Origin of the sequence: Streptacidiphilus jeojiense (genome assembly GCF_000719095.1) — a bacterium.
Classification (GTDB): Bacteria; Actinomycetota; Actinomycetes; order Streptomycetales; family Streptomycetaceae; genus Streptacidiphilus; species Streptacidiphilus jeojiensis.
Map to the genome: position 1 here is coordinate 1 of NZ_JOEH01000048.1, position 55,179 is coordinate 55,179.

A 55,179-nucleotide genomic window follows, 5' to 3' on the forward strand; every position below is an offset into this window, starting at 1 on the left:
TCCGCCGCCAGAACCCGAACGGTGTCCACCGCCCGCTGGTCAAGCTCGGTCCACTCAAAGGTGTTGCTCGGCTTCGTACTCACCCTGAATCAGGGCTCCCTCCGTATCGCGGACCGGGCTGTAGCAGCAGCCCAACTGCCCGACGGGCATGCGGAATCCCCCCGCAGTCCATCGAGGACCGCAGACTCGATGAATATAACAACCTGAGTTACTAGTTGTCATGCCACCAGTAATGCGACTCTCGACCGTACTTGCCCACCCGTCACAGGGGGCCGCCCCGGGCGGTCTTGGTTCGTGGTCCGCCGACGCCCTCCGGAAGATCCGCGGCGCCGCGCCCGACGACCGCCGCCACACCTGCTGACCTCGACTGCAAGGCGGCTGCGGGGAGGGCTTAGGATCCAGAAACTATGAGCCAGACCCCCGTCTTCCGCAGCATGGTCGCGCTCGGTGACTCCTTCACCGAAGGCATGTGCGACAGCGTCCTGCCGAACGGCCATTACCGAGGCTGGGCCGACCGAGTCGCCGAACGCCTCGCGGCCGAACTAGCCGCGACCGAGCCCGGTGCGGAGTTTCGCTACGCGAATCTCGCGGTGCGCGGAAAACTGATCGGTCAGATTGCGGCCGAACAGGGCGACGCCGCCGTCGCCCTCGACGGCGAACTGGTCACCCTCGCCGGCGGCCTCAACGACGTGATGCGGCCCGGCTGCGACCTGGACCACGTCGAACGCACCCTCGGCGGCCTCGCCGAGCGCCTCGCCGCCGACGCCGACCGGCTGGTGATGTTCTACAGCGTCGACCCCAGCCGGCGGATGCGCAGCAGCGCCCGGATCATGCCGCAGACCCTGCGACTGAAGCGCTTCGTCGGCGAACTCGGCAAGCGCGAGAACATCACCGTGGTCGACCTCTTCCACGTCCCCGCTTTCGACGACGCGCGGATGTGGGCCGAGGACCGGCTCCACTTCTCCGCCGAGGGACACCGCCGGGTCGCCGAGGGCGTCCTCCAGGCCCTCGGCTACCCGCCGGCCTTCGACTGGCGCGAGCCGCTGCCGCCGGCCCCGCCGATCCCCTGGGCCGTCAAGCTCCGCGCCGACCTGCGCTGGCTCCGGGTCCACGTCCTGCCCTGGATCGGGCGCCGGCTGACCGGGAAGTCCTCCGGCGACGGACGCCTCGCCAAGCGCCCCACCCTGGAGCGCTACCCGGCCTGACCCCAGGGACCCCGGCCGGGCCCGGCCGGGCAAGGTACACCTCACGGCCCCGCGAGTTGCGGTCTTCTGCAATTCATCAGTGCCGTAGTCAGTCATGCACCTAGCGTCATCGCCATGGCAGACATCGACATCGCACTCAAGGAAGCAATGATGATCGAGGGCGCGCTGGGCGCCGCCCTCGTCGACGTGAACAGCGGCATGGCGCTGGGCACCATGGGCGGCGGCAAGGACTTCGACCTGGCCGTCGCCGCCGCGGGCAACACCGATGTGGTCCGCGCCAAGCTCCGGGTCATGGAGATGCTCAACCTGAGCGGTGGCATCGAGGACATCCTGACCACCCTCACCAGCCAGTACCACGTGATCCGTCCGCTGACCTCGCGCAGCGGCAAAGGGCACTTCCTCTACCTGGTGCTGGACCGCAAGCGGGCCAACCTCGCCCTCGCCCGCCGCCAGCTGAACCAGGTCGAGGCCGGGCTCGACCTGTGACCCAGCCCCCGCTCTACCAGGTCAAGGCCGAGTTCTTCCGGATGCTCGGGCACCCGGTCCGGATCCGGGTACTGGAACTGCTCCAGGACGGACCCAGGCCGGTGCGCGAGCTCCTCGCGGACATCGGCGTCGAACCCTCCAACCTCTCCCAGCAGCTCGCGCAGCTGCGCCGCGCCGGCATCGTGGTGTCCACCCGGGAGGGTCCAACTGTGGTGTACGCACTGGCCGGTGGCGATGTGGCGGAACTGCTGCGGTGCGCCCGGCGGATCCTCACCGTCCTGCTCGCCGACCGGCAGGGGCTCCTGGAACAGCTCCGCGAGTCCGACACCAGCTCCGCACCCGAACCGCATTTCGGACAAAGCCTTACAAAATTGAATCAATGACTCTTAACGTTCTGGTCATGATCCGTTTGTGACCGCGAAACACCGGTTCGACAGGATGCCTGCATGGCTGAATTGACGAACCGTGACCAACGGCGCACCAACCGACACCACTGGCGCCGCGACACCGTCGAGCTGTCCGCCGTCTTCATGGCGGTCGCCATCGCCGACCTGATCGCCAATGTCGTCGTGCACGGCCATGACGGTCCGGTGCTGCTGGTGGCCTCCGCACTGGCGCTGCTGGCGACAGCCGCCTGGCACAGCTGGTGGAAGCACCGCCATCCGGACTCCCCACCGGGGCCCGCCCCCGGCGACATCGTCTCGGCCGCGGCGACCGAGGCGGTGTCGCTCCCGGCGCACTCGCCGCAGTCGCCGCTGTGGCGGATCCGCACCACCGTCCCGGACGCCCCGGGCAGCCTGGCCGGGCTGTGCAGGGCGCTGGCCGACCTGCCCGTCAACATCATCTCCATGCAGGCGCACCCGCTCGCCGAGGAGACCGTCGACGAGTTCGTGGTGCAGGCGCATCCGCAGACCGCCGCGCAGGACATCACCCGGGCCGTGGTCGCGGCCGGCGGCACCGAGGTCTGGCTGGAGCGCGCCGACACCCACGACCTGGTGGACGTGCCCACCAGGATCCTCAACCTGGCCACCAGGACCGCCCTGGACGCCGCCGAACTGCCGCTGGCGCTGCGCCAGTTGTTCGGCCGCTGCAGCATCCGCTCGCAGCCGGGCGGGATCGACGAGGACGAGCTGGACGGCAGCACCATGCGGCTGCGCGACCCCTCCGGCGGCATCCTGCTGGTCACCCGGGACGAACCGCCGTTCACCCCCACCGAGTTCGCCCGGGCCCGGGCCCTGATCGAGCTGGACGCGCAGCTCGGCCCGCGGGTCCCGGACACCCGCTCGGTGATCGAGATCGACGGCGGCGGCGCCCCGGCCGAGGAGTTGACGGTGCGTCGGGCCGACCCGTCGGACCGGGCCGCCGCGGTGGCCCTGCACGAGCGCTGCAGCAGCGCCACCCTGCGCCGGCGCTACCACGGCCCGGTCGCCGACAGCGACCGCTACCTGGGCCACCTGCTGGAGCCCCGCTACGGTCAGACCCTCACCGCGGAGGCCCCGGACGGCAGCCTGGCCGCCCTCGCCCACCTGATGTGGGACGACGACAGCGCCGAGATCGCCGTCCTGGTCGAGGACGCCCGGCAGCGCCGGGGCCTCGGCAGCGAGCTGGTGCGCCGACTGGTGGAACTGGCGCGGGACGCCGGGATCGACGAGGTCTACGCGGTCACCACCGCCTCCAACAGCGGCATGATCGCGACCCTGCGCCGACTCGGCGTCCCGCTGGACTACCAGGTCGAGGACGGCACCCTGGTGATCACCGCCCACCTCGCCCACGAGAGCGTTGAGGCACCGGCTACTCGGCCGGCTACTCGACGGTGACGCTCTTCGCCAGGTTCCTCGGCTTGTCGACGTCCCGCTCCAGCGCCACCGCCGCGTAGTAGGCGAACAGCTGGAGCGGGATGCCGAGCAGGATCGGGTCCAGCTCGGGCTCGTTCCTGGGCACCAGGATGGCGTCCTCGGCGAGCTTGGGGTCCGGGCGGGTGTGACCGACCATCAGCACCGGGCCGCGCCGGGCCCGGATCTCGCCGAGGGTGGTGAGGTTCTTCTCCAGCAGCTCGTCGTCCGGCACCACCGCGACGGTCGGCAGGTCAGGGCCGATCAGCGCCAGCGGGCCGTGCTTCAGCTCGCTCGCCGGGTAGGCCTCGGCGTGGACGTAGGAGACCTCCTTGAGCTTCTGCGCCCCCTCGCGGGCCACCGGCCAGCCGCGCACCCGGCCGACGAACATCATCCCGGGGTGGTCCGCGTACTTGCCGGCCAGCTCGGCGATCTCCTTCTCCTGCGCCAGGATCTCCCGGATCTGGTCCGGGATCGCCTTCAGGCCGGCGCAGATCCGCCGCCCGTCGGCCGGGGACAGGTCGCGGACCCGGCCCAGGTGCAGCGCGATCAGCGCGAAGGCGATGGAGGTGGAGGTGAACGCCTTGGTGGAGGCGACCGAGATCTCCGGCCCGGCGTGCAGGTACATCCCGCCGTCGCACTCCCGGGCGATGGCGCTGCCAACGGTGTTGACCACACCGAGGACCCGTCCGCCCTTGCGCTTGATCTCCTGCACGGCGGCCAGGGTGTCGTAGGTCTCGCCGGACTGGCTGACCGCGATGTAGAGGGTGTCCGCCTCGATCACCGGGTTGCGGTAGCGGAACTCGGAGGCGGGCTCGGCGTGGGCCGGGATCCGGGCCAGCTCCTCGATCAGCTGGGCGCCCAGCTCGCCGGAGTAGTAGGCGGAGCCGCAGCCGAGGATCTTCACCCGGGTGAAGGCGCGCGCCTCGCGGGCGTCCATGTTGAGGCCGCCCAGGTGCGCGGTGGAGAAGCGCTCGTCGACCCGGCCGCTGAGGGTGCGCTCGACCGAGGTGGGCTGCTCGTGGATCTCCTTGAGCAGGAAGTGGGCGTGGCCGCCGGTGTCGTAGGAGGACTCCTCCCAGTCCACCGTGGAGGGCTGCTTGGCGGTGGCCCGGGCGTCCTCCTGGGTGAAGGTGTTGAAGCCGTCGGCGCGCACCGTGGCCAGCTCGCCGTCGTCCAGGTGCACCACCTGGCGGGTGTAGCGGACCAGCGCGGAGACGTCGGAGGCGGCGAACATCTCCTTCTCGCCGATGCCCAGCACGATCGGGCTGCCGTTGCGGGCCACCACGATCCGGTCGGGCTGCTCGGCGTCCAGCACGGCGATGCCGTAGGTGCCCACGACGCGCTTGAGGGCGGCCCGCACGGCGTCCTCCAGCTCGACGCCCTCGGTGGCCAGGCCGGCGATCAGGTGCGCCAGCACCTCGGTGTCGGTCTCCGAGGTGAAGACGCAGCCGTCGGCGATCAGCTTGGCGCGCAGCTCGTCGGCGTTCTCGATGATCCCGTTGTGGACCACGGCGATGCGCTCGGCGCCGTCCAGGTGCGGGTGCGAGTTGGCGTCACTGGGCTCGCCGTGGGTGGCCCAGCGGGTGTGGCCGATCCCGGCCTTGCCGGTGAAGCGGGCGGGGACCAGCGCGGCCAGCTCGCCGACCCGGCCCTTGCTCTTGCGGACCTTCAGCCCGCCCTTGGCGGCGACGGCCACCCCGGCGGAGTCGTACCCCCGGTACTCGAGGCGCTGGAGACCCTCCAGCAGGATGGGCGCAGCGTCCCTGGGACCGATGTAGGCGACGATTCCGCACATACAGGACTCCTTCGTTCAGAGCTCGTTCAGAGTTCGTTCAGCGTGAGGGTGCGAGGGTGAGGGTGCGAGGGTGAGGGTGCGAGGGTGAGGGGCGGACGGACGAGGCGCTCAGCCGTAGACGAGGCGGCGCAGCTGCCTGGTGGACAGCTCGGGCGCGCGCACCCGCCGGTGCGGCAGCTCCGCGCCGATCCGCTCGAAGATCCGGTCGTTGGTCAGCCCGCGCGCCTGCAGCTCGCCGTGCCGGCGGCGCACGTACTCCTCGACGCTCTCGGCGAAGTAGGCGAGCACGTCGGCGACCACCCGCGCCGCCTCGTTCGGCCCGAGGGCCGTGGTGCGGGCCAGGTGGTCGAGCAGATCGTCGGGTACGGACGCGGCGGACCGGGCAGGACTGGACACAAGGAGTGACCCTACGCATCCCCACCGTCGAAACCAAGAATCCTGCCCGAAATCGGGCAGGATCTCGCACGTACGGGTGCGCTTTCCTGTCCCTCCGCTGTCAGACCAGCCGGTTCCGCCGCTCCAGCAGGACCCAGCCGGCCGCCGCGGCCACCAGCAGCAGGCAGCACCCGGCCGGTACCCAGTTGCCCCAGCGGACGTACAGGGTGGAGCCGGTGGCCAGCGGCATACGGTACTGGAACGTCCCCCGGTCGTCGGTGCCCAGGGCCCGGCCGACCTGGCGGCCGAACGGGTCGTAGGCGGTGCTGACCCCGGTGAGCGTCGCCTGCACCACCGGACGGCCGGTCTCGGCGGCCCGGAACGCCGCCAGCGAGGCGTGCTGCTCGGGCGCCGCAGTGTCCTGGAAGGTCGAAGTGGACGACTGCACCACCACCAGCTGCGCGCCCCGGTTCACCAGCGCCCGGCTCATGTCGGGGAACGCCGACTCGAAGCACACCAGCGGTCCGATCTTCAGCGTCCCGCCGCCCGGCTCGGGCACGCTCATGATCACCGGCTCGGTGCCCCGGCGCCGGTCGACGGCGGCGGCCTTGGACAGCGAGGCGATCCAGCCCAGGGCCGGGCGCATCGGGATGTACTCGCCGAAGGGCACCAGGCGGATCTTGTCGTAGCGCTGCCCGGTCAGCCCCTGCGGGCCGATCAGCACCGAGCTCTTGTAGATGCCCCCCTCGGGCCGCGGCGCGTCCACATTGACCAGCAGGTCCGCCCCGACCTGGGCGGACAGTGCGCCCAGCTGGGCGGTCAGGTCCGGCCGGTCCCCCAGGTCGTAGCCGAGGCTGCTCTCGCCCCAGACCACCAGGTCGGGACTGGTGCCGATGAGGGTGCGGGTCAGCTCCTCGCCGGCCTCGGTGCGGTCGTCCAGGTCCACCGTGCCACCGGGCTGCACCACGGCGACGGTGGCCGTCGCCCCGGTCAGCCGCGGTTGCGGGGCCCAGGCCAGCGCGGCCAGGGTGCAGCCGCCCAGCGCCAGCAGGGTGCCGTAGGCCACGGCGGAGCGGCCCCAGGCCGCGATCAGCACCACCACGGCGGTGTTCACCACCACGATGAACAGGCTGTCCAGCCACACCCCGCCGACCGAGGCCAGCACCAGCGCGGCGTGCTGCTGGTACTGGCTCGCGCCCAGCAGCCCCCACGGGCCGCCGAGGTACTGCCAGGAGCGGATCGTCTCGATGGCCAGCCAGCCGCACGGGACCAGGACCACCGCCGCAGCCGCCCGCCCCGCGTCCGGGCTGCCGCGCAGCAGCCGCCACACCAGCCAGCCCCAGGGCGCCCAGAACAGCCCGAGCAGCCCGGCCAGCACCAGGATGGCCACGCTCAGGGTGGGGATCAGCCAGCTCATCACACCGACCAGGAAGCCCACCCCGCCCCACCAGCCCAGCACCATCGCCCGGCGCCGGGTCGGGGCCGTGCGCAGCACCAGCATCAGCGGCACCAGGCAGACATAGGCGAACCACCACCAGCCGACGGTGGGGAAGACCAGCACCGGCAGCGCCCCGGTCCCGGCCGCGAGCAGCGGCATCCGCGAACGGCGGCCCAGCCGGCGCAGCCGCCCCGGTTCCGCGGCGGGACCGGCGTCGGCCTCGGCCTTCGTCATCACGGCCTGGCCGCCCCGCCCGTCCCGGTCCCCCTCGGCCCGCCTCCCGGCCCGGTCACCGTCGGCCCCCCTCCCCGCAACACTGTGCACCTGCATCCCTCTCCTCAGTCACCACTCCCAGTCTCGACGCATTCCCCCTGATCAGCACCTCGAACACGGGAACCGCTTCCGATCGGCGCAGCGCTGGGGCACCCTGGAGACAGGGAGGCTGATATGCCGTCACTTCCACGGCCGCTGCACATCTCACTGCGTCAGGCACGGCGCCGCAGGCCACGGGCGCACCATGACATCAACGACCTGGCCCGACGCAGCCACTACCGCGCCCCGCGCCGGCGCCGGCACCCGGTCCGCGCGCTGACGGTCAACCTCGCCGTCGTGGCCCTGCTGCCGCTGTGGCCGTTCATCGCCTACCCGCTGCAGCGGGCCAACACGCCGACCCGTTGGCGGCGCGTGGCCCTGATCGAGTACGGCGGACGCATGGACGGCCCCCGGCAGTTCCTCTGGGTGGTCACCCACCACTCGGTGGTCATCGCCCTGAGCGCCCCGATGCGCTACCTCGCCGACCGCCTTCACCGCACCGGCGGCCGGGGTGAGGGACCGCGCCGCAACCCGCCCTCCGCCGGCGACCGCGAGCCCCGCCGCCCCAAGCCCGGCCCGCCGTCCGACGCCATCGCCCTCCCCGAACCCCGGGGCTGAGCGGGCGGGGCGCGCCGAGCAGGCGGAGTGCGCCGAGCAGGCCGCCGACAACGGAAAGGGCAGCCCGGACGCGCCAGCGCACCCCGGGCTGCCCTCGGTGGTCCCGCACGACCACCTGATCCGGCCTCCTGATCCGGCCTCAGGCCGCAGCGCCGCCGGAGTAGTCGGAGGCGAAGGCGGTCTCGACGACGCCCTCCACACCGGTGTCGGTGAGGATGATCCCGAGCTCACGGTTGTTGCTGAGCGAGTTGCTGGTGATGTTCATGGAGCCGACCTCCACCTTCGCGGTGGACAGGCCGTAGTCGGCGACGATCGCCTTGGCGTGGATGTAGTAACCGGTGCTGGAGGAGTAGCCGCGCACGGTGCCGCCGGCCGCCTTCACCGCGGACACCTCCGAGGAGTAGTCCGACGGGTACTCCAGCACCACCCGCACCGTCACCCCGGCCTTGGCCCGGGCCACGATGGCGTTGACCACGGCGGTGTCGCTGAACTCCTCCTCCTCGACGTCCAGGGTCTTGGTCGCACCGTTGATCACGCTCAGCAGCCGGGTCTGCGAGTCGGTGGGCGACCAGGTGAGGTCGTCGCCGTCGCTCGGGGTGATCGCGGTGTGGGCGTAGTCCGCGTTGAAGACCTTCTCGATCGCCGCGACATCCGTGCTGTCGGTGTCGAAGACACCGTAGTCACGGCTGGTCGTGTAGTACTTCGAGGTCAGGTTGCCGGTGAGGATCAGCGACTCGGTGCCGTCGACCGTGATGGTCTTCTGGTGGGTGTAGACGTAGGACGAGGACGAGTAGACGACGCCGACGCCGGCCGCCTTGAGGGTGGAGTACGCCGAGGCGTTGGTGGAGGTCTGCTGACGGTCCAGGATGACCCGCACGGTCACCCCGGCCTTCTCGCGGGCCACCAGGTCGGCCACCGCGGTGGTGTCACTGAGCTCGTACATCGTCATGTCGAGCGTGCTGGTGGCCGAGTTGATGAAGTTGTAGATCGTCGGCTCGGTGCTGGTGAGCGAGAAGGCGAACGCCGTGTAGTTGCTCGCGGCGTGGGCCGGCAGGGCGGTACCCAGCGCTGCCGCGCAGGCCGCGAGGATGGTTCCGGCGCGGCGCAGGGTGGTCCGGATCATCGTGTCTCCCTGGACACTTGAGGGTTCGTCAGCCCCGGCGGACTGGCGCGCCAACCAGAAAACCACGCGCGTAGAACTGAGGGAAGAGGCGTCCGGTTAACTTGTCATGTCCTTTTGTCTACGCGCGTCCCTCCGTTTGTGTACGTTCTGGAATCACAGCGAAATCACAGGCCGGGACGGCGCCATCGCGAGCGGCGTAGTGGGTCGTTGGCGGCAACTGCGAGTGGCTTACATGGCGCCACCATTGCCGAGTGGCACGCCCGTGGCTTGTTGCTGTTACTCGCTCCGCTCGCGGCGACAAGGACGGGGAGGGGTGCGGGGTCTCGCCATTGCCGGGCGGCGGGGCGGTCGGCGGTGCGGCTGGAGAAACGATTCGCCAGGTAGGTGCCCTCTACACGTTGGGTCATTCTTCGGACACTGGGTCACTTGATCTACACGGATGCCCGGATATGTCCGACATCTCCGTACGACGAGTGACCCGATGTACGAGAAGTGACCCCAGTTCCGACAACTCGACCCACCGCACGCCCCCCGTCCGCCCCGCACGCCCCCGTCACGGGCCTACGGCGACCGGCCAAGCAGCCCCCTCCCTGCTGTTGGCCCGCGAGCGCAGCGAGCAACAGCAACAAGCCACGGACGGCGGAGGGCGGCAACGAACCCGCCACGTAAGCCACCCGCAGCTGCCGCACACCGCGCGGGTTGGTGTCGAGCAGGCGGACCCACGCGGGTTCGGTCTCGGTCTCGCCGCGGAGCCAGGCATAGCGGGCGAGGGCGTAGCCGAACATGGGTTGGGTGAGGTAGCCGAGCCTGCGGCGCTGCCAGCCTCCGGCGTGCTGGCTGAAGCGGTGGGCGACGTTGGCGTTGAAGTGACCTGTGCCGAAGAACACGGTCAGCAGGTCGGTGAGGGGTTCGCCGTCACGCCGCGCAGCCGGGATGCGGTGCTCGCCGAGCAGCCGGTGGTGGCCGAGCTCGTGGGCCAGGACGGCGACGAGGGCGACCGGGTCGGAGCTGAGCTCGCCGGTGAGGGTGATCATCGGCGAGCCGTCCGCCGACCGCTGGTAGTGGCCTGCGGCCCCCTGGGAGCGCCATGCCGCCGAAGGCAGGTTCGCGAGCAGTTCGCGCTCCCCCGGGTCCTCCTCCTCGACCTCGACCGACACCGCCGCGCGGTCCACCCCGAGGTGGGCGAACAGCAGTCGCACCACCTGCTCGACCTCGGCGCCGCCGCCCCGGTAGGGACGGGGGAAGCGGGTGTCCTGCGGCAGCAGTACCTCGCGCCGCAGCACCTCCTCACCGAACTGGCCGGTCAGCCAGTGCAAGGACTCCTCGATCCAGACGCGTTCGTCCTCACCGACCGGACATCTGCGACGGAACATCCGCCCTCCCCCACCCCGAGGCCACCCGACCCTGCGGAGGACATCAGCGGTACCTCGCCCGGTTCCGCAGCACCGCGCGCCCGGCCCGGTTCAGCCCTCCTGACGTTCCAGCCAGGACAGCATCGCCTCGGCCCGCTGGGCCACCGGGTCCAGTACCCCCGGGTGCTCCTTGGCGAGCGTCCGGACCGCCTCGGCCTCGACCGCCGCGGACTCGTGCTCGCCCTGGCCGATGCGTATCGCGGCGGCGTCGAGCAGGGCCTGCGCGTGCTGGCCCAGGGCGGACTCGCCGCAGTCGGCGAAGGCGTCCGCGGCGCGACGGAAGGACTCCCAGGCCTCCGCGAACAGGGCGGTCTGCTGGTCGGTGTCCAGCTCGTGGCCGTCCCAGCCGTCGTCCTCGGCGACATCGCGCAGCAGGCCGCCGAGCTGGCGCCAGGTGTCGGCGTGCTCGCGCCGCAGCTCCTCGGCGCGCTCCGGATCGAGGTCGGGTTCGGCCAGGGCCTGCCGCGCGGTCTGCTCGGCCTCCAGCATCAGGGCCCGGCCCTGCTCGGCAGTACGACCATGACGGAACGTCAGCCAGGCGCGCGCCCGCAGGGTCCGCACCACCATGCCGGCGATCCCCGCCTGCTGCCACAGTGCCTGGGCCCGGACGTAGGCGGCCTCGGCCTCCTCGGCACGCCCGGCGGCGCTGAGCGCCTCCGCGGCCCGCGAGGCTATCTGGGCCATCGGGAAGGGCTCGCCCCAGCCCTCCACGATCGGTGCGGCCAGCGCGTACTGCTCCGCCGCGGCGGCGTGCTCGCGCAGCTCGGTCAGCGATTCCGCCAGGGTCTGACGGGCCGTCACGGCTGCCTGGTCGCCGTGCGCGAGCAGGTCCGGAAGGGCGGCCTGGAGGACTTCCGCGGCCTCCACATGCCGCCCGAGCGCCTGGTAGGAGCGCGCGAGCCGGTAGCGCGCCCCGGCGCCGGGGCCGGCGGACAGCCCCGCCTCGTCCAGCCTGCGGGTGGCCTCCAGCGCGTGCCGGACCGCCTCCTCATACGCCTCCCGGTGCCCGAGCAGGTCGGCGAGGAGCAGGTGCAGCAGGCCGGCCTCCTCGACGTCGAGCAGGTCGCCGCCGTGGGCAAGCCCTTCGACCGCGGTGGCCTCGGCCGTGGTCAGGTCTCCGGTCTGGGCCTGGATCCTGGCCAGCGGGACCAGGGGTTCGGCGGCGTTCCAGGGCCGGTCGACGGAGAGGTAGCCGTCGGCGGCCGCGCGCAGTTCCGCCGCAGCGGCTTCCGGACGGTCCCCGAAAAGCGCGGCACGGTTGTGCCGCGCGTCGGCGAGCACGCAGACCATCCGGGTGGCCTCGGCCTCGTCCAGCGCGGCCCGAACCTGCTCGTCGGCTGCGAGCGCGACCGTCTCGTCGAGCGCCGCGTGCGCCGGGGTCCGGGCGGACTCGGCGTGGCCTTCCAGCGCCTCGACGGTGTGCACCTTCGCCCGGTTGAGCAGCGCCGACGCCAGGTGCCGGGAGTTGGCCGAACCGTCGGCGACGGCGGCCCGGGCCGCGGCCACGGCGCTGTCCGCCAGAGCCCGGGCCCGGTCGAGATCACCGTCGCCGTCGCTCCGGTCGGCGGCCAGCGCCAGCGCGACGGCGGCACGTCCCTGGTTGACGGCGGCGTCCCCCGGCCGGCCCGCCTCCAGGTAGGCGGCAACCGCCGCCTCGAAGGCGTCCCGGGCGGCCGCGCTGTCCTGCCTGCCGTGGCGGATGCCGCGCTGGGCGGCGAGCTCGGCGCGCAGCAGCGGCTCCGGCTCACGGTCCCCCGCGCCCGTCTGCTCCCCCGGCCCCGCCCCGTCGCCCGACCCCGCCCCGTCCCGGAGCGCCACCTCGACGGCGAGCCAGGCCTGGCGGGAGGCCGGGTGGCCGAGGTCGCGCAGTCGGCGGGCCTCGGCGAGCTGCTCGTCGAAACCGGCCGCCGGCGTCGGCAGCGGTGCCGGCACGGCCGGGCGGGCGGCGCCGGGCAGCACCGCGCTCAGCCCCAGCGGCATCCGCTCCAGCAGCGGCTGCACGGCGATCCGCTCCGCGCTCTCGCGGGAGACCGCGTCGGTACCGTTGCGGCGGTCGAAACGCTGCACCAGGCCGACCCGCAGCGTCTCGACGTGTTCACGCAGCGATGCGACCGTCCAGTCACTGCCGCCACCGCCGCCGCTGCCACCGGCGACGGCCGGCCCCACCACCTGCTGTTCGGCCAGCCCGAGCACCAGGAGCCGGTCCAGCAGCACCAGCGCGGCCTCCGCGAACGACAGGACGCTGTCCGGGTTCCCGGCCCCGGTGAGGTGCTGGGCGTGCTCGGCCAGGATCTCCAGGCCGCGGGCCTCGTTGCCGGTCAGCGCGCAGAACTCGATGTGGCGCCCGACCGAGGGCAGCAGGCTCTCGTTGCCCCGCGCCATCCGGTAGCCGCGCAGGTGGTTGGTCCTGGCCTCGTCCACCCGGCCCAGCCGCAGCAGCGGCAGCAGGGAGTACGCGAGCACCCGGTGCGGCTCCTCGGCGCAGGTCAGCCGCCCGGCCAGGACCTCGGCCCAGCGGTCCAGGGCGACCTCGTCCCGGCCCTGACGGACCTCCCAGCAGCCCTGGTTGCAGGCCTCGCAGGCGTGGCAGTCGCTCATCCGGTCGCGTTCCCCGGCGAGCCAGTCGGCATAGGCCGCCTCGGCCCGCGGCAGGTCACCGAGGTGCCTGGCGACGTAGAAGTCCTGGACCCGGACGGTGCGGGCGTTGTAGCCGGCGATCCGGTAGCGGCGCTCCATCTCCACCAGCCAGTCCTCGATGGAGGACAGCGGGATCTCCGGGTAATCCAGCATGCTGGAGGTGACCCACTTGAACCGCCAGAACAGCTCGTAGGTCGACTGGTCGTTGAAGACCGCAGGGTCCTCGTCCCACATCCGCAGCATCCGCGCGAAGGGCACGAACATCTTGCTGCGCTCGGCGCTGTACTCGTACGCGGTGATCAGGTGCGACAGGGTGTCCAGGAGCAGCGCGGCGTCCCCGGTGGCCTCGGCCGCGGCGACCAGCTCCTCGCCGCGCGCATTGCGCTGCGCGCCGTTGGGCGCCCGGTGGTTCTCCCACAGCGCGGCGCGGATGCGCGCCTCCTCGTCGCCCTGACCCGCCATCTCGCCGCCCGGCGTCTCCCCGCCCGTCATCGGCCCTCCCCCTCGGTGGTGTCGCCAGTGGTGCCAGTGGTGGTGTGGTGCGTGGCCCAGTCCAGGAGTCCCAGGAACGAGCGGTTCAGCAGCGCCGAGTCGGCGGCGCTGAGCGGTCGGCGGGACAGCAGCAGCGCCTGCCCGTAGAGCGCCTCGACGGCGGTGCCGGCCAGTTCCTGGTCGGCTATCGCCGCGATCCGCTGGACCAGCGGGTTGTGGTGGTTGAGCACCAGCCGGGCGCGCGGTGCACTGCCGCGCAGGGCGCCGAGGATGCCCGCCCACAGGGCGTCGGCGCTCTCCTCGGTCTCGGCGCGGGCGCGCTCGTGCCGGGCCTCGCGGTCGTCCAGGTGCAGCGCCGGGACGCCGACCGGCTGGAAGGTGCGCAGGGCGACGTCGCAGCCGAGCGGGTCCAGCCTGGTCCGGGCGGTGGCGAGGAAGGAGGCGAGCGAGAGCTCGACGGCCGGGTCGACCGGGTCCAGACTCGCCGTCACAGTGCCCGCGTCCAGGTCGGCGACCACCGTGCCGGGCAGCACCTGCGGCAGCAGGGCGACCAGGTCGGCGTCGTAGGTGTAGCCGCCGTTGACGACGCCGATGCCCTGGGCCGCGGCGATCGGGGCGATCTGGCGGAACTCCTCCACGGTGGCGGCGATGTGGACGGTGCCGTGGTCGCGGGCGAAGCGGTCCAGCGCGGTCCTGCCGTCGCTTGTCTCCACCGTGAGCCAGGGCAGCATCAGCCTCAGCATCTCCGGATCGTGCCGGGCCAGGGACTTCACTCCGAGCTGATGCACCGCCAGGAAGCGGGCCAGCCGATCGGGATCGCCGGCGGCGAGCGTACCGAGCCAGTCGCGGACCTTGACGCCCAGCGCCTCGCGGACGGCGGCCAGGGTCTCGTCCTCGTACAGGCTCTCGCGGGAGGCGGTGGGCCGAAGCGTGTCGGTGTCCAGCACGCAGCGGACGAAGAAGGCCCAGTCCGGCAGCAGTCCCTCGGCCCGGTCGGTGAGCAGCATGCCCTTGAGCGAGACCCGGTGGCCGCCGCGCTGCGCGGGGCTGGCCGCGGCCGGCAACACGTAGCCGACGCCGCCGATCCCGGCCAGCGGAACGTCGAGGTCGATGACGTCCAGCGGCTCGAAGCCGAGCAGTGAGGCGCAGTGCCCGGCCAGGGCGATCCTGCGCGCGGCCGGGGTCGGGTAGGAGCGTGCCCAGACCGGGGGCAGGTCGGTGACCGGCTGCTCGACCCCGTCCGGGCCGACCACCGCCACGTCGTAGGGCAGCAGCGAGCCGAAGTCGCGGGCCAGCTCCAGCACCCGCGCGGGCGCGAGCCACTCCCCCGCGCCGGGGCGCGCGGTCAGGTGCACGGTGGTGCCGGGCTCGGTGCGCGCGTCCTGCGCGAGCTCCCTGACGGTGTAGGAGCCGTCATCGCGCGCCGCCCACTCCACCGGCGGCTGCTCGGGGAACCGCGCCGAGCGGGTGACCACCCGGATCTCCTGGGCCACCACGAAGCAGGCCAGCAGTCCGATGCCGAACTGTCCGAGGAACTCGCGCCGCGCCGTCTCCAGCCCGTCGCGCTTGGAGCTGCGTCCGATGGTGGCCAGCAGGGAGTGCACATCGGCGCCGGTCAGGCCGATGCCGCTGTCCTCGATCCGCAGTTCTCCGGGGCTCGCGTGGAGCCGGACCACGGCCGGAGCGGCCGCGTCGTCCAGGCGCCGGGCGGTGATCGCGTCGACGGCGTTCTGCAGCAGCTCGCGGACGTACACCCGCGGGCTGGAGTAGAGGTGGTGCGAGAGCAGGTCGACCAGGCCGCGCAGGTCGACCTGGAAGGTGTGGGCGGACGGTTCGGCGCCGCCCGGGGCGGCAGGGGGAGCTTCAGGTGTCATGGAGTAAGGGGTGCACGGGCGTGGCCGCGCGGGTGGTGGCGACCGGTGGGCCGCACAGGCGGAATGACGCCCCATGGTAGGGCGGCGCTCTGACCGCGGACCAGGGATTTCAGCAGCCGCCGATCTTGCCTCCCCGGTCCTGGTGCAGACCCTGCCACGAGGGTCCGACAATCGAAGCCGGACCGCCTCCCCGTACGATCGTCGGCATGAACGACTTCCGTACCGCAGGTCACGCCGCGGTGGACCTGCTGGCCGACTACCTGGGCGGACTCCCCGAGGGACCGGTCTGGCAGGAGATGGACCCGGCCGCCCGCGAGCGGCTGCTGACCCTGCCGCTGCCGCAGCGCGGACGGGGTCTGCCCGAGCTGGTCGCTGACATCGGCGCCGATGTGCTCCCCTACCCGATGGGCAACGGGCACCCCCGGTTCTTCGGCTGGGTGAACGCCGCCCCGGCCCCGGCCGGGGTGCTGGCGACGATGGCCGCCGCCGCGATGAACCCCAGCTCGGCCGGCGGCGACCACGCCGACGTCCACCTGGAGCGCACGGTGGTGCGCTGGATCGCCGAGCTGGCCGGGTTCCCGCACCTGCCCGGGGCCGGACTGCTGACCTCCGGCGCGTCCATGGCGACCATCGTGGCGCTGGGCACCGCCCGCAGCCGGGCCGCCCGGCAGCTGGGCGTGGACGTCCGCGAGGAGGGGCTGGCGGCGCTGCCGCAGCTGGTCGGCTACGTCAGCGCGGAGACCCACTCCTGCGTCCGCAAGGCCGTCGAACTGCTGGGCCTGGGCAGCCGCAGCCTGCGCACCGTCCCCACCGACCCGGCCGGGCACCTGGACCCCGCGGCCCTGCGGCTGCGGGTCAAGGCCGACCGCGCGGCCGGGCTGCACCCCTTCCTCGCCGTCGCCTCCGCCGGGACCGTCAACACCGGCGCGGTGGACGACCTGGCGGCCATCGCCGACGTCTGCGCCGAGGAGGGCCTGTGGCTGCACGTCGACGGCGCCTACGGGGCCTTCGGCCTGCTGGACCCGGTGATCGCCGACCGCTACACCGGCCTGGACCGCGCCGACTCGCTGGCCCTGGACCCGCACAAGTGGCTGGGCGTCCCGGTCGACTGCGGCTGCGTGCTGGTGCGCGACCCGGTGGAGCTGCGCGGCACCTTCAGCCTGGTCCCCTCCTACCTCAGGGACGAGAACGCCGGCGGCCTGGGCTGGTTCTCCGAGTACGGCATCGAGCAGACCCGCCCGTTCCGCTCGCTCAAGGTCTGGGCCACCATCGCCGCCTCCGGACGCGAGGGCATCGCCAGCGACGTCGCGCACTGCACGGCGATGGCCCGCCGCCTGGGCGAGCTGGTGGCCGCCGAGCCCGAACTGCAGCTGATGGCCCCGGTGGAGAGCTCCATCGCCGCCTTCCGCTTCGCCCCTGACGGGGTGTCGGACGAACTGCTGGAGCAGGTCAACAGCGCACTGTCGGTGGAGGTGCAGCGGCGCGGGCGCACCTTCGTCACCGGCACCCTGCTGAACGGGCACGAGGCGGTCCGCGCCTGCCTGATCAACCCGGCCGTGACCGAGGCGGACCTGGCAGTGCTGGTCCAGGAGGTCCGCGCGGCCGGCGCGGACCTGCTGGCCGGGCTCAGCGCGTCGTGAAGTCGGCCATCATCGCCATGTCCTCGTGCTCCAGGTTGTGGCAGTGCAGCATGAAGCGGCCCGGGTAGTCCTCGAACCGCACCGCGATCTCGACCGCCTCGGCGGGCTGCACGTCCACGGTGTCCTTCCAGCCGCCGTCGAAGGGGCCCGGGGCGCCGCCGTTGCGCGACACCACCTGGAAGTGGTTGAGGTGCAGGTGGACCGGGTGGTGGAAGTCGCTGACGAAGCGCCAGACCTCGGTGGTGCCGAGCCGCGGCGCGGCCAGCGAGCGCCCCGGGCGGAACTCCTCGCCGTTGACGGTCCAGCCGCCGGCCGACTTCTGGAACAGGAAGGAGCGGGTGGCCACCGCCTTCGACGGGTCCGGCGCCGCGATCGTGGAGAGTCGCGCCGGGATCCGGGAGTCGTCGGCGACCGTGCGGCCGCCCAGGTCGAACCGCATCACCTCGGCGGTGCCGCCGCTGCCCAGCCGGTTGACCAGCCGGAGCCTGGTCCCGGCCGGGTAGCGGGAGAAGTCGACGACCACGTCGAAGCGCTCGGCCGGGGCGACGTCGATGCTGTCGTGCGCGACCGGCGCCGCCAGCAGCCCGCCGTCGCTGCCGATCTGCACCAGCCCGCCGCCGCCCGGCGGCTGCGGGTCCAGTGCGAGCCGGTAGCGGCGGGCGTTGGACGCGTTGAGGATCCGCAGCCGGTAGCGGGCCCGGTCGGTGTCCAGCACCGGCCAGGGCGCGCCGTTCACCAGCACGGTGTCGCCGAGCACCCCGTCCATGTAGCGGGTGGCGACCCCGGGCCGGGTCTGCGCGGCGTCCAGCGACGGGTAGGCGAACGAGCCGTCGGCCGCGAAGGAGCGGTCGCAGATCAGCAGCGGCAGGTCCCGCTCGCCGCGCGGCAGCGGGAGCGCCGCCTCCTCGTCATCGGTGACCAGATGGAACCCGGCCAGGCCGCGCCAGACGTTGGGCCCGGTGAAACCCATCCGGTGGTCGTGGTACCAGAGCGTGGCGGCCCGCTGCTCCAGCGGATAGGTGTACGTGCGCTGCGTTCCGCCGTCGCCGCTGTCCATCGCGGCCGCACCGATCGTGCCGGTCATGCCGGTCATGCCGTCCATCCCCGGCATTCCGGCCATCCCCGGGGTCGCCGCTCCGCCCGCCGGGTGGACCAGCTGGGTCGGATAGCCGTCGCTGTCGGCCGGGGTGTGGCCGCCGTGCAGGTGCACCACGGTGGGGTGCGGCAGCTGGTTGCGGTGGGTCACCACGGTGCGGCGCCCGGACCGGGACACCAGCGTGGGGCCGGGGAAGCTGCCCTGGTAGGTCCAGGCCTCGGTGTCCAGCCCCGGAAGGATCCGCAGCAGCGCGGGCCGCTGGGTGATCTCGTAGTGGTCGGCGGTGGCGTCGCTGCGGACCGGGGCGAGGACCTGCGGACGCGGCAGCCGCACCTGGTAGGGGCGCGGCAGCGGAACCCCGCTGCGCAGCAGCAGCCCGGGCTGCCCCTGCGTCAGCAGCCCGCCCAGGTACGGCGCCCCGGCCGCGATCGCGCCGGCACCCAGGACCACGCCGCCGCCGATGCCGAGGAAGCGGCGCCGGCTCAGCGCGGGCCGGCTCACGCGTCCACCCCCGCCGTCGAAGCCTGCTCGGACGGCTCGGTGGCGCCGGCGGCCGGGGCCCGCAGCGGCAGCTTCCAGACCCGCTCGGCGTTCTTCAGCACCAGGATCAACACCCCGACCCCGAGCGGGACATGGATGATCAGTTCGCGGCTGAAGCCCAGCATCATCTGCACCGCGACGACGACCAGGGTGATCAGCTGGTCCCGGGCCAGCGCACCCGGTGCACCGCCCGGACGCCACGCCAGCAGCGCGACCACCAGCGACACCAGCACCACCGCCGCCAGGATCATCGCGGCGACCTCGTGCGCCTGCAGCAGCGGGTAGTGCCCCTGCAGGAACCCGCCCGCGAGCACCGGCTGCCCGAAGGCCAGCAACCCGGCCAGTACCACCGTCCCCCTGAGCACCCGCAGCGCCGTCAGGCGCACCCCCGGCCTGCTCTTCTCCACAGCCTTCCTCCCCCGCACCGAGTTAAGTCCCTCTTGAGAATGTCCCATGTGGAACTATCTCAGTCGGAGCATATACTCGCGCTCCATGGACGCCAACTCCCACCCCGACACCGAGGAGCAGCCCTCCGGGACCGACGTCGTCGGCCTGCTGCTACGCCGTGCGCACCGCCGGGCCGCCAGGGAGTTCAGCCGACAGCTCCAACCCCTGGGCATCGACAACCGCCACGCGGGGGTCCTGCTGCAGCTGGCCCGGGACGAGCCGGTGACCCAGCGCGACCTGATCGCCCTGCTGGGCAGCGACAAGTCCACGATGGTGCGCAACATCGACGAGTTGGAGGCACGCGGACTGGCGGTGCGCCGACCGCACCCCACCGACCGCCGGGCCCACGCGATCCAGCCCACCGAGGCCGGGCTGGCGGTACTGGCCGAGGTCCGCAGCCGCGCCGAGGCGGCCAACGACAACCTGCTGACCTGCCTGCAACCGGACGAGCGCGCCCAACTCCTCCACCTGCTGCGCCGCTTCGCAGACGCCGAGGAACGCTCACCCGACGACCTGTCCTAACGACAGGGCACCGACACGCAGTCAGGCGGCCACCGCACGTGCGCGGTGGCCGCCTGACGATGCAGTGCGGTGGGTGGTGCGGCAGCGACTACTCGACCACCAGCTCCACCGGGATGTTGCCGCGGGTCGCGTTGGAGTAGGGGCAGACCTGGTGCGCCTGCTCGACCAGGCTCTTGCCGGTCTCGCCCTGCAGCGCCTCGGGGAGCTCCACCCGCAGCACCACGGCCAGGCCGAACCCGCCCTCGCCGTTGCTGCCGATGCTGACCTCGGCGGTGACCGACGCCTCGCTGGTGTCGACCTTGGCCTGACGGCCGACCAGACCGAGCGCACTGGCGAAACAGGCGGCGTAGCCGGCCGCGAAGAGCTGCTCCGGGTTGGTGCCCTTGCCGTCGCCACCCAGCGCGGGCGGCATCGCCAGGGTGAGGTCGAGCTGCCCGTCGGAGCTCACGGCACGGCCCTCGCGTCCGTTGGCGGTGGCTGCGGCGGTGTAGATGGCGTCCATCGATGTCTCCTCATGGGTTGCGCTCGGAGGTTCCCGTTCCCTGCCCCATAAGCATCACACACAATTCAATTGTGCACAACTAAGTAGTACCCTTGAGACATGCCCACGCAGCCGACCGCAACCGCCGAAGACCTGCTCCGCCTGGAGCACCATGTCTGCTTCGCCCTGCAGACCGCCTCCCGCGCGTTCGGCAGCCTCTACCGTGACGCCCTCCGCGAGCAGCAGATCACCTATCCCCAGTACCTGGTCCTGCTGGCGCTGACCGAGCACGGCGAGCTCCCGGTGAAGCGCATCGGCGAGCTGCTGCGGCTGGACTCAGGCACCCTGTCCCCGCTGCTGAAGCGGCTGGAGACGGCCGGCCTGGTGCAGCGCACCCGCAGCGCGCAGGACGAGCGCTCGGTGGACGTCAAGCTCACCGCCAAGGGCGCCACCCGGTCGACGGACTCCCAGCGGGCCCTGCGTGCCTGCGCCGCGAGCCTCGGCCTGGATCCGGCCGAGCTCCAGGTCCTGCAGGGAATGCTGCAGCGCCTCACCGACCGGCTGGACGCCGTCACCGGCGGGGCCGTCGATCCCGGGACCCCGGTCGCCGACAATTGATCAAACCCGGCCGCCGAGCCGTGCCAGACTGGGCACGCACCCGATCCGGCTGTGCTTGATCCACGATAGGAGGCCCCCATGGCTGAAGACGCAGTGGCCGACAAGACCCCCGGCGACGCGGCAGCGCCGGAGGCTGAGAGTGAAGCCGCGTCCGAGCAGCAGACTGCGAACGGCTCGAACGACCCGGCAGAGGATGTGAAGCGCAAGTTCCGTGAGGCGCTGGCCCGCAAGAGCGGCCAGCACGCCGACGCCGCCACCGCGGGCGGGAGCGCCGAGACATCCAAGATCCACGGCGCCCACGGCAAGTCCGGCGGACAGCGCGACTTCCGCCGCAAGAGCGGCTGACGCTCCGGGCACGAGGGAGACACAACGGGAGCGGGGCGGTGGCCGTCGGGTCACCGCCCCGCTCCCGTTCCGCCCCGGCAGCGACGCGAGGTCGTCACAGAACGGTACGGATGCCTTGTCAGACGGGCCGCAGGAGGCAGGATGTCCGCATGACCTCGATGCGCAAGGGCTCCAACTGCCCCGTACCGACAACCGCCCTGCACGCGGTGGTGAGCTGGCGCACCGATGCGCCCGCACCGGACGTCGACGTGTCCGCGCTGCTGCTGGACAGTTCCGGCAAGGTCCGTTCGGACGCCGACTTCATCTTCTACAACCAGCCCCAGCACGCCTCCGGAGCGGTCCGGCACGAGGGCAAGCGGCCGCAGCCCGGCGAGATGATGGACGCCGTGCTGCTGGACCTGGCCGCGATCGAGCCGGCGGTCGACCGCATCGTGGTGGGCGCCTCCGCCGACGGCGGGACCTTCGGCCAGGTGCCGGGGCTGCGGCTGCGGGTGATGACCCAGGACGGCGGCAGCGTCGCCGAGTTCGACATCGAGGGCGCGAGCAGCGAGACGGCGTTCCTGTTCGGCGAGTTCTACCGGCGGGCCGGGGAGTGGAAGTTCCGCGCGGTCGGGCAGGGCTACGCCTCCGGCCTGGAGGGACTGGCCACCGACTTCGGCATCTCCGTGGAGGGCGACGCGGAACCGGCCCCGGCTCCGGCCGCGCAGCCGTACCAGCCGCCGGCCCCGGCACCCGCCCCGCAGCCCTACCAGCCGCCGGCGCCGCAGCAGCCGGTGGGCTTCGGCCCGCCCCCGCCGCAGTACCAGCAGCCGCAGGCTCAACCCCCGTACCAGCAGCCGCAGTACCAGCAGCCGCAACCCCAGCAACCGCAATCCCAGCAGTACCAGCAGCCCGCGCCGCCTGCCCCCGCCCCCGCGGGGTCCGCACCGGGCGCTCCGATAAGCCTCAAGAAGCAGAAGCTCATCAACCTGGAGAAGCAGCTCGCCGACCGCGGCGACCGCAACCTGCTCGACCTCACCAAGCGCGCCGCGGTCACCCTGGAGAAGCGCGGCCTGTCCGAGCACACCGCCCGGGTCGCGCTCTGCCTCGACATCTCCGGCTCGATGGGCGGCCTCTACCGCTCCGGCAAGGTGCAGTCACTGGTCGAGCGGGTCCTCGCCCTCGGTCTGCGCTTCGACGACAACGCCGAGGTCGACGTGTTCCTGTTCGGCGCCCGCGGCCACGAGGCTGGCAGCGTCGGCATGGACAGCTACCAGGGCTGGACCGACCGGATGCTGCAGCAGTGGCGGCTGGAGGGTGGTACCGACTACGCCGCCGCCATGCACCTGATCCGCCAGCAGTACTTCGGTTCGGCCGACCCGCGCCACAGCCCGATCTCGGACCGCCAGCCGGTCTACGTGATGTTCGTGACGGACGGTCACACCACCAGCGAGGCGGCCACCAAGGCCCATGTCCTCTCCTCCAGCTACGAACCGCTGTTCTGGCAGTTCATGGGAATAGGGCGGTCCTCCAAGTCGGTCGACGCCCCGCAGGTCGCCGAGTCGGCACCGCCGCCCGGCAAGCAGTCCCGCTTCGCCCGCAGGTTCTCGGCGATGGCGTCCAACTGGGGCGACGGCACCTTCCGCTTCCTGGAGGAGCTGGACGACCTGCCGGGCCGCTTCATCGACAACGCCGACTTCTTCTGCGTCCAGGACCCGGCGAACCTCTCCGACGAGCAGTTGTACGACCTGATGACGGCCGAGTACCCGAACTGGCTGCAGCGCGCCAGGGCCCAGGGCCTGCTCATCGGCTGAGCCGTCGGCACGGCTGAGCCGCCGCCTCGCGGCGGGCCGGGCGCGTCCGGGCGCGTCCGGGGGCGTCACACCCCCCGGACGTCCCCGTCCCTGCCCCGCAGCACCGCGGCTACGTCCTCGGCCAGCCCCGGCATCTCGTCCTCCGTCAGCTGCGAGACCGTCAGCCGGACGCCCGGCGCCGAACCCAGCCGGAACCGCGCCCCGGGCGCCACCGCCCACCCGCGCTGGAGCAGCCCGGCGACGGCCGCGGTCTCGTCCGGCACCGGGATCCAGACATTGAGGCCGCTCCGGCCCCGGGCCGGCACCCCGCGTTCGGCCAGTCCCCGGAGCAGCGCGTCCCGCCGGACCCGGTAGGAGGCCGCCGCGGGGGCGCTGTCCTCGGCCTGCCACAGCGCGGCGACGGTGCGCTGCAGCAGATGGCTGACCCAGCCCGCACCCAGGCGCTGCCGTCCGCGCACCCGGTCCATGGTCTCCGGGTCGCCGGTGAGCACGGCCACCCGCAGGTCCGGGCCGAGCGACTTGGCCGCGGAGCGCAGCACCGCCCAGGTCGTGGTGGTCGGCCGACCGTCCGGCCCGGCGCAGAGGGGGTGGAAGGGCAGGTCGACGATGCCGTGGCCGTGGTCGTCCTCGACCAGCAGCACCCCCGGACGGGCCGCCAGCAGCCCGCGCAGCGCGGCGGCGCGCTCGGCGCCGACCGCGGCGCCGGTGGGGTTCTGCGCCCGACCGGTGACGACCAGCGCACGGACGCCCTGCTCCAGCGCCCTGGCGACGTCCGCGACGACCGGCCCCTCGTCGTCGACGGCGACCGGGACGGCCTTCAGCCCCAGGGCCGGCAGCAGGTCCAGCAGGCTGCCCCAGCCCGGGTCCTCGACCGCCACCGGGTCACCGGGGCGCAGCCGGGCCAGGAAGATCCGCTCGATGGCGTCCAGCGACCCGGAGGCGACGCCGACGGGTCCGGCCGGAATGCCGTCGGCGGCGAACGACGCCTGCGCCAGGGCGCGCAGCCGGGGGTCGACGGCCGGTCCCCCGTACATCACCGGATCGGCGGCGTGGGCCAGCGCGGCCTCGCGCACCGCCGCCTCCAGGTCCGGCAGCAGCGCAAGGTCGGGGTTGCCGTCGGACAGGTTGCGGGTGCCCGCGGGCACCGCCAGCCGGGAGGCGTCGCGGGGGGTGAGCGAGGGCCGGGAACGGATCCGGCTGCCGCGCCGGCCTGCGGTCTCGATCACACCGCGGTCCCGCAGCAGCCGGTAGGCGGCGGCCACGGTGTTGGGGTTGACGCCCAGGTCGGCGGCCAGATCGCGGAGCGGCGGCAGCGCCGTCCCGGGTTCCAGCGCGCCCGAGGTGACCGCGTGTTCGATGTCGGCCGCGATCTCAGTGGCCCGGCGTCCCGTGATCCGATAATCTCCTAGCACAAAGAACACTATGCACTAGTGCATAACTTCTGTCGACTGCGACGCAACGACCGTAACGCGAGGTGTCTGGACCATGCTGATCAACCCCTGGGACCGCGGCAGCGACGACGAGTGGCGCGACTGGCTCTCCACCCGCGACTTCGGCGTACTCGCCGCCAACGGCCCGGACGGCACCGCCCCGATCCTGGTGCCCACCCAGTTCGTCTACCAGGGCGGCGACGAGGTGGTGCTGCACCTGGCCCGGCCCAACCCGGTCTGGGCCGCCATCGAGGCCAACCCCCGGCTCACCCTGGCCGTCACCGACGACTACGCCTTCGTCCCCGGCCCCTGGCGCGCCCCCGCGGACACCCCGCCCGAGGACGGCGTCCCCACCACCTACTACGCCTCGGTCCACCTGGTCTGCACCGCCGAGCCGGTGGACGACCCGGCCGCCAAGGCCGCCCTGCTGGACCGTCAGACCGCGCACTTCCAGCCGGATGTGCCGCACCGTCCGATCGTCCCCGGCCAACCGCCGTTCGGTCGGATGCTGTCCGCGATCCGGGGACTGCGGCTGCACATCGAGGAGGTGCGCCCCAAGTTCAAGTACGACGACAAGAAGACGACCGACTTCCAGGCCGCGGTGGCCGAGGAACTGCTGCTGCGCGACCGCCCGGCCGACCCCGGCGCCCGCGCCCAGCTGCTGCGCCGCCGGGCCGCCCGGCTCGCCGAGCCTGGTGACTGCCCGGTCGAACACTGATCCAACCGGCCCCCGAATGCCGTGGGCCGTCCGGGGCAGGCATCCACCCGGACGGCCCAGGGAACGGCCTGGCATCCGTCCCCGGTCGGCCCGCGTTCCTAGGCTGGCCGGACGGACCATCAGTTCGGGGACGCGGCCTCCGCTGCGGCCCGCCGCACTCCCGGGAGCCCACACTGACCAGTTCAGCGACATCTCAGCAACCAGCCTCCGGCGAGGGCAGCCTCGGTCACGTCATCTTCATCGCCGCCGCAGCAGCGATGGGCGGTTTCCTCTTCGGCTACGACAGCTCAGTCATCAGCGGCGCCGTCACCGGCATCCAGCACCACTTCGGCGTGGGCAGCGGCGAGACCGCCCTGGTGGTCTCGGTCGCGCTGCTGGGCTCGGCCGTCGGCGCCATGGGCGCCGGCTGGCTCGCCGACCGCATCGGCCGCATCCGGGTCATGCAGATCGCCGCCGTGCTGTTCGCCATCAGCGGCGTCGGCTCGATGTTCCCGCCCAACATCTTCGTCCTCGGCGTCTGGCGCGTGGTCGGCGGTGTCGCCATCGGCATGGCCTCCGTCATCGCCCCCGCCTACATCGCCGAGGTCGCGCCGCCCGCTGTGCGCGGACGGCTCGCCTCGTTCCAGCAGGGCGCGATCGTGCTCGGCATCTTCATCTCCCAGTTGGTCAACTACGCCCTGAACGAGGGCGCCGGCGGCAACCCCAACGACCACATCGCCGGCATCCAGGCCTGGCAGTGGATGCTCGGTGTGGAGACCGTCCCCGCGCTGATCTACTTCCTGATGTCCTACGCCATCCCCGAGTCGCCGCGCTTCCTGATCTCCGTCGGCAGGATGGACCGGGCCCGCGAGGTGCTGCGCGACGTCGAGGGCCAGGACAGCGACCCGGACGCCCGGATCGCCGAGATCCAGCAGGTCATGGCCTCCGAGCACAAGGCCAGCCTGAGCGACCTGCTGGGCGGCCGGGCCGGCCTGCAGACGATCGTCTGGATCGGCATCGGCGCCTCGGTGTTCCAGCAGTTCGTCGGCATCAACGTGATCTTCTACTACTCCTCGCTGCTGTGGCAGTCGGTCGGCATCAACGCCAGCAACTCGCTGTTGATCAGCGTCTCCACCTCACTGGTCAACATCGTCGGTACGGTCATCGCCATCGCCCTGGTCGACCGCATCGGCCGCCGCCCGCTGGCCCTGGCCGGCTCCGCCGGCATGGCCGTCGCCCTCGGCGTGGCCGCCTGGGCCTTCTCCTACCGCCACGGCACCGGCACCACCGCCACCCTCCCCAACACCCAGGCGACCGTCGCCCTGGTCGCCGCCCATGTCTTCGTCCTCTGCTTCGCCTTCTCCTGGGGCGTCGTGGTCTGGGTCCTGCTCGGCGAGATGTTCCCCAACAAGATCCGCGCCCTCGCCCTCTCCGTCGCCGCATCGGCCCAGTGGATCGCCAACTGGGCCATCACCGTCAGCTTCCCGACCATGTCCGACTGGAACCTCTCGGCCACCTACGTCATCTACGCCTGCTTCGCCCTGCTCTCCATCCCCTTCGTCTACTTCTTCATCAAGGAGACCAAGGGCCGAACCCTGGAATCCATGGGCTGAGCAACAACTCCCGAACAGCAGGGGCCGCATCTCCACGGTGGAGAGCGGCCCCTGTCGTGCGCCTCTGGGGAGTCTCCGGGGAGCGCCGACCATGGACCCTCGTTGCACAGTCACTCGTCCAACGCCTCAGATCACTCCACCGGTTCGAGGTCCCACCGGGCCGCGTGCCCCGATGCGATGACGTCGATGCGCTCGGCCAGGGTGAAGTCGGCCTCGGTCAGTACTCCGCCCGCGTCGTGGGTGGTGACGGTGAAGCGGACGCCGTCGAAGGTCAGGTTGACGTCGGCGTGGTGGTGGGTGAGTCGGGAGACGTCTGCTACGTGGACGATCAGCGCGACCCCCGCGTGGTAGCGGACCTTGACCAGGCGGGTGATGCTGTCGCCCTTCCGCTCCCACTGCGGCACGCGGCTCAGGGCCTCGGCGATCTCGTCCTCGGTCAGGGCTACGGGCTCGCTCACGGCGCCTCCAGTGCAGGAGCGAGGGCCCCGGCCAGCTCCCGCCCGACCGGCGCATCCTGCCACGGCGGCATCGCCGCCGACAGGGCGCCCAACTCCTTCCGCCTACGCCGCTCCGGCTGGATCAGCGGACCCATCCGCCTGGTAGGTCGTTACGGATGTCCTCGAGGTCCGCCACCGTGTGACCACGGGCGTGGAGCCAGCTGTGATCCTGCGTGCCGTCGTGTCGGAGAAGTCGGCCTGGTGCGGCGTACCAGCGCAGTGGAGAGTCATCCGCGCTGGCCCACATGGGATGGTCCGGGAGGTCGACTCGCGTGTATCGCTGCTGGAGGGTCGGCAGGAGCGCGTCGGGGAGTTCGCAGGCGTCGTAGAGCGCATCGGGGCCGTCACCGGCGAACATCGACTCACTGAGCACGAGCTCGACCCATGCCGTCGACATTCGGTCCAGGAAGGGCATCCAGCCGTCGTGTGTCTGGACGACGACGGGTGGGTCGTCCAGATCGATCTGATCGAGTGGGATGCCCCAGAAGGCGCAGCCCTGGTTCTCGCGGCGGAAGATCAGGTTGCCGTCCAGTACGAACAGGCCGGTGGCTGGCACCAGAGGGTCTTGAACGCAGGTCAGTGCGAGGCTGCGGCCCAGCAGGGCGTAGCCCTCCCGGACCGCCACGGGCAGACGAACACCGAGTTCGTCCTCTGCCGTGGACAGTTCCGCCTCGCTGACACCGTCCGCGTCCTGAACGCCCCGACCGGTCCACGCCGCGGTAAACGCGCGGATGAACTCCCAGGCGTGATGACGATCGCGGAGACCGCCCTGCAGCGCTGCGCCTACGTCAAGAGCGTCGGACATGCCGTGACGATATCTCTTGTTGCACAAGCAGCCGATCGCTCCAATAATCTGCGAGGGAACGGCCGGACGATTGTCATTGTCATGCGACCTTGGCCGCCCTGGGCACGTACCCGGGACGGCCGACGCTCTGCTCTCCCAGAAAGGGGAAAGCGAGTGATGAACGATCAGGCCGGTAAACATCAAAACGAGCCCGGCGAGAACCCATCGCCGCTCGCGTGGCGTCCATGGCGGGTTGGCACTGTCAATCGTGCGCCCAGAGCGAATGATGCACGCCAATCCAGCGCCGAAGATCGCGCTACCTATAACGAAATTCAACGTCGCTCTGCTTCCAAGGCGTGACGTTCGGACCTCGCGAGCGTAGCCGTTCAGGTCCGTAGGAATCATGGCGGCCCCCGCCTCGAGAAACCACCGCCACCCATCACCGTCTGCCGTCGCCCCAAGCAGAGCCGACCAGCCGGCCGCCCCTCGGGTCGTTGACCAGGACGCTGAGCCGATCGGGGGTTCACGAAGCCGCAGGTTCGACGCCGTCGCGGATCATCTCGACGACGCAGTCCGTATCGGCCAAGTCCACCACTACGGCATCCGCGCCGACGTCCAGGAGCTCGGCCGCGCTGGTCCTGCCCGTTGCCACCCCAAGGGCGACGGCGCCTGCCAAATGAGCAGCCTCGATGTCTGACGGCGTGTCGCCGATGACGAGGGACTCCTGAATGCCGTAGGCCAGCCCATCGGCGGAGGTGGCCCGCGCATATGCGGTGCGGACGAGGTCCGCGCGGACATCGGAGTCCTCCGCGTAACCGCCGAGGTCGAAGTCGATGTGCCGGTCCAAGCCGAAGACCTGGAGTTTGATCTCGGCAACGCGGCGAACGTTGCCGGTCACCACAGTCTGCCGTACCCCTTCGAGCCTGGCCGTGGCAGCGAGGATGTTCGTCGCACCGGGCAAGGCCTGGCCTCGCTCGCGTAGTTCGCCGGCGCGCCGTAGGTAGCCCTGAGCAAGGGCGTCGGCGTAGTCGTCGAACCGGTAGTCGTCGGGGTCCAGGCCGTGCAGGCGGCACGACTCGGCGAGAATCGCTCGCTCGGTACGCCCGGACACGTTCGGGTGGTACTCCTGACGGCGGCCGGTGACCGCGAGGAAGGCCTGCTGGGAGATTGAACTCCCTACGCCACCGGAGGCGATCAGGGTGTGGTCCACATCCCACAGCACCAGCCGGTACCCCGCCATAGCCCGCTCCGTCCCATCGGCCAGAACCCAACCCTGTCACACGAGTGGTCGGAGAGGGGACGCTGCGTCATTGACCGCCCTAGGCTGGCAAACAAGGCTACAAGGGCGAGAGCGGAGGCGGCCGTGAATCTACCCATCGGCGCCCGGGTGCGCCACTTCCGCGGCACCCGCCAGCAGGACGTCATCGCCGGGCTGGCCGGAATCTCCGTGGACTACTACTCGCAAATCGAGCGCGGACTGCGGATCCCCACAATCGCAGTCCTTCACCGGATCGCCCAGGAACTCGGAGTGCCCGTCGCCGCTCTGCTGTCCGAAGGCACCACCGTGACCGTCACAGCCGAGGACACGGCCGCCCCGTCCATCGCGCGGGCCCTGATGGGCTTCGGGCCTCCGCGGTCCACGGATCCCGCGGGGCCGGAAGTACTGCGCGAGCGCGTCGAGGCCGCGTGGCGATCCTGGCAGTCCTCGCCGACCCGCTTCACGGACGCCGCTGACGTATTGCCGGACCTCATCACCGACACTGAGCATGCCGTCCGAGCACACCGCACCGGTGACAGCGAGCGGCGGCGCGAAACACTGCGGGTCTCCGCGGACCTGTACTTCCTGCTGCGCTCCTACCTGCGGCGAGCCGGGCGCACGGACCTGTCGATGATGGCTGCCGACCGGGCCGTACGCGCAGCTGAGGACGCTGACGACCCGCTGAGGATCGCTGCCGCACAGTGGAATCTCGGGCACGCCCTCCTCGCCGCCGGCGACCCCGACGCCGCCGAACAAGTCGCACGGAAGGGCAGCGAACAACTGAAGCACCGTGCGCAGGGAGGCGATGCGGACTGCGCGGCGATGGCCGGCGCGCTCCAGCTGGTGACGGTGATGGCCTCGGCCCGCCGCAAGGACTGGTGGGCTGCCCGGGACCGACTGCGGAGCGCGGCGGCCCCGGCAGCTAAGCAGGCCGGAGAGGGCAATGTCATGTGGACCGTGTTCGGTCCGACTAATGTCGCGCTCCATGCGATGAGCATCGAAATGGAGGCAGGCGAGGCCAGCGAGGCTCTGCACGACGCCGACCAGATCGACACCAGCCGGCTGCCGTCGCTGGAGCGAAGGTTCACGTTCCTGCTGGAGGTTGCGCGCTGCCACGACCTGCGGCGCGAGGATCCGGCAGTGCTGCTGCACCTGCTACAGGCGGAGCAGTTGGCCCCTGAGGACCTGTCTCGGGCTGAGCTGGCACGAACCATGGTCGTCGGGCTGATGCGTCGGGCGCGGGCGATGCAGGCCCGCCAGGCGGAGCAACTGGCCGGACGCATGGACATGCTCTGACCCGTGCTGTGGGCACGGCCGTGCTGAGAGCACGAACCGCCCTCGCGGATCATCCCTAACGTCGCTTTCAGGACAGCGACGAAAGGCATCCGAGTGATTACGGACGCTCCCTCGAAGCAGCAGGCGGCAAGGCGCACTCGCGCCGCCGCCCAGCCCGATCCGGTCCGCTGCGACATGTGCACCGAACCGCCGAGCTCAACCGGCCCGGTCCTGCCGATCGGCCCGGATGGCAAGAACGTCGACATGGGCCACCTCGGTGAGGAATACGGCTACACCAACTGCTTCCGACTTGCCCAACAGGCCGTGCGGGCATGAGCGAGAAGACGGAGCCGGCCGCTGGCCGGGCGGCGGGCGTGTGCACCTGGTGCGACGAGTGGGTGTGCGACGGCGTCATCGTCGGGGAGATCGAGCGCGATGCCGGCCCCGGCTACACCCTCGTGCGACACCAGGAGCATGTCGGTCTGCGCAAGCCGGTGGCTGTGGACCGGCCGCGGACGTGGTCGGGGTGACGGTATGTCGGGGCGCACGCCGGTGCGCAAAAACCATTAGCTCCTGAATTACTTGCTTCCTACGATTGGTGCTGCGGGTTGGCGCAGCGGGTCAGCGCGAAGGCCTCATAAGCCTTAGGTCACGGGTTCGAATCCCGTACCCGCCACCAAGCGTTGAGTGCTGGGACACGAGCGGGGCTGTAACCCCTGCGCCTTCGGGCTTGCGAGGTTCGATTCCTCGGCAGCGCACGGCAATTGCATCAACAAGGCGTCGTACCCCAACGGCAGAGGGAGCCGGTTCAGGACCGGTCCAGTGTGCGTTCGAATCGCACCGACGCTACGCAAAGCAACAAGGCGCTGTGCCCCAACTGGCAGAGGGGGCGGTCTGAGGGACCGTCGGTTGCAGGTTCGACTCCTGTCAGCGCTACGGAGGATTGGCCGAGTGGTAAGGCAGCGGCTTGCTAAGCCGTCGTCAGGTTGACGCCTGCGCAGGTTCGAATCCTGCATCCTCCGCGTTGGAAGGTCCGGCATCGGCGTGCCAAGCGCTCCAGAAAAGCGTGGCGGGTGATACCGCTGCGGGTTCAACTCCCGCACCTTCCGCTCGATCCCCGTTGGTGCAATCGGCAGTCACATCGCTCTCTGGAAGCGAAGATCGAGGTTCGAATCCTCGGCGGGGAGCGTGAATCACTGGGGATGCGCGGCCTTTCGGGCCCGGGCGTCCTCACGGATCAGGCCCAGCAGGTATTCGCAGGCAGGTGACTCGGCGCGAAAGCGGCGGAGCCAGGAGCAACTGCCGCGGCCCCAGTGGTAGGCGATCCAGTCGGCGCCGTCGCGGTCCAGGCAGTAGGCGTTGTCGGGCAGTCCGCCGTCCAGGCAGTAGGCGTTGCTCCGGAAGCCCTCGGCCTCCAACTGCGCTCGAAGCTCTTCGCGGTCCACTGCGGCCTCCCGCTCCTGGGTGAAGGTCACTCGGCCGGACGGGCGACGGTCCGGGTCAGCTGCGCGCCGGACCGGAGTTCTCGTCCACGGTCTTCGCGCTGTCGCCGACGAACCGCACCTGGTCCAGCCGGACCCCGTACTCGTCGGCGACGGCGATGACGTCGTGCCTGGTCCGGACCACGACCTCGGCGCTCAGGGGGTGCTTCCGGGGGTCGTAGACCTGCATCACGACATGCTTCGGATCGGCCTCACCTTCGACCTCATCCTTGATCCACACCTTCGCGGTACGACCGCTCACGTCGTCCATGCCCCGATCATCCGACGGCGCGGGGCTCCTCGCGACCCAGCGGACCGTCACCATCTGGACACTGGAGGCCACGCAGTGTAATCAGCCGGTAGTCCTCAAACATCCTGGTCGGCGCCCGGGGCGAGCAGCCGACAGCTCTCGAAGTTCATGCAGCCGCAGAGCAGACACTCGGCGACGGCATCCCGCAGCACTCGCAGCTGCTCGATGGACCGGTCCAGCTCGGGGAGCTTGCGTTCGGCGAGGGTCCGCCACTGCCCAGTGGCACCGTGGTCGCCGTCGGCGCTCAGCAACTGGCGGATCTCGGCGAGCGTGAACCCGGCTCGCTGGGCCATCCTGATCAACGCGATCCGCCGAACGGTGCTGACCGGATAGACCCGCCGCCCCGCGACCCTCGCCGCCTGAGGCAGCAGGCCGACGCTCTCGTAGTACCGCAGTGCGGAAGCCCGCATCCCGACCTGCCGCGCGAGGTCCCCGATGGCCAGTTCCCGCACTGATCCGTCCCCCTCGACGTCACTTGACTTCAAGCGTGCTTGAACCCTGAGTCTGAACGGGTGGCCCTCCCGTCGACAACCCGCATGCTGCCGCGCTCCTACCGGCCGCTCTTCGCCCATGTCGAGCTCCGACGGCTGCTGCCCGCACTGGCCGCCTCCGATCTGGGTGACGGGATGAGCGTGGTCGCCGTCGCCTGGCTGGCGGTCGTCATCGCGCCGCCGGGGCAGTCCGGCCTGGTCGTCGGTGCGGCGATCGCCGCCTACGCCCTGCCCGGGGCGCTCGGCGCGCTGGTCTTCGGCCGTTGGCTGCGCCGCCTCCCGGCCCGGCGCCTGCTGGCCGCGGACAGCGGGCTCCGTGCACTGCTGCTCGGCTCGGTGCCGCTGGCGTGGGCCGCGGGTGTGCTGAATCCGGTCCTCTACATCGCCCTGCTGGCCGGTTCCTCGATGCTGCACGCCTGGGGAAGCGCGGGAAAGTACTCTCTGCTCGCCGAGATCCTGCCACCGGAGCAGCGTCTGGCCGCGAACGCGCTGATCAGTTCGAGCGCCACCGCGGCCGTCATCGTCGGGCCTGCACTCGCCGGACTACTGGCGACCGCAGTCGGCCCTGCCTGGATCATCGGCTTCGACGCCGTGAGCTTCGCCGTCCTCGCGCTCCAGACCGGCCGGCTCGGCAACCCGAACGGGCCCACACCGACGGCGGAGCCGCCCGACACCGGCCGATCGAAGGCCGGCCTGCGAGTGTTGCGCGGCCAGCCGGAGCTCTTCGGAATCCTCGCCCTCACCTGGTTCTTCAACTTCCTCTACGGGCCGGTGGAGGTGGCACTCCCGCTGCATGTCACCCAGGATCTGCACTCCGGCGCGGACCTCCTCGGTCTGTACTGGACGCTCTTCGGAGTGGGGGCCGTTCTCGGCGCCCTGTCCGCGACCGCCCTGCGCAAGCTGCCGCTATGGCCGGTCACCCTCGCCATCGTCGCCGGTTGGGGCCTGACTCTGGTGCCCTTCGGCCTTGGTGCGTCCGTGAGCGTCTCACTCGTCTGTTTCGGGGTCGGCGGTGCGATCTACGGGCCGTTCACGGCGCTGACGTTCACCCTCTTCCAGGACCGCACCCCGGCGGCCCTGCTCACCACGGTCCTGGCCGCCCGCGGTGCGGCGCTGCTCACCGCCGCACCCGTCGGCACCGCCCTCGGGGGTCCGCTGACCGTGGCCCTGGGCCCCCGTCAGGTGCTGGCCGCCTCGGGCATTGCAACCGTCACCCTCGCCCTCGTCGCCGCCGCGTCACGGCTCCGGGCACGGCGGCGGAGCCGTCTGACGGATGTGCGTCAGCACCCGTCCCCGTCGGAGGCGGCGGCCAGGTGATCCGTCGGACGGCGGGTGCGGCGAGGACGGCCAGTGCGCTCAGTGTCGCCCAGGCGGCGGCGAACGCCAGGACGGTGCCCGCGCCGAACAGAGCGGCCGCAGGGCCGGCCGCCGCGAGCCCCAACGGGCCGGCCGAGTAGCTGCCCAAGGTCTGGAAGGAACTGACCCGCGCGAGCGCCCCGGCGGGGACCTGCTGCTGCAGGACGGTACCGCTGAAGGCCGCAGCCAGCGCCGAGCCGGCCCCCGCAACCAGCGCGCCCGCGGCGATCAGCGCCACCCCGGCGTGCACGGCCAGGAGCGCGCATGGGACGCCGTACCCCAGCGTGGCAACGGTGGCGCCGACCAGTGGGCGCCCGGGCCGACGGCCCAGCGCCAGCAGCCCGCCCGCCACGGCCCCCGCTCCGTACGCCGCCATGGTCAGGCCCCAGGCTCCGGCGCCGCCGGGCCGCCGGTCGAACAGCACCGGCCCGAGCAGCAGGAAAGGCCCCCAGACCACCAGGTTCACAAAGGTGAACTGCACCGTGGTGACCACCAGCCAGGAATGCGCCCGGAACTCCGCCCAGCCCTCCGCGAGGTCGCGGCGCAGCGATCGGCTCGCTGCCGCCACGAGCGACGATGCCGGAATGCGAAGCCGCCCCAGGGCCAGCACGCTCACCCCGTAGGAGGCGGCGTCGACGGCGATGACGACCGCCGGGCCGGCGACCGTGATCAGCAGGCCGGCCAGCGCCGGACCGGCGACCGCGGCGGCCGAACGCGCCAGCCCCAACAGGGCGTTGGCGTCGCCGAGCCGGTCGACCGGGGTGATCTCGACGGTGAGGGCGCTCAGCGCCGGTCGGAAGAACCCCTCCCCCGTTCCCCGGACCGCCGCCAGCAGCACGAACAGCCAGATCTGCGGCCGTCCGTGGTCGAGCAGCAGTGCGGCGGCGAAGGCCGCCTGCGCCGCGCACCGAAGCGCATCCGCGCCCAGCATCACCCGCCGTCGGCCGAACCGGTCCGCGGCCACGCCGCCGAGCAGTAGGAAGACGACCTGGGGCGCGATCCCCGCCGCCATCACCCAACCCAGGTCGGCTGCGTCGCCGCCGCCGTCCAGCACGGCGAAGGCGACCGCGGGGGTCGACATCGCCGTACCGAGCAGCGAGGTGGCGTATCCAGCCCAGAAGGTACGGAAATCACGGCCCTCAGGGCCGCGCAACACGCCTGCTCTCACGACCGATGCCTGCCGCCGGCCTCCGGCGCTGCTCCGCCGCGGGTCCACGGCCTGGCGGAGGCGCCGTCCTGCGGGAGGCCGAACCCGGCCGTGATCCGGCCGCGCAGGGTGCGCAACTCGGATGCGGTGTCGACCGGACGGTCGAGCACATCGCCGAGGCTCTGGCGGATCATCCCGTCGAGGGACATACCCCTGCGGTCCCGGAGGACTCGATCGGCACGGTCGAGGTGGTCGGCGACCGTGCCGAGCAGTTGCTCGACCTCGGCCCGGGGCCGGGGCCGGGCCGTCACGGCGTGGCGCAGGGCGAACAGGCCCTCACGCGCCCGTCGGACATCACCGGTCGCCGGACCCTGAAGCCGTTCGACGGCGTCCAGCAGGGAGGCGAGCGCATCGATCCGAGCGCAGAGGTCACCCTCCGTCAGACCGGCACGCCGATGGACGTCGGCCAGCCCGGCGGCGAAGTCGAACACCGCGTCCGAGCGGGCGATGTAGCCGTCCCTGACGCCCCGTACGAACTCATCCGTCTCGTCGAACCCGTCGTCGTGCACCTGATCGTCGGTCATCCGAGCTCCCCTCCTTCAACCTCTCCCTGATCGACTCCTTGAGCGTGCGGCGGGCCCGGGCGATGTTCTGCCGGACCGCGGCCTGCTCCATTCCGAGCAACGCGGCGATCTCGGCGGTGCTCCAGCCCTCGTAGTGCAGTCCGAAGACCTGCCGCTGCCGGTTCGGCAGCGCCGCGAGCAGTGCGAGGACGAACTCCTGCTGCCGGCCCGCCTCCACGGCGTCGACGGCGTCAGCGGTCGTCCCCGCTGCCTCGACCAGATCCGGCGGGTCGGCCACCAGAACGACTTCGACCGGCGACCGGCCACCGCCGCCCGCACGGCCACCGGACCCGTGCAGCGATCGCAGGTACCAGCGCACGGCGACGGTCCGCAACCAGGCCGGCCAGGCGCCCGGGTCGCGGATCCGATCCCTGGCGCGCAGCGCGGACGCGAAGGCCTCCTGGACCGCGTCGCACGCCTCCGCCTCGCTCGCGCCATGGCTTCGGACGTGCCACACCAGGGCCGAACGCTGCTGCCGGTAGAGCAGGACGAAGTCCTCATCGGACACGGATTCCTCGGTCACCCCCGGCAGTTCCCTTCTCCCCAGGACGGCACAGCACCGACCACACAGCTAGGTGCACCCGGCCGCGGAATCCGTGACATCGGCCTATCGGTCTACCGGCCTACCGGGGCTGGGGACCGCACTCCAGCCCGCGCAGCAGGATGGCGAGGCCCTGCCCGAACTCCTGCTCCGGCGGGACAGACCGGGCGTCGCGCGCGGTGGCGGCCAGGTGCGGGTAGTCCGCCGACGGCAGTCCGGCGATCGCGACGGTGCCGGTTCCCGACAGCGGTCCCAGGTGCTCGACCTGGAGCGCGCCGATCAGATAGCTGAGCAGGGCGCGGAAGGCGACCACCCGCTGCACTCCGGAGAAGCCTGCCTCCGTCAGGACCCCCAACATGGCTTCGCCCCAGGCCAACGAGGCGGCCGAGTCGTGCCGGTGCAGCAGGAGCAGCGGCACCACCGAGGGGTGTGCGGCGACGGCCGCGCGGACCCGTTCGACCAGCAGCGTGAGCCGTTCGGTCCAGGGCGCCTCCGGCGGGGTGGCCAACTCCGCCGAGGCGAGGACGCCGGCCACCACCAGGCCCTCCAACTGCTCGCGGTCCCGGACGTAGCGGTACAGCGCCATGGTGCTCATCCGCAGTTCGCTGCCCACGGCGCGCATCGACAGGCCGGCCGGTCCGTCCCGGTCGATGACCGCGAGCGCGGCGGCAGCGATCTGATCGTGCGTCAGGGAGCGTGGGCGGGGCATGGCTTGACAGCGTACAACATACGCGCATAGCGTCGTAGGCGTACGCCATACACCTACAAGGGGGCGGCAACATGTCCAGGGAAGCCAGCGGCACCACGGACAGGAAGTTCCAGCCGGGGGACGCCATCGCCGAGCGCTCGCTCGACACCGTCAACGGCGGACCCGTCAGCCTGCTGCCGGACTCCGGCGCACGGCTGACGCACCTGCAGTTCCGGCGGTTCGCCGGCTGCCCGATCTGCAATCTGCACCTTCGCTCGATCGCGGTGCGCCACGAGGAGCTCCGTGCAGCCGGGATCCGCGAGGTGGCGGTCTTCCACGCGGGCGCGCCGGAACTGCTCCCGCACGTCGCCGACCTGCCCTTCGCCGTCGTCGGCGACCCCGGGAAGCGGCTCTACCGGGAGTTCGGCGTCGAGTCCGCACCCCGAGCGCTGCTCGACCCCCGCGCCTGGCCGATCGTGCTGAACGCGGTGGCCCGCGGCCTGTGGGCGGTCCTGCGCCGTCGGGGGCACCTCCCCGCCACCAGGCCCTCCGGCGGCCGCCTCGGCCTGCCCGCGGACTTCCTGATCACGACCGACGGCCGCATCGCCGCCTGCAAGTACGGCGAACACGCGGGCGACCAGTGGTCGGTCGACGACCTGCTGGCCCTGGCCGCCGAGGCGCCCGCAGCGGCGCACCGGACCATCCCCTGAATCACAACCACTCAGGTCACGCCCAAAAACGCTCAATGGTTGATCAGTTCACCTGCATCTCCGGGCAATTGCCGAACAACTGCGGGTCACTGCCGACCGGCCCGGTCGGAGTTCGAAACGCTTCCCTGACCGGGCGGCGGTGCGGCCGCCCGGCTCGCCGCACCGGCCCGGGAGGTCGCCAGCATGGCCACACCGCAGTGGAAGCAGCTCGTCGACCACGTCATGTCCATCCCGGAGCGGGTCTACGAGACCTGGGTGAGCGGCGAGGGCTGGGACAACCGGACCCAGTTCGGCAAGGAGTACGGCGAGGACGGCGTCAGCTGGTGCGCGATTTTTGACTGGGACATGTTCAACGACGTGGGGCTGAGTGCCATCGTGCCCAAGCTCGACAACGTGTCCGCGATCGCCGCCCATGCCAAGGCGAACGGCCAGTGGTCGGAGTACCCCAGCGTCGGTGCCGAGGTCGACTTCGGCAACGGCGCGCACACCGAGATCGTCGTCGGTTTCGACGCCACCGACGTCTACACCAAGGGCGGCAACAGCATCCAGAGCGGTGCCAGCGACAACGGTCAGGGCAACGGCGTGTGGAGCCACTCGCACGCGCGCACCAGCTCCTACGTGACCGGGTACTTCGCGCCGCGCTTCCCGGACGGGCAGTGCCCGCCGACCGCCGATCCGCACGACTACCGTGGCGGCCTGGCGGTGACGTCCTGGCGCTGGTCCTCCGCGTCTAGCCGGAGCGTCACCGTCAGCCTCGCCAATGTCATCGACTCCGCCCATCGCGACGGCCCCGCCCCGCAGGGCAGCGCCGCGCACCGCGCGGACGTCCTCCCGGTCGAGCAGGCCCTGCAGTCCGAGGGGCTGCTCCCCGCGCAACGGGTCGACGGCTCCTTCGGCACCGACACCGTGACCGCCTACGCCGCCTGGCAGCGCCGCCTCGGCTTCACCGGCCCCGACGCCAACGGCATCCCCGGCCAGACCAGCCTCGCCAGACTGGGCAGCAAACACGGTTTCACCGTCCGCTGACCGCCCCGCCCGAACCCACGCGCGAACCCCTGACCGAACCCCTGACCGAACCTCAGCCCAACCCCCCGGCCGCCCCGATAGAGTGACGCACTTCGAGAGCCGATCACCGGGGGATGACCATGGCCACGGACACGACCGCACCATCAGCCGTACGACCGGGCTCGACGGTGGGCACCCTGCCGACGGCGGTCAGGGTGGGAGCGGTACTGACCCTGCTCGCCGCCGTCGCCGCGGTCGTGATGCTGTTCCTGCCCGTCGACCCGACGCTCAGCTCCGCCCAGTCGGACCAGCTCGATTCCCCCGTCTACCTGCACTGCGGCTCCGTCGTCTCACCGTCCGGGGACGATGTGCTGGGCAAGGACGGAGGCGGGTACTCCGGCGCCCCCGGCCAGGTCTGTGCCTCGGCCAGGATCACGCGCGGCGGCTGGGCCGGGGCGGTGCTGGGTGGCGGCATCGTCGTGCTGATCTTCTCGATGCTCATCGGCGACGGCACCGCCGGGCCGGTCCGCCCTGCCGATCCTTCCGAGCCCGGAAACCCTGAGCCCACGCACCCTGTGCCCACAAAGCCTGAGTCCACAGACCCTGTGCCCGCGCAGCCTGCCGAACCTGCGTAACCCGAGCTGGACGCTACGCGTCCGCGGCCTCCTCCCGCTCCAGCGCGCGGGCCAGCGCCTCGAACCCGGCGTCGGCCCCGGACAGGTCCCCGTTGCCGGTCGCCCGGTCCACGACGAAACCCCGCAGGGTCGCCAGGATCATCTCCGCGACCTCGAGTTTCCGCTGGTCGGACCAGCCCTCCGGGCAGAGCGACAGCAGCGAGGGCAGGTACTGCTTGGTCGCCCCCTGCCCCAGTTCCGCGTAGCGCACCGGGTCGTACATCGCCAGGCCGATGGCCTGGTCGAGGACGCGCCGCAGCCCGGTCTCCTCGCCCATCAGGATCGGCCAGATGGCGCGCACCCGGTCCGCCAGCGTCTGCGGGGCCGGCCGGCCGGAGCCCTGGGCGGCGGTCAGCGCATTGTCGATCCGCCGTCCGCGCAGTTCGAAGACCGCCTGCTTGAGCAGGTCCTCGACGCCGTCGAAGTAGTAGAGCAGCACCTTGTGGGTGGTGCCGGCCGACCGTGCGGCGCGGCGCAGCGAGAAGTCCGCCAGGCCGTTGACCGCCAGGTCGTCGGTGACCCGGCGGAGCAGGTCCTGGCGCCTGGCCTCGCCGCGCCGTGATCCCGTCGAGCGCCGATAACCGGCCGTCGTATCGGCAGCGTCCATGGTCGGACGTCCTCTCTCGCAGTGGGTGCACGACCCGACCGATGATGCCAGGCCCGCCGATCGCGACGAGGACGTCGCCCGATCGCACCGAAAGTCCTGACGCAATAGTGAGCCACGTGGTTCACTTCTCACAGGGATGGCTCAGCACCAGACGATGGAGGTCTCCATGAGGGTGTCCGTCCGACCGCAGAAAGTCAGCTTCGCCAGCGGCGGCGTCGAGTGCGCCGCGCTGCACCACCCCGGGACCAACGGCGGCTGCGTGATCATGGCCGGCGGGACCTCGGTCACCAAGGAGCCGGCCAGCGAGCTGTTCGCCCGGCGGTTCAACGAGGCCGGGTTCGCCGTCCTCGCCTTCGACTACCGCCGGTTCGGCGAGAGCGGGGGCGCTCCCCGCCAGGTCGTCGACATCGGCGAACAGCTCGCCGACTGGCAGGCCGCGATCGGCTTCGCGGCCGGACTCCCCGACGTCGACCCGGCGGCGATCTCGCTCTGGGGCTTCTCGTTGTCGGGCGGCCATGTCATCCGGATCGCCGCGGACAACCCGCAGTTGGCCTCGGTGATCGCGCAGACACCGCTCGCCGACGGCAGGGCCGCCGCGCCCAACGCGCTGCACAGCATGACCCCGCTCGCGCTGCTGCGGCTGACCGGCCTGGCCGTCGCGGACGCCCTCGGCGCGCTGGTCGGCCGGAAGCCGCTGCTGGTGCCGGCAGCGGGGGTGCGCGGTGCGGTCGCGTCGCTGACCACCCCGGACGCCATGGACGGCCAGCGGGCGCTGGACCCCGACCACCGCCACCCCGACTGGGAGCAGACGGTCGCCGCCCGGATCGCGCTCCAGGTCGGCCGCTACCGGCCGGGGCTCGAGGCCGCGCAGGTGCGCTGCCCGCTGCTGGTGGTCGTCTGCGACCAGGACAGCAGCGTGCTCCCGGAGCCCGGCGTCCGCGCGGCCGCGCTGGCCCCGGCCGGGGAGCTGGTCCGGCTCCCCGGCCGGCACTACGCGCCGTTCCTGGAGTCGCACGAGCAGGCCGTCGAGGCCGAACTGTCCTTCCTGCGCCGGCATCTGCCATGACCGGTATCGAACTGTCCACCGGGACGATCGCCCTCCAGGACACCGGTGGTGACGGTCCGCCAGTCGTGCTGCTGCACGGGATGCTGATGGACGCCTCGCTGTGGGACGCGGTGGTCACCGACCTGTCGGCCGACCACCGTTGTGTGGCGCCGACCCTGCCGTTCGGTGCGCACCTGCATCCGGTGCACGCCGACGCCGACCTCTCGCTGCCCGGGATCGCCTCGCTGGTGGCGGAGTTGCTGGAGCGGCTCGACCTTCAACAGGTCACCCTCGTCGGCAACGACACCGGCGGCGCACTGGTGCAGTTGCTGATGGGCGAGGGCAACCCCCGGGTGGACCGGGCCGTGCTCGTCTCCTGCGAGGCGTTCGACAACTTTCCACCGGGGCTGACCGGCAAGACCCTCGCGCTCGCCGGCAGGCTCCCGCCGCGGCTGTTCGGCCTGTTCATGCAGCAGATGCGGCTGCGTGCGCTGCGACGGCTGCCGATCGCCTTCGGGTGGCTCACCCGGCGCGGGGACGCCGCCACCGCCCGCTGGGTCCGACCGGCGATGGGGCAGCAGGGCATCCGGAGGGACGCGGTGCGGATGCTCCGGGCGGCCTTCACGGATCGTCAACTCCTGCTCCGCGCAGCCGAGTCGCTGCCGTCGTTCGACAGACCGGCGCTGGTGGTCTGGGCCGACGGGGACCGGGTGATGCCGGTCGAGCACGGCCGGCGGCTGGCCCGACTGCTGCCGCAGGGGCGGCTGGTCGAGGTACCGGACAGCCGCACGCTTATCCCGCTGGACCAGCCGGCCGAACTGGCCGGGCTGATCCGCGCGTTCGTCCGGGAGCCGGCCCGCGGGGAGGAGGTCCGCTGACCGGACCGGAAGCCCGCCGACGGGACGGGAAGCCCGATAAATCCCAACTGCCCCACGCGATCTCCGTGCTAGCGTTCGACCCGGCTCGAAGGGAGTGAGCGTGACCAAGCTCAATCAGATCATCGCGGTGGAGAAGGGCGTCAAGTCCAAGTCCTTCGCCGACCTCACCCAGGCGCACCACGACGTCCAGAAGACCGCGCTCCTGGCCGGCATCTCGCGGACCTACCAGCCCAAGGACGAGGAGGGCGACCAGTTCCCGCCCGAGTCGACCCGGGTGCAGGTGAAGGCCGAGGACGTGCTGAGGTCCACCGCCACCACGCTGACCCGTCTCTTCGACGTCACCGCGACCAAGGACTGGGCCAACTGCACGGCCAAGGCCGACGTCGTGGTCGACGGCGACGTCATCGTCGAGGGTGCACCGGTCAGCTATCTGCTGTTCCTGGAGAAGCAGTTGGTGGACCTGCACACCTTCGTGAAGAAACTGCCGGTGCTGGACGCCTCGGAGGCCTGGTCGCGGGACGAGTCGACGGACTCCTGGCGCACCGAGCCGACCCGGACCATCCGCACCCGCAAGGTGATGCGGAACCACGTCAAGGCCGAGGCCACCGAGAAGCACCCGGCACAGGTCGAGGTCTACACGGAGGACGTCGCCGTCGGCTACTGGACCACCGTCAAGTTCTCCGGGGCCCTGCCCGCGAAGCGGGTCAACGACCTGCTGGAGCGGGTGGAGAAGCTGCAGCAGGCGGTCAAGTACGCCCGGGAGGAGGCCAACGGCGCGGAGGTCAGCGACCGGCGCGTCGGCGGAAAGGTGTTCGGCTACCTCTTCGGGTAGCCCCACAGACCCCCCGTCCTCGGGCGGGGTGCGCCAAGGAGCGCAAGCTGAAACTGAAGCTTGTCGTGACCGACGCGGTCCAGTGGAGGTTCGACTCCTCCCCCCGGCACCAGCGGGCCGGGGTAGCCCAAGCAGGCAGAGGCAGCCGCGATCAATCTCAGACTCTCGCTCCAGATTCAGTATTCGCCGCCGAGCGCCAGATCGAGCGAGTGCGGACGACCATCGTCGGATGCCGGTTCAAGTCCGGCCCCCTGCTCCAGCGCGCAGGGGTAGTTCAAAGGCAGAACACGGCGATTTGAGAATGATCCGCAACTCTTCAACGTGCTGGCGCCAGCAATTGGGTGGCATCACCAGAGGCCCGGGAGATGGATACCGCTCCCGGGTCTCGTCACGTCCCCCACCCCGTCTCGTCCCCAACCCGTCGGCCGTCGCACCGGACCGGCCTCAGCGCTGCCGTGCCCGGACGGCCACTTCGGACGGGTCGGCGCCGGCGCCCTTGAGCATCTTGGCGGCCCGGCTGCCCGGGTCGGAGGCCAGTTCGGCGAGCAGGTCCAGCGGGTCCGCCTCCCCGGCGTCCCGTACCAGGGCGGCGACCCGGGCCCGGCCGACCGCGGCCTCCGCGGCATCGCTCAACCCCGGCTGCAGCGCCAGTCGCTGCCTGGGTATGCCGGCCCCTTCGTCCGCACTCTCGCCCTCCCCCTGCTGCCAGTCGCGACCGAAACCGATGCTGCGCTGGGCCAGGTACCCCATCAGCCGGGTCGCCTGGGTGGGCTGCGGGGCGGCCAGGCCGAGCACCTGCTCGTCGGATTCGAGCAGGGCGTGCAGCAGGTGCCCGCTGTCGATCTCGGCGTCACCCGCGCGGACGGCGCGCCGCCGGGCGCGGGCCATCACCGGCGCGAGCACACCTGCCGGCTCGGGGAGTCGGCGCCCGCGTTCGCTGTGAACGTCTTCGGCACCATAGAGGTCAGGGAACACGTGGTCCACCACATCGTCAGCAGGGACGGGGCAGAAGAAGCAGCGGCCGGCTGCCGGTCGCCACGTCGAAGTCTGCTGCGCAGCGTGAGCAGGAGTCAACCCACAGATACGATCGTCCCACAGCGAACACCCAGCTTCAGCTGACCCGCAGCCGGAGTCCCGGCCTCCGGGACCGCCCCCCAACTGCCCTGTTCCACACGTCCGCCACCCTACGCGCCGCCATTCGCCATCCGGCGCGCGGTTGCACGACCAGGCGTGCGAGGACCCTCCGCGCCCCCGATCGACCGCAACCACCGCCGTCCGCGACACGTCGGACACCACAACGGCCACACCCGTGCCGCGCCGCCGCCGTTCCCGGAGCCCTCCATCGATCCCCTACCAGCGCCGCGCCGCGCCGGCCGATCCCCGGCCGGCGGACCGGCCCGCACCGACAAGCCGCTGCTGTACCTGGACGTCGACGGCGTGCTCAACCCGGTCTGCCCGCGCCCCGAGGGCGACTTCACGATCTACCGGATCCAGGGCAGCACGGTGCTGATATCCGCCCGGCACGGTACCTGGCTGCGCGAACTCGCCGAGGTCTACCAGCTCGTCTGGGCCAGCACCTGGGAGGCCTACGCCAATCTCTGCATCGCGCCGCTGCTGCAACTGCCCGAGCTGCCGTTCGTACCGGTGGGCCGACGGGCGGGCGGCGACTGGCTGCCGATCGTGCGGCACGCCGCGGGCCGGCCCTTCGCCTGGGTCGACGACCTCATCCCGGACACCGTGCTGCGGGACAGCGAGGCCCGGGGCGGGCCGCCGTCCTTCCGGGTCCGCCCGGGCCCCGGCCCCCCGCTCCCCCCCCCGTGGGCAAAGGTGGGGCCCCCCCCCCCTCCCACGGGGCCTCCGGGCCGTTGTCGGCCTCGGCCCGACCCGTGTCGGTGAGCTGGAACAGCTTCTTGCCGCCGGTCTCCTCGCTGCTGATCAGTCCCTCCTCCTCCAGCATCTGGAGGGTGGGGTAGACCGATCCAGGGCTGGGCTTCCAGCTGCCGCCCGAGCGCTCCGCGATCTCGCGGATCATCTCGTAGCCGTGCATCGGCCGGTCCTTCAGCAGGGCCAGCAGCGATGCGCGGACGTCGCCGCGCCGGGCCCGGCCGCCGTGACGGCCGCCGCGCCCACCGGGGCCTCCGCCCCGGAAGGGGCCGAAACCGGGTCCGAACGGTCCCGGACCGAAGCCGGGACCTCCGGGGGGCGGGCCGAACCCGCCGAACGCCTGACGGAACTCGGCGCGCGGACCGCGCCCCCGGTGACCGTGTTCTCCGCGCCCGCCCCGGCCGGGTCGGCCTTCGGGCTGCGCGCCTTCTTCGAATGGATTTCCTGTACGCATGATCTTCGTCCTTTCATGAACGACTTCTATCGAGTGGTCTCGATGCCTCAACGATATATCGGTAGTAGTCGTTCGGCAAGGCCGAATCTCAAGATCTTCTACTCGGTCCGCAGCGCCGTGGCGGTCCGGGCCTTCGCCGCCCATCCGGCCGGGAGCATCGCCCCGCACACCGCGACGGCCACCCCGCCCACGCCCAGCAGGACCAGCTCCAGCAGTCCGTAGACGTCCTCGATCTGCGACGGGGTGCCGCTGCCCGCGGTCCGCATCATCACCGGGATGATGTAGTCGTGCAGCGCCAGCCCGATCGGGACGCCGAGCGCGGCACCGACCAGCCCCGCCCCCACCACCGAGGACAGCACCTGGGCCACGGTCTGACCGGGCGTCATCCCGACCGCCTTGCACACCCCCAGGTCGTGCACCCGCTCCCGGGTGTCCAGGACCACCGAGTTGAGCACCCCGAGCCCGGCCACCGAGACCAGCATCAGGGTCAGCAGCACCGACATCGCGTCGAAGGCCACCACGACCGGGCTCACGTGCTCCGTCTCGTTCGCCTCGACCTGCACGCCGCTGGACTGCAGGGCGGTGCGGAGCCCGCTGGTGTAGGCCGCGACCTCGGTGCCCGGCTTGAGCACCACGTCGTAGAAGACCGGGTGCAGCCCGGGCTGGGCCCCGGCCAGCGTGGCCATGTCGGTGTTGATGGTCAGCCCGGCGTTGCCCGGGTCGAAGTCCTCGCCGACGATCCGCACCGGCACCTGCACGCCCTGGTCGACCAGGGTGACGGTGTCGCCGACCTTCGTACCGGTGGTGGTCAGGAAGTGCGTGGGCACCACGATCTCCCCGGGGCCGTGGAACCAGCGGCCGGAGATGAGGGCGAACGCCTCGGCGGAGGACGGCCCCTGGTAGAGCCGGACCCGGATCGTCCCGGTGCCGCCGGCCACGCTGACGGTCCCCTGGCTCTGCCCGATGGCCGCCGCGGTGCCCGGCTGGGCCAGGATGGCCGCCCGTACCTTCGCCGGATCCGCCTGCGCCGGAGCGCTGCCGCCCGCGGCGACCGGCGCCGGTCCGTCACCGCCGAGGAACACCGAGACCGGGATGCTGCCCTGCGGGTGCCGCGCGGTGGTCACCGCGCTGGCGGACGAGGTCAGCCCGATGGCGAAGGTGGCCGCCGTGGTCCCGAACACCACCGCGGCCAGCAGCGCCGCCGAGCGGACCGGTCGGGCGAAGGGCGCGGCCAGTCCCAGCGTCACCGCCCTGGGCAGCGGCAGCCGGGCCGCGAGGCGCTGCGCCCAGCGCCCCCGGCCGGTGCGCGGCGCGCGTCCCACCGCGAGCGCCTCCACCGTACGCAGCCGGCCCGCCCGCAGGGCCGGCACCAGCGCCGCCACGGCGACCAGGACCAGCGCGGCGGCCGGCACGGCCAGGTCGATCCACCAGGTCACCGCGGAGGCACTGCCCCCGTACATCTGCGCGGTGTCGCCCATCAGCGGCATCGCCAGCACATTGCCGAGCACCACCCCGATCACCGCGCCCACGCTGGACGGGATCAGCGCCTGCGCCAGATAGGCCCGGACCACCTGACCCGGCGTCAGTCCGATCGACTTCAGGATGCCGATCCTGCGGATCTGCGCGCCCACCGCCCCGCTGACCACGCTGGCGATGATGATCACCGACATCAGCAGGCCGAGCACTCCGAAGGCCAGCATCACCGGCACGAACAGCGCGGTGTTCTCGTCGGCCGCCAGCTTCACGTCCAGGTAGGACTGTGCGCTCACCATCGCGCCCTTGGGCAGGGCCGCCGCGATCGCGGCCCGGTCCGCGTTCACCTCGGCGGTGGTCGCCGCGGAGCTGAAGCGGTAGAGCATCTGCGCGCTGGTCGCCGCACCGGCCGTGCGCAGCGCGTCGATCTCGGCGGGGACCACCCAGCCGTCCGCGCTGTCGGTGACCGACGAGGCCAGGCCGACCACGGTCAGGGTGGGGCTGCCGGCCGCACCGGAGGTCTTCAGCGTGGTGCCGAGCCTGGTGTCCGGCCCCACCGAGTTGGCGTCCGTGGAGAGCACGATCTCCCCCGGCTTGGACGCCCAGCGCCCCGACCGCAGGGTGACGTCGTCGACGCCGCCACCGGCCGTGGCCCGTCCGACGACGGTCTCGGTCTGCTGGAGGTCGGCGCCGTCCGGACCGGGCGGGTCGATCTGCGCCACCTGGTACGGGCCCGAGCTAGCGGTCACCCCGGCCAGCCGCCCAGTGGCCGCGATCTGTTCGGCCGTCGCCCGGCCCTCGTCGAACTGCGCGGTCAGCTGCGCTCCGTGCTGCCGGGCGAAGGCGGTGTCGAACGGTGCCGACGCGCTCGCCATCAGCGACCCGGCGACCACCGCCGAGGCCACCGCCATCAGTACGGACAGGGTCATCACGATGGTCTGCACCCGCCGTCGGCCGACCCGGCCCAGCCTGATCCGCCCGCCTCCGCTGCCGCTGCGGCCCCGCCGCATCCACCCGGCGCTCATCGGACGACCTCCGCGTTCCTGCTGCGGTCCACCGCGACGTGCCCGTCCACCAGTTGGATGGTCCGCTCGGCGCAGGCCTCGGCGAGAACCAGGTCGTGGGTGACCAGGACCACGGTCTGGCCGCTGCGGTGCAGATCGACCAGCAACTGCCGCACCTCGTGCCCCGACGCGGTGTCCAGCGCCCCGGTCGGCTCGTCCGCGAGCAGCAGGGCCGGGCGGTTGACCAGCGCCCTGGCCACCGCGACCCGCTGCCGCTCGCCGCCGGACAGCCGGCCCGGGTAGGCGTCGGCGTGCTTGGCGATACCCAGCACGCCCATCAGCTCGGCCGCCCTGGTGGCGGCCTTCCCCCGTGCGCTGCCCGCGAGTTGGGCCGGGAGCAGGATGTTGTCCCGCACCGTCAGGTCGTCCAGCAGGTTGAAGAACTGGAACACCATCCCGATCCGCTCGCGGCGGAAGCGTGCCAGCGCCTTCTCGCCGAGTCCGTCGATCTGCAGCCCTCCGACGGACACCCGGCCCTCGGAAGGCCGGTCCAGCCCCGCGACCAGGTTCAGCAGGGTCGACTTGCCGCTGCCCGAGGGACCGGTCACCGCCACGGCCTCGCCCTCGGCGACGGTCAGCGTCACCGGACCCAGTGCCGGTGCGCCGGCGCTGTCGTAACGCTTGACCACGCCTTCCAGTTCGATCACATTCGCCATTGCCGGGCCCGTCCCTGTCGTCTCGTCCGTGTTGTCGTCGCCGCGGCTCTCCCCCGGCGGCAACGACGTTAGGAGCGCGGGCAGTCGGGCCGCGTCGGCCGTCGAAGCGACCTTTCGTCGGCCACGCGGACGACTCCACCCGGGGTCATCCCTGCGATGTACATCCCCCGGCGTCCGGGGTGATCAGCAAGACGGATGCGCCCGCGGCCGGAACGGCCGCAGAATGGCCCCATGGAACTGGTAGGAGGGCGCGACCTGCGCCGATATCTGCGCACCGTACTGCGTCCCGAGGGGCAGGCCGTCCGGCTGCCGCGCTGGTCCCGGCGGGCCGACGCGGTGTTCGCGGTTCTGCTCACCGTCCTCGTGCTGCTCTCCATGCGCCACGCCGTGATCACCTGGCAGGGGCCGGTCACCGCGTATCCGTTCCCACCGACGGCTCCGGTCCCGCCGCAGCCGGTGGACCTGACGGCCGTCCCGCTCACCCCGGACTGGCACCACTACCTGGCCGGCGCGGTGGCCGCCCTGGCCCTGGCGGCGCGGCGGCGGTACCCGCTGGTCGCCTTCTGGGTGGTGCTGATCGCCCTGCGCAGCGACTACTTCCTGCCGGTCGTGGTCACCCTGCTGATCAGCGGGATCGCCATCTGCGCGGCGGTCCTGCACAGCCGCAACCAGATCCCGGTGCTGGGCAGTCTCCTGCTGGCCGCGCTGCTGGCGACCACCATGTTCCAGAACGCGGACACGGCCGTGCCGCCGATGCTCATCCTGATGCTGGTCCTCGGTCTGATCGGTGGCACCGCCCGGTTCTGGCGGGCCCGGGTGGCCGCCACCCAGCTCCGGATCGCCGAGATCCAGCAGGCCCAGGAGACGGCGATGCGCCAGGCCGTAGAGGAGGAGCGCTCCCGGATCGCCGGCGAGCTGCACGATGTGGTCACCCACAACGTCAGCGTGATGGTCATTCAGGCCGGAGCGGCCCGAACCGTGTTGGACACCTCCCCGGAGATGGCCAAGGAGGCGATGCTCGCCGTCGAGGCCGGGGGGCGCGCGGCGATGGCCGAACTCCGGCACGTCATGGGCCTGTTGGCGGCCTCGGGCACCGGCGGCCGGCCGAAGGACCTCAGGGACGGCCGTCCCACCGCGGAGGAGCTGGTGCCGCAGCCGGGCCTGGGCCAGCTCACCCCGCTGGTCGACCGGGTCCGCGCGGCCGGGACCCCGGTCTCGGTGTCGGTGTCGCTGCCGTCCGAACCACTGCTGTCCGGAATCGATCTGACGGCCTATCGGGTGGTCCAGGAGGCGTTGACCAACACCATCAAGCACGCCGTCGGCGCGGCCTCCTCGGTCACCATCGGGCACTCCGCCGGGGTGCTGGAGATCGAGGTGGTCGACACCGGCGGCACCCCGGGGTTCCAGTCGCTGACCGGAAACAGCCGCGGCCTGCTCGGCCTGCGCGAACGGCTCGCCGTCTACGGCGGCACGCTTGACGCAGGGCGTACGATCAACGGCGGCTTCCGGGTGGAGGCCCGCATCCCTTTGGAACACACCCCTTCGAGCACGGCATGAGGCACACCGGATGAGGAGCACCGCGTGACCCAACCGCCCCTGCGCGCCGTCATCGCCGACGACCAGGCGCTGGTCCGCACCGGCTTCGGGATGATCCTGGCGGCCGACGGGATCGAAGTGGTGGCCGAGGCCGCCAACGGCGCGGACGCCGTCGCCGCGGTCCGGCGCACCCGGCCGGACGTGGTCCTGATGGACATCCGGATGCCCGAACTGGACGGCCTGGAGGCCACCCGGCAGATCATGGCCGGTGGATCGGACGGGACCAGGGTCCTCATCCTCACCACCTACGACCTGGACCACTACGTCTACGCGGCGCTGACCGCCGGCGCCAGCGGCTTCCTACTCAAGGACGTCACCCCCGAGCACCTGGTCGCCTCGGTCCGCCTGGTCCGCTCCGGCGACGCCCTGCTCGCCCCGACCATCACCCGCCGGCTGATCGAGCGCTTCGCACCCCGGGACGAGGTCAAGGCGACCCGGCACCGCGACCTGTCCGAACTGACACCCCGTGAGCTGGAGGTGCTGCGACTGCTGGCCACCGGCCTCAGCAACGCCGAACTGGCCGACCGGCTCACTCTCAGCGCCACCACGGTGAAGACCCATGTGGCCCGGATCCTCTCCAAGTTGGGCCTGCGCGACCGGGTCCAGGCCGTGGTCCTGGCCTACGAGACCGGCCTGATCTCCCCCGGCGCCGCGACGACCGACGCCTAGGTCCTGTCTGGGGTTCCGGCGCGGGCCGGCCACCGAGTGGCACGGCCCGCGCCGACCGGGATCAGCCGACGTTGAGGGCGGTGTCGTCCAGGACGAACGAGGTCTGGTCGACGCTGTCCTCGGCACCGGTGAACTTCAGGGTGACCGTCTGTCCGGCGTAGGAGGCCAGGCTGAAGCTGCGCTGGGTGTAGCCGGAGGCGGCGTTCAGGTTGGAGTAGGTGGCCAGGGTGGAGAGCACCGTGCCGGAGCTGTTCAGCAGTTGCACCTTCAGGGTGTCGTAGGCCGTGCTGGTGGTGGTCTCCGCGGTGTCGATGTGCAGGTAGAAGCTGAGCGCGTAGCTGGAGCAGCCGCTGGGCAGGGTCACCGACTGGGACAGCGTGTTGGTGGTGGTCGTTCCGTAGCCGTCCAGCCAGGCGTCGTAACTGCCGGTGCGGGCGGGCTCCTTGGTGCCGCTGTAGATGTTGCTGCTGGTGCTGGCGGTCCAGGGCGAGGCGGAGCCGGTCTCGAAGCCGGGGTTGCCGAGCAGCTGGCTGGAGGCGCAACTACCGGTCGAGGTGGGCGAAGCACTCGCCGAGGCGCTCGCACTGGCCGACGTGCTCGCGGAGGCGCTGGCCGAGGCACTCGCCGAGGCGGTGGAGGTGGAGCCGCTCGCGCCGGCGAGCCAGGCGGTGGCGTTCAGCGCGAGGGCGGCGTTGGTGGCGGTGGTGTCGTTCCACCCGTCGTACAGGGTGTTGCCCGACTGGCCGGTGCCGTCGTCGACGTCCGAGCTGTCGCCCCAGATGGCGACCTTGCCGGAGCCGAAGCCGCTGGTGACGAAGAAGGCGCCGGTGTTGCCGCTGTAGCCGCTGCGGTAGAGCAGGCCCTTGACCGCTGAGTTGTCGGCCGGGGTGAGCGTGAAGGTGGTGCCGTTGTAGAAGTCGCTGCCGGTGACCGTGCCGAAGCTGCCGTTCAGCACCGGGTTGGTGGAGTCGCTGATGGCCTTGGGCGTGCCCGAGGCGATGTTCAGCAGGTCGACCGAGAAGCCGAAGGGGTCGGTGCTGTCCACGGTGTTGTTGGTCATCAGGTCGTTGATGATCGCCGGGGAGTCGTAGCCGTCGCTGTTGCGGTCGCTGCCGGTGTGGTCGGAGATCAGGAACAGACCGCCGCCGTTCTTCACGAAGTTCATCAGCGCGGTCTTCTCCGCCGCGGTGAACAGCGTGTTCGGCTCGTCGATGACGACCTCGTTGAAGTTGCTGAGGTCCAGGGAGGCGCTGGTGCCGTAGGTCAGCGCGCTGGTGGTGGTCTTCAGGCTGTAGGAGCCGGTCTTCTGCAGGGCGACGCCCCAGCTGGAGAGGGCCCCGGTCCAGTCGGTCTCGACGGACGGGCTGGTGTTCTGGGCCAACGGGTCGGGCATGCTGGTGCTGATGATCCAGTCGGCGTTGCCCGCGGTCTCCGCGTGGCCGTCGTCGAACAGCACGTTGTACTTGGTGGCCGCGTGCGCGGTGGGGGCGACCACGGTGACGCCCACCAGTCCGGCACCGATCGTGATCGCTGCGGCGAACACGGCGACCAGCCGCCGGTCCTTACCAACACCCGTCATGAGTGCTTCCTCCGATTGGAGTTGACGACGCGTCGGACAGGGGTATCCGCGCGTAGACTCGGAGTATTCGCGCGTAGACCCGACGGTGGATAGGTCTCGTGGGTTAAAGATTCTTGACGATCTCATGACATCGCAGGTCGCAGCTTGACGCCTGCCCGAATCCACAGGAAAGCCGCCGGCGCTGACAGCGCCGGCGGCTCGATCGGTGCGCCTGGTCTCACTCCGCCTGAGTGTCCGACGGAGCCTCGGCCTCCGGCGCCGCGTCGGGTCCCGCCGCGCCGGATCCCGCCGCATCGGGTCCCTGTTCGCGCACCTCGCGGACGTGCCGCAGGGCGTCCCGCAGGTCACCGAGCCAGGCGTCGGCGTTGGCACCGACCTGGCGGACGCACCAGGCCAGCGCATCGCTGCGGCTGCGGGCCACGCCCGCGGCCACCAGGGTGTCCAGCACCTGGCGCTCGGGCTGCCGCAGCCGGGTCATCGCCGGCACGGCGAGGTGGGTGAACATCACCCGCTGGTCCCCGTGCAGCACGCCCCAGGAGACCTTGCGCCCGTAGCGCCGCTCAGCCTCCTTGGCCACCGACATCCGCTCGCCCCGGGTCCGCTCCCGGAACTCGCCCACCGCCCGCTCCGCGGACTCCCCTGCCGGAATCCGGCCCACCACCGTGATCTCCTCACGGTCGGCCTGGATCTCCGGCGCCTCCTCGAACAGCCCCTCGGGCAGTCGCTCGGCGAACCACGCCGCCACCGACTCCCCGGTCTTGCCGCTACCAGTCATGAAATCACCATTACATGATTACAAGGTCTGGCCAAGGCTTCTGACCCGAGCGGCGATGAGCCGTCAGCGAACAGGTACGGCAGTGCGCCTCAGGTAGGCAGCCAGCTCACGTGCCCGGCCAGCAGCACGTACCCGACGAACGCGACCGTGTCGATCAGCGTGTGCGCGATCGCCAGCGGCGCGACCCGGCGCCAGCGCCGGTAGAGCAGGCAGAAGATCACGCCCATCACCACGTTCCCGGCGAAGCCGCCCACCCCCTGGTAGAGGTGGTACGACCCGCGCAGCAGCGCACTGGCGGCGACGATCGCGGGCCAGGACCAGCCCAGCATGCTCAGCCTGCGGATCATGTACCCGATCACGATCACCTCCTCCACCACCGCGTTCTGCGCGGCGGAGAGGATGAGCACCGGGATGCGCCACCAGACGTCCGGCAGCGAGCTGGGGATCACCGTGAGGTTGAAGCCGGCCGCCCGCGCGCCCAGGTAGAGCAGCAGCCCGGAGCCGCCGATGCCGGCGGCGATCAGCACCCCGCGGCCGAAGTCCCAGCCGGGCCGGGTGAGGTCGAAGCCCAGCGAGCGCAGCGACGCGCCCTCGCGCAGCAGCAGGTAGCCGACCAGCACCACCGGCACCAGCGGGGTGGCGATGTCGAACAGCTGCCAGCTGAGGTCCAGCCAGGGACGCCCCGGGGCCAGTGAACCGTTGAGGGTCGCGGTCTGGGTGTTGAGCGCGGCCGGCGCGGTCAGCGACCCGATGAAGCTGATCAGTGCGCTGACACCGCTGGCGCCCAACGACAGCCCCAGCACGATCAGCAGTTCCAGCCCCATCAGCCTGCGGGTGAGCCGGACCGGCGCGGGCAGCTGGGTGGGCATGCTGTCCTCGCCGTTGCTCCAACCCCCCGGGGGACGCCCCCCGGCATCCCCGTGCGACCCCCAGCCGGCGATCCTCATGCGGGCGAGCTCTACGAGGCGAAGCGGAGTGGTCACGGGGTGTCGTCTCCCACGCGGGCGCTGGCTGAACGGTCGATTCGGACGATCATCGCACAGCGGACTGAGCCTGCCGCCGTCAGCGCACCGGCCAGGTGTGCACCGGCTCGCCCAGCCGCATCAGCTCCATGTAACGCAGCGTCATCCGCTCCAGCGCGGTCCTGCGGTCCAGCCCGCCGCGGTCCCGCAAGTCGTGGAAGACGGCGCTCTGCCAGGCCGCCCCGTTCATCCCGGTCCGGCAGCGGTCCTCGATGATCCCCAGGTAGCGGTCCCGGTCCACCGGTTCCAGGCCCCAGGCGTCCAGCCCCTGCCCGGCCAGCGGCAGCAGCTCCTCGCGGACCAGTTCCCGCACCGGCACCTGGGACACCCCGCCCCCGGCGCGCACGGCCGGTCCGCGCGCCCCGAAGCGTCCGCCGCGCGGCCACCACTGCGCGGCGTCCAGGCCGTACCGGGCCGCCTGGTGGAAGTTCTCCGCGGCCAGCGCGAAGGGGAGCCGGTTCCACACCGGTCGCGGCTGGTCCGCGAGAGCACGTACCAGTCCGTAGTAGAAGGCCGCATTGGCGAGGGTGTCCACCACCGTCGGACCGGCGGGCAGGGCCCGGTTCTCCACCCGCAGATGCGGTACTCCCTCGGCGACGTCGTAGACGGGCCGGTTCCAGCGGTAGATGGTGCCGTTGTGCAGCCTCAGCTCGCGCAGCGCCGGGATGCCGCCGGCGGTCAGCACCTTCAGCGGGTCCTCGTCGTCGCAGATCGGCAGCAGCGAGGGGAAGTAGCGCAGGTTCTCCTCGAACAGGTCCAGCGGCGAGTCGATCCAGCGCTCGCCGAACCAGGTGATCGGCCGCACGCCCTGGACCTTGAGTTCCGCCGGACGGGTGTCGCAGGCCTGTTCGAAGAGGATCGGCCGGGTCTCCCGCCACAGCTCCCGCTCGAACAGGAACGGCGAGTTGGCCCCGAGCGCCACTTGTGGCCCGGCCAGCGCCTGGGCGGCGTTCCAGACCGCGGCGAAGCGGTCCGGGGTGA

The 55,179-nt window shown here is 71.7% G+C and carries 54 protein-coding genes, 6 tRNA genes and 2 pseudogenes (1 of these 62 only partly in view); 32 read left to right on the plus strand and 30 right to left on the minus strand.

Going from position 1 to position 55,179, the window contains the following annotated elements; genetic code table 11:
- Window positions 1–407: 407 nt before the first annotated feature.
- From IF29_RS0138790 to IF29_RS0138805, 4 genes are all read left to right on the plus strand, one after another.
- A complete protein-coding gene (locus tag IF29_RS0138790; protein WP_030266319.1) occupies window positions 408–1,205 on the plus strand; it encodes an SGNH/GDSL hydrolase family protein in 798 nt (265 codons plus the stop codon).
- 114 nt (window positions 1,206–1,319) lie between these two features.
- Window positions 1,320–1,691: a hypothetical protein gene (locus tag IF29_RS0138795; RefSeq protein ID WP_030266322.1), complete on the plus strand. Its 372-nt coding sequence runs from the start codon at window positions 1,320–1,322 to the stop codon at window positions 1,689–1,691.
- Window positions 1,688–2,074: an ArsR/SmtB family transcription factor gene (locus IF29_RS0138800; protein WP_037598382.1), complete on the plus strand. Its 387-nt coding sequence runs from the start codon at window positions 1,688–1,690 to the stop codon at window positions 2,072–2,074. The genes IF29_RS0138795 and IF29_RS0138800 overlap by 4 nt, the downstream gene beginning before the upstream one ends.
- A gap of 63 nt (window positions 2,075–2,137) precedes the next feature.
- Window positions 2,138–3,508, plus strand: coding sequence for a GNAT family N-acetyltransferase (locus IF29_RS0138805; protein WP_030266327.1), 1,371 nt, complete (start codon window positions 2,138–2,140; stop codon window positions 3,506–3,508).
- On the opposite strand, the gene glmS is transcribed toward IF29_RS0138805, so the two are convergent.
- The 3 genes from glmS to lnt all read right to left on the minus strand — a co-directional run bounded on the left by glmS (window position 3,495) and on the right by lnt (window position 7,368).
- Window positions 3,495–5,321, minus strand: coding sequence for a glutamine--fructose-6-phosphate transaminase (isomerizing) (glmS, locus tag IF29_RS0138810; protein WP_030266331.1), 1,827 nt, complete (start codon window positions 5,319–5,321; stop codon window positions 3,495–3,497). The genes IF29_RS0138805 and glmS overlap by 14 nt on opposite strands.
- Window positions 5,322–5,429: 108 nt before the next feature.
- Window positions 5,430–5,717, minus strand: a complete 288-nt coding sequence (locus tag IF29_RS0138815) for a hypothetical protein (protein WP_051726606.1) — start codon at window positions 5,715–5,717, stop codon at window positions 5,430–5,432.
- A 100-nt stretch (window positions 5,718–5,817) separates the two neighbouring features.
- Window positions 5,818–7,368: an apolipoprotein N-acyltransferase gene (gene lnt, locus IF29_RS0138820; RefSeq protein WP_084715504.1), complete on the minus strand. Its 1,551-nt coding sequence runs from the start codon at window positions 7,366–7,368 to the stop codon at window positions 5,818–5,820.
- 213 nt (window positions 7,369–7,581) lie between these two features.
- On the opposite strand from lnt, the gene IF29_RS0138825 reads away from it, so the two are divergent.
- Window positions 7,582–8,064: a hypothetical protein gene (locus IF29_RS0138825; protein ID WP_030266337.1), complete on the plus strand. Its 483-nt coding sequence runs from the start codon at window positions 7,582–7,584 to the stop codon at window positions 8,062–8,064.
- A gap of 139 nt (window positions 8,065–8,203) precedes the next feature.
- On the opposite strand, the gene IF29_RS0138830 is transcribed toward IF29_RS0138825, so the two are convergent.
- The 4 genes from IF29_RS0138830 to IF29_RS0138845 form a co-directional block, all read right to left on the minus strand.
- A complete protein-coding gene (locus IF29_RS0138830) occupies window positions 8,204–9,187 on the minus strand; it encodes a phospholipase D-like domain-containing protein (RefSeq protein ID WP_030266338.1) in 984 nt (327 codons plus the stop codon).
- 431 nt (window positions 9,188–9,618) lie between these two features.
- The gene (locus tag IF29_RS44195; RefSeq protein ID WP_051726607.1) at window positions 9,619–10,560 is read right to left on the minus strand and encodes a hypothetical protein; all 942 of its coding nucleotides are present in this window, start codon (window positions 10,558–10,560) and stop codon (window positions 9,619–9,621) included.
- Window positions 10,561–10,650: 90 nt separating this feature from the next.
- Window positions 10,651–13,728 carry a hypothetical protein gene (locus tag IF29_RS0138840; RefSeq protein ID WP_051726608.1) on the minus strand — a complete coding sequence of 1,026 codons (3,078 nt, stop codon included), beginning with the start codon at window positions 13,726–13,728 and terminating at the stop codon, window positions 10,651–10,653.
- Window positions 13,725–15,602, minus strand: a complete 1,878-nt coding sequence (locus IF29_RS0138845; protein WP_051726609.1) for an HSP90 family protein — start codon at window positions 15,600–15,602, stop codon at window positions 13,725–13,727. The genes IF29_RS0138840 and IF29_RS0138845 overlap by 4 nt, the downstream gene beginning before the upstream one ends.
- 206 nt (window positions 15,603–15,808) lie before the next feature.
- Here IF29_RS0138845 and IF29_RS0138850 point away from each other — a divergent pair, with 206 nt between their 5' ends.
- Window positions 15,809–17,242, plus strand: a complete 1,434-nt coding sequence (locus IF29_RS0138850) for a pyridoxal phosphate-dependent decarboxylase family protein (protein WP_051726610.1) — start codon at window positions 15,809–15,811, stop codon at window positions 17,240–17,242.
- Here the strand turns inward: IF29_RS0138850 and IF29_RS0138855 are convergent.
- On the minus strand, window positions 17,229–18,839 hold the full coding sequence (locus IF29_RS0138855; protein ID WP_030266354.1) for a multicopper oxidase family protein: 1,611 nt from the start codon (window positions 18,837–18,839) through the stop codon (window positions 17,229–17,231). The two genes, IF29_RS0138850 and IF29_RS0138855, sit on opposite strands and share 14 nt — an antisense overlap.
- Window positions 18,836–19,285: a hypothetical protein gene (locus tag IF29_RS44200; protein ID WP_051726611.1), complete on the minus strand. Its 450-nt coding sequence runs from the start codon at window positions 19,283–19,285 to the stop codon at window positions 18,836–18,838. Before IF29_RS44200 ends, IF29_RS0138855 begins: the two co-directional genes overlap by 4 nt.
- A gap of 85 nt (window positions 19,286–19,370) precedes the next feature.
- Here IF29_RS44200 and IF29_RS0138865 point away from each other — a divergent pair, with 85 nt between their 5' ends.
- The gene (locus tag IF29_RS0138865; protein WP_051726612.1) at window positions 19,371–19,847 is read left to right on the plus strand and encodes a MarR family winged helix-turn-helix transcriptional regulator; all 477 of its coding nucleotides are present in this window, start codon (window positions 19,371–19,373) and stop codon (window positions 19,845–19,847) included.
- An 88-nt stretch (window positions 19,848–19,935) separates the two neighbouring features.
- On the opposite strand, the gene IF29_RS0138870 is transcribed toward IF29_RS0138865, so the two are convergent.
- Window positions 19,936–20,349 carry an organic hydroperoxide resistance protein gene (locus IF29_RS0138870; protein WP_030266362.1) on the minus strand — a complete coding sequence of 138 codons (414 nt, stop codon included), beginning with the start codon at window positions 20,347–20,349 and terminating at the stop codon, window positions 19,936–19,938.
- Window positions 20,350–20,448: 99 nt separating this feature from the next.
- Between IF29_RS0138870 and IF29_RS0138875 the strand changes: the two genes are divergently transcribed.
- The 3 genes from IF29_RS0138875 (at window position 20,449) to IF29_RS44205 (ending at window position 23,084) form a co-directional block, all read left to right on the plus strand.
- The gene (locus IF29_RS0138875; protein ID WP_030266365.1) at window positions 20,449–20,946 is read left to right on the plus strand and encodes a MarR family winged helix-turn-helix transcriptional regulator; all 498 of its coding nucleotides are present in this window, start codon (window positions 20,449–20,451) and stop codon (window positions 20,944–20,946) included.
- A gap of 78 nt (window positions 20,947–21,024) precedes the next feature.
- Entirely contained in the window at window positions 21,025–21,291 is a 267-nt protein-coding gene (locus IF29_RS0138880; protein WP_030266367.1) for a DUF5302 domain-containing protein, read from the plus strand.
- Window positions 21,292–21,440: 149 nt separating this feature from the next.
- Window positions 21,441–23,084 carry a VWA domain-containing protein gene (locus IF29_RS44205; protein WP_051726613.1) on the plus strand — a complete coding sequence of 548 codons (1,644 nt, stop codon included), beginning with the start codon at window positions 21,441–21,443 and terminating at the stop codon, window positions 23,082–23,084.
- A 65-nt stretch (window positions 23,085–23,149) separates the two neighbouring features.
- Here the strand turns inward: IF29_RS44205 and IF29_RS0138890 are convergent, their stop codons facing one another.
- Window positions 23,150–24,496: an aminotransferase class I/II-fold pyridoxal phosphate-dependent enzyme gene (locus IF29_RS0138890; RefSeq protein ID WP_037598386.1), complete on the minus strand. Its 1,347-nt coding sequence runs from the start codon at window positions 24,494–24,496 to the stop codon at window positions 23,150–23,152.
- Between the two features lie 73 nt (window positions 24,497–24,569).
- Here IF29_RS0138890 and IF29_RS0138895 point away from each other — a divergent pair, with 73 nt between their 5' ends.
- Window positions 24,570–25,232 carry an FMN-binding negative transcriptional regulator gene (locus IF29_RS0138895; RefSeq protein WP_030266377.1) on the plus strand — a complete coding sequence of 221 codons (663 nt, stop codon included), beginning with the start codon at window positions 24,570–24,572 and terminating at the stop codon, window positions 25,230–25,232.
- Between the two features lie 173 nt (window positions 25,233–25,405).
- Complete coding sequence (locus IF29_RS0138900) at window positions 25,406–26,824, plus strand: sugar porter family MFS transporter (protein ID WP_030266380.1); 1,419 nt, start codon at window positions 25,406–25,408, stop codon at window positions 26,822–26,824.
- A 131-nt stretch (window positions 26,825–26,955) separates the two neighbouring features.
- On the opposite strand, the gene IF29_RS0138905 is transcribed toward IF29_RS0138900, so the two are convergent.
- From IF29_RS0138905 to IF29_RS0138920, 3 genes are all read right to left on the minus strand, one after another.
- Window positions 26,956–27,282, minus strand: a complete 327-nt coding sequence (locus IF29_RS0138905; RefSeq protein ID WP_030266384.1) for a 4a-hydroxytetrahydrobiopterin dehydratase — start codon at window positions 27,280–27,282, stop codon at window positions 26,956–26,958.
- A gap of 121 nt (window positions 27,283–27,403) precedes the next feature.
- Complete coding sequence (locus tag IF29_RS0138915) at window positions 27,404–28,126, minus strand: hypothetical protein (protein ID WP_030266386.1); 723 nt, start codon at window positions 28,124–28,126, stop codon at window positions 27,404–27,406.
- A 502-nt stretch (window positions 28,127–28,628) separates the two neighbouring features.
- A complete protein-coding gene (locus IF29_RS0138920) occupies window positions 28,629–29,345 on the minus strand; it encodes an HAD family hydrolase (protein ID WP_030266389.1) in 717 nt (238 codons plus the stop codon).
- A gap of 123 nt (window positions 29,346–29,468) precedes the next feature.
- On the opposite strand from IF29_RS0138920, the gene IF29_RS0138925 reads away from it, so the two are divergent.
- The 9 genes from IF29_RS0138925 to IF29_RS0138955 all read left to right on the plus strand — a co-directional run bounded on the left by IF29_RS0138925 (window position 29,469) and on the right by IF29_RS0138955 (window position 31,825).
- Entirely contained in the window at window positions 29,469–30,659 is a 1,191-nt protein-coding gene (locus IF29_RS0138925) for a helix-turn-helix domain-containing protein (RefSeq protein ID WP_030266391.1), read from the plus strand.
- Window positions 30,660–30,752: 93 nt separating this feature from the next.
- Window positions 30,753–30,974, plus strand: coding sequence for a hypothetical protein (locus IF29_RS46605; protein ID WP_157624157.1), 222 nt, complete (start codon window positions 30,753–30,755; stop codon window positions 30,972–30,974).
- Window positions 30,971–31,168 (plus strand): hypothetical protein, encoded by a 198-nt coding sequence (locus tag IF29_RS0138935; protein ID WP_030266395.1) that lies wholly within the window; start codon window positions 30,971–30,973, stop codon window positions 31,166–31,168. The genes IF29_RS46605 and IF29_RS0138935 overlap by 4 nt, the downstream gene beginning before the upstream one ends.
- A gap of 72 nt (window positions 31,169–31,240) precedes the next feature.
- A tRNA-Met gene (locus IF29_RS0138940) sits at window positions 31,241–31,317 on the plus strand.
- A gap of 97 nt (window positions 31,318–31,414) precedes the next feature.
- Window positions 31,415–31,487: transfer RNA gene (locus IF29_RS46610), tRNA-Leu, on the plus strand.
- A gap of 13 nt (window positions 31,488–31,500) precedes the next feature.
- Window positions 31,501–31,574 (plus strand) — tRNA-Leu (locus tag IF29_RS0138945).
- A 1-nt stretch (window position 31,575) separates the two neighbouring features.
- A tRNA-Ser gene (locus tag IF29_RS0138950) sits at window positions 31,576–31,660 on the plus strand.
- 4 nt (window positions 31,661–31,664) lie between these two features.
- Window positions 31,665–31,747, plus strand: a tRNA-Ser gene (locus IF29_RS46615).
- A 5-nt stretch (window positions 31,748–31,752) separates the two neighbouring features.
- A tRNA-Gln gene (locus IF29_RS0138955) sits at window positions 31,753–31,825 on the plus strand.
- Window positions 31,826–31,831: 6 nt separating this feature from the next.
- Here the strand turns inward: IF29_RS0138955 and IF29_RS42875 are convergent.
- The 3 genes from IF29_RS42875 to IF29_RS0138970 form a co-directional block, all read right to left on the minus strand.
- Window positions 31,832–32,113 (minus strand): hypothetical protein, encoded by a 282-nt coding sequence (locus IF29_RS42875; protein ID WP_037598390.1) that lies wholly within the window; start codon window positions 32,111–32,113, stop codon window positions 31,832–31,834.
- 25 nt (window positions 32,114–32,138) lie between these two features.
- On the minus strand, window positions 32,139–32,390 hold the full coding sequence (locus IF29_RS0138965) for a hypothetical protein (protein ID WP_030266399.1): 252 nt from the start codon (window positions 32,388–32,390) through the stop codon (window positions 32,139–32,141).
- A 95-nt stretch (window positions 32,391–32,485) separates the two neighbouring features.
- Complete coding sequence (locus IF29_RS0138970) at window positions 32,486–32,914, minus strand: MerR family DNA-binding protein (RefSeq protein WP_232242820.1); 429 nt, start codon at window positions 32,912–32,914, stop codon at window positions 32,486–32,488.
- 51 nt (window positions 32,915–32,965) lie between these two features.
- Between IF29_RS0138970 and IF29_RS0138975 the strand changes: the two genes are divergently transcribed.
- Window positions 32,966–34,237: an MFS transporter gene (locus IF29_RS0138975; RefSeq protein ID WP_084715496.1), complete on the plus strand. Its 1,272-nt coding sequence runs from the start codon at window positions 32,966–32,968 to the stop codon at window positions 34,235–34,237.
- On the opposite strand, the gene IF29_RS0138980 is transcribed toward IF29_RS0138975, so the two are convergent.
- From IF29_RS0138980 to IF29_RS0138995, 4 genes are all read right to left on the minus strand, one after another.
- Entirely contained in the window at window positions 34,131–35,492 is a 1,362-nt protein-coding gene (locus IF29_RS0138980; protein WP_332262573.1) for an MFS transporter, read from the minus strand. The genes IF29_RS0138975 and IF29_RS0138980 overlap by 107 nt on opposite strands.
- Window positions 35,441–36,007 carry a hypothetical protein gene (locus IF29_RS47200; RefSeq protein WP_030266412.1) on the minus strand — a complete coding sequence of 189 codons (567 nt, stop codon included), beginning with the start codon at window positions 36,005–36,007 and terminating at the stop codon, window positions 35,441–35,443. The genes IF29_RS0138980 and IF29_RS47200 overlap by 52 nt, the downstream gene beginning before the upstream one ends.
- Window positions 35,961–36,569 (minus strand): RNA polymerase sigma factor, encoded by a 609-nt coding sequence (locus IF29_RS44210; protein ID WP_051726615.1) that lies wholly within the window; start codon window positions 36,567–36,569, stop codon window positions 35,961–35,963. Before IF29_RS44210 ends, IF29_RS47200 begins: the two co-directional genes overlap by 47 nt.
- 100 nt (window positions 36,570–36,669) lie before the next feature.
- A complete protein-coding gene (locus IF29_RS0138995) occupies window positions 36,670–37,296 on the minus strand; it encodes a TetR/AcrR family transcriptional regulator (protein WP_030266416.1) in 627 nt (208 codons plus the stop codon).
- A 71-nt stretch (window positions 37,297–37,367) separates the two neighbouring features.
- Here IF29_RS0138995 and IF29_RS0139000 point away from each other — a divergent pair, with 71 nt between their 5' ends.
- The 3 genes from IF29_RS0139000 to IF29_RS0139010 all read left to right on the plus strand — a co-directional run bounded on the left by IF29_RS0139000 (window position 37,368) and on the right by IF29_RS0139010 (window position 39,625).
- Window positions 37,368–37,985: a peroxiredoxin-like family protein gene (locus IF29_RS0139000; RefSeq protein WP_051726616.1), complete on the plus strand. Its 618-nt coding sequence runs from the start codon at window positions 37,368–37,370 to the stop codon at window positions 37,983–37,985.
- Between the two features lie 183 nt (window positions 37,986–38,168).
- Window positions 38,169–39,011: a peptidoglycan-binding protein gene (locus IF29_RS47205; RefSeq protein WP_030266422.1), complete on the plus strand. Its 843-nt coding sequence runs from the start codon at window positions 38,169–38,171 to the stop codon at window positions 39,009–39,011.
- A 119-nt stretch (window positions 39,012–39,130) separates the two neighbouring features.
- Complete coding sequence (locus IF29_RS0139010; RefSeq protein WP_157624158.1) at window positions 39,131–39,625, plus strand: hypothetical protein; 495 nt, start codon at window positions 39,131–39,133, stop codon at window positions 39,623–39,625.
- A 13-nt stretch (window positions 39,626–39,638) separates the two neighbouring features.
- Here the strand turns inward: IF29_RS0139010 and IF29_RS0139015 are convergent, their stop codons facing one another.
- Window positions 39,639–40,271, minus strand: coding sequence for a TetR/AcrR family transcriptional regulator (locus IF29_RS0139015; protein WP_030266427.1), 633 nt, complete (start codon window positions 40,269–40,271; stop codon window positions 39,639–39,641).
- Between the two features lie 166 nt (window positions 40,272–40,437).
- Here IF29_RS0139015 and IF29_RS0139020 point away from each other — a divergent pair, with 166 nt between their 5' ends.
- From IF29_RS0139020 to IF29_RS46625, 4 genes and pseudogenes are all read left to right on the plus strand, one after another.
- Window positions 40,438–41,337 carry an alpha/beta hydrolase gene (locus IF29_RS0139020; protein ID WP_030266429.1) on the plus strand — a complete coding sequence of 300 codons (900 nt, stop codon included), beginning with the start codon at window positions 40,438–40,440 and terminating at the stop codon, window positions 41,335–41,337.
- On the plus strand, window positions 41,334–42,194 hold the full coding sequence (locus IF29_RS0139025) for an alpha/beta fold hydrolase (RefSeq protein WP_030266431.1): 861 nt from the start codon (window positions 41,334–41,336) through the stop codon (window positions 42,192–42,194). The genes IF29_RS0139020 and IF29_RS0139025 overlap by 4 nt, the downstream gene beginning before the upstream one ends.
- Before the next feature lie 100 nt (window positions 42,195–42,294).
- Window positions 42,295–43,026: a DUF7873 family protein gene (locus IF29_RS0139030; protein WP_030266434.1), complete on the plus strand. Its 732-nt coding sequence runs from the start codon at window positions 42,295–42,297 to the stop codon at window positions 43,024–43,026.
- 22 nt (window positions 43,027–43,048) lie between these two features.
- Window positions 43,049–43,138: pseudogene (locus IF29_RS46625) on the plus strand.
- Window positions 43,139–43,470: 332 nt separating this feature from the next.
- Here the strand turns inward: IF29_RS46625 and IF29_RS0139035 are convergent.
- Window positions 43,471–43,929, minus strand: a complete 459-nt coding sequence (locus tag IF29_RS0139035; RefSeq protein WP_030266437.1) for a Clp protease N-terminal domain-containing protein — start codon at window positions 43,927–43,929, stop codon at window positions 43,471–43,473.
- 327 nt (window positions 43,930–44,256) lie between these two features.
- On the opposite strand from IF29_RS0139035, the gene IF29_RS48295 reads away from it, so the two are divergent.
- Entirely contained in the window at window positions 44,257–44,922 is a 666-nt protein-coding gene (locus IF29_RS48295; RefSeq protein WP_051726617.1) for an HAD domain-containing protein, read from the plus strand.
- On the opposite strand, the pseudogene IF29_RS45600 reads toward IF29_RS48295, so the two are convergent.
- The 3 genes and pseudogenes from IF29_RS45600 to IF29_RS0139050 all read right to left on the minus strand — a co-directional run.
- Window positions 44,870–45,364, minus strand: a pseudogene (locus tag IF29_RS45600) (PadR family transcriptional regulator); the annotation flags it as partial. The gene IF29_RS48295 and the pseudogene IF29_RS45600 overlap by 53 nt on opposite strands.
- A 98-nt stretch (window positions 45,365–45,462) precedes the next feature.
- A complete protein-coding gene (locus tag IF29_RS0139045; protein WP_232242825.1) occupies window positions 45,463–47,862 on the minus strand; it encodes an ABC transporter permease in 2,400 nt (799 codons plus the stop codon).
- Window positions 47,859–48,557: an ABC transporter ATP-binding protein gene (locus IF29_RS0139050; RefSeq protein ID WP_030266446.1), complete on the minus strand. Its 699-nt coding sequence runs from the start codon at window positions 48,555–48,557 to the stop codon at window positions 47,859–47,861. The genes IF29_RS0139045 and IF29_RS0139050 overlap by 4 nt, the downstream gene beginning before the upstream one ends.
- A 231-nt stretch (window positions 48,558–48,788) precedes the next feature.
- Here IF29_RS0139050 and IF29_RS0139055 point away from each other — a divergent pair, with 231 nt between their 5' ends.
- Together IF29_RS0139055 and IF29_RS0139060 are read left to right on the plus strand one after the other, a co-directional pair.
- Complete coding sequence (locus tag IF29_RS0139055; protein ID WP_030266449.1) at window positions 48,789–50,114, plus strand: sensor histidine kinase; 1,326 nt, start codon at window positions 48,789–48,791, stop codon at window positions 50,112–50,114.
- Window positions 50,115–50,138: 24 nt separating this feature from the next.
- Window positions 50,139–50,822, plus strand: coding sequence for a response regulator (locus tag IF29_RS0139060; protein ID WP_030266452.1), 684 nt, complete (start codon window positions 50,139–50,141; stop codon window positions 50,820–50,822).
- Between the two features lie 61 nt (window positions 50,823–50,883).
- On the opposite strand, the gene IF29_RS0139065 is transcribed toward IF29_RS0139060, so the two are convergent.
- From IF29_RS0139065 to IF29_RS0139080, 4 genes are all read right to left on the minus strand, one after another.
- Window positions 50,884–52,401 carry a hypothetical protein gene (locus IF29_RS0139065; protein WP_030266456.1) on the minus strand — a complete coding sequence of 506 codons (1,518 nt, stop codon included), beginning with the start codon at window positions 52,399–52,401 and terminating at the stop codon, window positions 50,884–50,886.
- Window positions 52,402–52,618: 217 nt separating this feature from the next.
- The gene (locus IF29_RS0139070) at window positions 52,619–53,176 is read right to left on the minus strand and encodes a hypothetical protein (protein ID WP_030266458.1); all 558 of its coding nucleotides are present in this window, start codon (window positions 53,174–53,176) and stop codon (window positions 52,619–52,621) included.
- Window positions 53,177–53,265: 89 nt separating this feature from the next.
- Complete coding sequence (locus tag IF29_RS0139075) at window positions 53,266–54,045, minus strand: CPBP family intramembrane glutamic endopeptidase (RefSeq protein WP_030266461.1); 780 nt, start codon at window positions 54,043–54,045, stop codon at window positions 53,266–53,268.
- 193 nt (window positions 54,046–54,238) lie between these two features.
- Window positions 54,239–55,179, minus strand: the 3' portion of a protein-coding gene (locus IF29_RS0139080) for a glutamate-cysteine ligase family protein (RefSeq protein ID WP_030266464.1). It continues 586 nt past the right edge of the window; only the last 941 of its 1,527 coding nucleotides appear in the window; its start codon lies beyond the right edge, outside the window; it ends in the stop codon at window positions 54,239–54,241.

Coding starts and splice junctions, on each gene's coding strand:
- IF29_RS0138795 (WP_030266322.1), top strand. CDS start 1,320: ATGGCAGACATCGACATCGCACTCAAGGAAGCAATGATGATCGAGGGC.
- IF29_RS0138895 (WP_030266377.1), top strand. CDS start 24,570: ATGCTGATCAACCCCTGGGACCGCGGCAGCGACGACGAGTGGCGCGAC.
- lnt (WP_084715504.1), bottom strand. CDS start 7,368: ATGACGAAGGCCGAGGCCGACGCCGGTCCCGCCGCGGAACCGGGGCGG.
- glmS (WP_030266331.1), bottom strand. CDS start 5,321: ATGTGCGGAATCGTCGCCTACATCGGTCCCAGGGACGCTGCGCCCATC.
- IF29_RS0138965 (WP_030266399.1), bottom strand. CDS start 32,390: ATGGACGACGTGAGCGGTCGTACCGCGAAGGTGTGGATCAAGGATGAG.
- IF29_RS0138805 (WP_030266327.1), top strand. CDS start 2,138: ATGGCTGAATTGACGAACCGTGACCAACGGCGCACCAACCGACACCAC.
- IF29_RS0138865 (WP_051726612.1), top strand. CDS start 19,371: ATGGACGCCAACTCCCACCCCGACACCGAGGAGCAGCCCTCCGGGACC.
- IF29_RS0138850 (WP_051726610.1), top strand. CDS start 15,809: ATGAACGACTTCCGTACCGCAGGTCACGCCGCGGTGGACCTGCTGGCC.
- IF29_RS0139010 (WP_157624158.1), top strand. CDS start 39,131: ATGGCCACGGACACGACCGCACCATCAGCCGTACGACCGGGCTCGACG.
- IF29_RS0138995 (WP_030266416.1), bottom strand. CDS start 37,296: ATGCCCCGCCCACGCTCCCTGACGCACGATCAGATCGCTGCCGCCGCG.
- IF29_RS0139050 (WP_030266446.1), bottom strand. CDS start 48,557: ATGGCGAATGTGATCGAACTGGAAGGCGTGGTCAAGCGTTACGACAGC.
- IF29_RS0138975 (WP_084715496.1), top strand. CDS start 32,966: ATGCTGCCGCGCTCCTACCGGCCGCTCTTCGCCCATGTCGAGCTCCGA.
- IF29_RS0138920 (WP_030266389.1), bottom strand. CDS start 29,345: ATGGCGGGGTACCGGCTGGTGCTGTGGGATGTGGACCACACCCTGATC.
- IF29_RS47205 (WP_030266422.1), top strand. CDS start 38,169: ATGGCCACACCGCAGTGGAAGCAGCTCGTCGACCACGTCATGTCCATC.
- IF29_RS0138875 (WP_030266365.1), top strand. CDS start 20,449: ATGCCCACGCAGCCGACCGCAACCGCCGAAGACCTGCTCCGCCTGGAG.
- IF29_RS47200 (WP_030266412.1), bottom strand. CDS start 36,007: ATGACCGACGATCAGGTGCACGACGACGGGTTCGACGAGACGGATGAG.
- IF29_RS0138830 (WP_030266338.1), bottom strand. CDS start 9,187: ATGATCCGGACCACCCTGCGCCGCGCCGGAACCATCCTCGCGGCCTGC.
- IF29_RS0139000 (WP_051726616.1), top strand. CDS start 37,368: ATGTCCAGGGAAGCCAGCGGCACCACGGACAGGAAGTTCCAGCCGGGG.
- IF29_RS0138870 (WP_030266362.1), bottom strand. CDS start 20,349: ATGGACGCCATCTACACCGCCGCAGCCACCGCCAACGGACGCGAGGGC.
- IF29_RS0139075 (WP_030266461.1), bottom strand. CDS start 54,045: ATGCCCACCCAGCTGCCCGCGCCGGTCCGGCTCACCCGCAGGCTGATG.
- IF29_RS44205 (WP_051726613.1), top strand. CDS start 21,441: ATGACCTCGATGCGCAAGGGCTCCAACTGCCCCGTACCGACAACCGCC.
- IF29_RS0138825 (WP_030266337.1), top strand. CDS start 7,582: ATGCCGTCACTTCCACGGCCGCTGCACATCTCACTGCGTCAGGCACGG.
- IF29_RS44195 (WP_051726607.1), bottom strand. CDS start 10,560: ATGTTCCGTCGCAGATGTCCGGTCGGTGAGGACGAACGCGTCTGGATC.
- IF29_RS0139045 (WP_232242825.1), bottom strand. CDS start 47,862: ATGAGCGCCGGGTGGATGCGGCGGGGCCGCAGCGGCAGCGGAGGCGGG.
- IF29_RS0138790 (WP_030266319.1), top strand. CDS start 408: ATGAGCCAGACCCCCGTCTTCCGCAGCATGGTCGCGCTCGGTGACTCC.
- IF29_RS0138880 (WP_030266367.1), top strand. CDS start 21,025: ATGGCTGAAGACGCAGTGGCCGACAAGACCCCCGGCGACGCGGCAGCG.
- IF29_RS0138840 (WP_051726608.1), bottom strand. CDS start 13,728: ATGACGGGCGGGGAGACGCCGGGCGGCGAGATGGCGGGTCAGGGCGAC.
- IF29_RS0139020 (WP_030266429.1), top strand. CDS start 40,438: ATGAGGGTGTCCGTCCGACCGCAGAAAGTCAGCTTCGCCAGCGGCGGC.
- IF29_RS0139025 (WP_030266431.1), top strand. CDS start 41,334: ATGACCGGTATCGAACTGTCCACCGGGACGATCGCCCTCCAGGACACC.
- IF29_RS0138915 (WP_030266386.1), bottom strand. CDS start 28,126: ATGTCCGACGCTCTTGACGTAGGCGCAGCGCTGCAGGGCGGTCTCCGC.
- IF29_RS0139070 (WP_030266458.1), bottom strand. CDS start 53,176: ATGACTGGTAGCGGCAAGACCGGGGAGTCGGTGGCGGCGTGGTTCGCC.
- IF29_RS0139065 (WP_030266456.1), bottom strand. CDS start 52,401: ATGACGGGTGTTGGTAAGGACCGGCGGCTGGTCGCCGTGTTCGCCGCA.
- IF29_RS0138845 (WP_051726609.1), bottom strand. CDS start 15,602: ATGACACCTGAAGCTCCCCCTGCCGCCCCGGGCGGCGCCGAACCGTCC.
- IF29_RS0139015 (WP_030266427.1), bottom strand. CDS start 40,271: ATGGACGCTGCCGATACGACGGCCGGTTATCGGCGCTCGACGGGATCA.
- IF29_RS0139055 (WP_030266449.1), top strand. CDS start 48,789: ATGGAACTGGTAGGAGGGCGCGACCTGCGCCGATATCTGCGCACCGTA.
- IF29_RS0138935 (WP_030266395.1), top strand. CDS start 30,971: ATGAGCGAGAAGACGGAGCCGGCCGCTGGCCGGGCGGCGGGCGTGTGC.